Consider the following 57671-nt stretch of genomic DNA (forward strand, 5'->3'; position numbering starts at 1 on the left):
GATCTGATAGTGGATCGGGTGCTCCGCCAGAAACAAACACTGCTTCTGCGATTGGTCCGTCATCCCCATCAGGCAGTAACTTGACCTCGGTATCAAATCCCTGTGCACCTGCCGCCAGGACCATCGTCTCAACAAATGCGCCGAGGCCAATATAGAGCTGGCGGTGGTAAGGATCGGTTTCCGGAAGCTCGCGATCTGTATCACGGTGGATGCGCACCTTGTCTTGCCCAACCAACTCGACCAGCCAAGGTTGCAAGTTGTGCGGGTTAGGGGCGAGAATCGCGTAGGACAAAGCGGCTTTGCGGGGGTCGTCATATGGTTGTGGCGTCCACGGAGCCAGCGCGTCATGCGGTGTGCGTGTCGCTAGGAACCCAACCGCGCCCGTTGCAACCAGTATTGTGCCTCCGCCTAGAATCTTGAGAAAACGTCTTCGATTTGGCATCTTGAGTCTCCAGTAGTACGATATCGAACTAATATAATCCGAAATCGTACTATTTCAACTCCATTGATGCAGTGGTTGGTTGAGTGACCTGAAAAAAGTAAATCAGAACAGCCGGCCTCTACGATAGACTGCCGTGTTAGACAGGTGTTCGGAGAGTCTTTTGTGCCTAAAAAAGCAGCTATTCTAGTTGATTAACGACCGGATGCGAGAAAATCAGAGGCTGTTAAGCCGATGCTTTTCGAGTATCCCGCAAAGCATAGCCTGTGCTTGCAGCCTGTGTTCTCGATGGCGTTCACGGGCGGCATCTGGACGACCTTCACTAATCGCTTGAAAAACAACCCGGTGATCTTCGTTGGATTTAACGGGCAGGGGCCTGATGAACAACGTCGTTGCACGCGCGCGGCGGACTTGGTCGCTCATCATGGCAACAATCGCTTCGACTCGTTGGTTGCCGCCCAACCGAACGAGCTCTTGATGAAACAACTCGTCTGCCTCTGCCCACGCTTCAAGGTCTTCGGCTTCGATGGCTTGGTCCATCTTCGCAATTGATCCAGCGAGTACCGCCAGTTCATCTTCTGAATAACCCGCTTCGGCAGCGCGCTGTGCCGCGAGACTCTCAAGTTCCGTAAGGATGTCGTAGATTTCACGCATATCATCTGATGAAACAGGCAGTATCCGAACGCCCTTTCGGGGTCGCATTTCCAGCAACCCCTTACTTTCCAACATCAGCGCAGCTTCCCGTATCGGGGTGCGGGACATGCCAAGGGTCTCGGCGAGTTCCGACTCCAGATGGTCAGTTCCGGCCGCAAGTTCGCCAGACAGGATCATCCGCCGCAAATCCCTAACAGCGCGTTGTGTATTGGAAAGAGTTTTTGCGTCCTGATCCTTCACGGTGTCTCCAGGTTGATTTTTCGTCCTTCCGCTGCTGAGAGGTAGATATTCTCTTCAATGCGGATCACATCCAAATAGTCTCGGGCCGTGTTTTCCAAAGGCGTGCCCAGTAGAAGGCCCGAAATGACGTGACTTTGCAAGGCGTGAACGCAGTCTCCTCCAAATCCATCATGATCGCTTGGAGGTAGAATCTGCTGTCTCTCCTGTTTTCCAAACGCTCGGAGGTCAACGGAACCGTCGCCGTAAAGAACTAGTGATCCTTCCGTTCCTTCGATGAGAGCTTCGCCCATGGTCTGACGCGGGTTTTTGGCGCTATGGTCAAGGCATCTGTTGCCATCGAACAGAGCTTTCAAACCTTTGGGGTGGTCAAACAGGATGTAACCTGCATCCTCGCCCGAGATAACGGGATTAACTTGGCGCAAGTCCGCATAAACTGCGCTGGGCGCATCGAACAAAAATCGGAATGTGTCTACCCAGTGAACCGCTGTCTCATGAACTAGGAAACGTGGCATTTTTTGAAAGTACGGCTGCCGGTCCAGGTAGGCTCGCGGTCCCTGTCCGTCGCCGGGCCGAAGCCGGAAAGTCGCTTGTAGAGGTGTTCCAATTCGACCCTCGGTCATCGCCACCTTGATTGCACGATACCAAGGCTGAAAGCGAAAATTCTCATGTACGACAATGGTTCCACCTACCGCTTCAGCCTCTGAAACGATCTTCTCCGCTTCATCCAGAGACATGCAGAAAGGTTTTTGGCAGATCAGCCATTTTATGCCCGAATGCAGCGCAGTTCGAATGGCGTCGGCCTGCGCCACAGGTGGAAGAATGATGTCCACGAGATCTGGTTTTTCCGCCTCCAGCATTTTTGACAGATCATCGTAAGCGGCCAGTCCTGTTTTCTTCGCCTTGTTGATATCACGGTTGCAGGATGCAATCAGATCCGCTCTGGGCATTCGGGACCAACTTTCGTAGTGGAACCTACTGAAATACCCCGCACCCACACACGCGACCCTGATGGCTTGTTGAGTATTCATGCCCGCAATGCTTCCAATACCGATGAGGCTGCGTCCTGCGTTCCGGCGGTGCCACCTAGGTCACGCGTCAGGTTCTGTCCGTTCGCAGTCACCTTTTCCACGGCTTCACGCAACCGTTCGCCGTCGTTGGACAGGCCTGGGTGATCATGGGTCAACCCCAACCATTCAAGCATCATTGCTGCGGACAGGATCATCGCAAAGGGGTTGGCAATACCCTGTCCTGCAATGTCTGGAGCGGAACCATGGCAGGGTTGGAACACAGCGTGATTCAATCCGATATCCGCTGACGGAGCCAGTCCAAGACCGCCCATGAGACCTGCACCAAGGTCGGAGAGGATGTCTCCGAACATGTTCTCGGTCACCATGACATCGAACTCCCAAGGTTTTTGGACCATCCACAGTGCGGTGGCATCAACATAAGCATGGTCTGCCTGCAAATCGGGATGGTGGGCGGCTTCTGCATCAAACATCGATCTGAAGAATGCAAAGGCGCGGAATACATTGGCTTTGTCGACACATGTAACTCGACCCTGACCGCGCCCGGTTCTTTTGCGGTTCTGGGCGAGTTCAAACGCGAAACGGAACAGCTTTTCGGACACCTCACGAGTGATCAACAGAGTTTCACGTGCTTCGTCTTCGGTAACTTCGCCAGCGCCTTGGGTGAAGAACAGTCCTTCTGTGCTTTCGCGTATCAAGACAAAGTCGATCTCTTTTCCGGGAGGCAGCGCCAAGGGGGTCATTTGTCCACTGCTTACCTTTACTGGTCGTACACCAGCGAAAAGTCCCAGTTGCTTTCGCAGATCGATTTGCGGTGAAATCTCGGTTCCGTCAGGGTATCGAACATCTGGTAAGCCCATTGCAGACAGCAGAATCGCGTCAGCGTTGCTTGCAGTTTCGAGTGATCCAGCCGGAAACGATTCTCCAGTTTTGGCGTAGTGGCCTGCACCTGCCGGCGCGTCTGTAAACGCCAGTTCGTAGGTGCGGTTGCCGAGCGAGAGGTGGTGCAGAATTTCAAGCGTAGGGCCCATAATTTCAGGGCCGATCCCATCCCCGTGGAACACTGCGACATCGTAAGTCTTTTTCATTTTGGCCCGCTTCCTTCCCGTTTCGCATTAATAGCGCGATAGCAGCTTCCACTACAGTCCGTTGACAGCGCATTCTTTAATGTATACGCAAATAAATGCAATAATAAACGCAAAGTTGTTTGGGAGGACTTGGAAATGAAACGAAAACTAGGGCGGTTGGTGGCCGCGGCGGTGTTGGCGACCGGTATTACAGGGACGGCGTCTGCGCAGGATTACCCCTATCGTGATATCACCACAGCTGTGGTCTGGGGGGCCGGTGGCGGGACGGACACAATCAACCGTATGATCATGGCCGAGATGGAAAAACACCTTCCGGTCTCGATCAATGTGATCAATCAAACAGGTGGGGTCGCGGGCTCCAACGGCATGGTCTACGTCATGAACCAACCGGACGATGGCTACACATTGGTTGGTCTGTCAGAGTCTAACGTCACCGCTGCCGTGCAGGGTGGTTGGGATAAGAAATTTGATTTTTGGTATCCGTTCATCGTTGGCGGATCACCTGATCTGATCTCGGTTCCGGCAGACAGCCCTTACAATACTCTGGAAGAACTGGTCGACGCTGCGAAAGCTGCTCCTGGGACTATTCCGGCTGCGGCTTCCGGCGCAGGTTCGATCCACCACTTGAACCTTCTGGCCATCGAAAAAGGATCCGGTGCAGAATTCAAGTTTGTTCCATACAAAGGCTCAGCGCCAGGGCAGGAAGCAGCGATAGCAGGTGAAGTTGCGTTGGTTGTGACTTCTCTAGCTGAACAGGCCGCGTTGATCGAAGGCGGTCAACTTAAACCGCTTGCGATGTTGACGCCCGAAGATGCGCAGATTGCAGGGGCAACAGTGCCTTCTGCCTTTGGCATTTATGACGGTCTCGATCAGTATTTGCCGCTCAAGCAGGCCATCGGGTTTGCAGTCCACAGTTCAGCCGGGGACGACGTAAAGGCCGCGCTTGGTAATGCCTTCGAGCAAGCGATTGCCTCCGACACCGTCGCTGAATGGGCCACTGCAAACAATTATGATGTCGGTGGTCAACACGGCGAAGAAGCTCAAGAGCTGTTTGCGAACCTCGAAGCTACCTTTGCATATACCTTGCAAGATCTGGGCGCAGCGACCGTAGATCCGGCATCGCTGGGTATCGAGAAGCCATAATCCTATCACTTTTTCAAGGGCGCGCCTGATCACGCCCTTTCTGACAAGAGGCAGGCAATGGACAAACCTGACGATACACTGATCATGCGGGCGCGCGATTTCTGGGCATCGATTGGTCTGATAGCAATTTCCACTTTTTTCCTTTGGAAGACGTCGGACATCCCGCTTTGGGGTGAAAACCGCGCAGGTGTAAATGGGTCTGATTGGTACAACTCGGCAGCAATTGTACCGCTGTTCATCTTCGGTGGATTGCTTGTCTTGTCCTTCGTGTTGCTGGCGATTTCGATCCGTTCAGGAGGAGCCCAACACGCGCTCAGTGCTTTAGGGGTCGGATGGGATAAGTCGGAAGCCTATCGAGCTTCAACCATAGGCCTGATTCTTCTTGCCTATGTCGTCGGGCTGGTTCCCAGAGTGGACTTCATTCTGTGCTCTGGGTTGCTGATCACGGCTTTGACTTACGGTTACTACGGGGGTCATGCGCGGCGTGCTTTGGTGGCTTGTATAGCAGTTGTCGTCGCCGGTTTGTTTGCGTTCGCCGTGTTTCCTGCTCAGGCGGATTGGAATGCACACGCTGATGATTGGTTCACACTGGCCTTGTGGGTGGCGTTAACACTAGTGGTATTGACCAAAGCGGCTTCAGAGCGCGTTTTGCGGTTCGTTCCATTGGTGGCAATACTTGCCCCGCTCATCCTCGTTTGTGCGATGGCCTTTGTTTTCCGGCAGAACGTGCCCGCGCGCGGCGGGCTGATCTTCAAGCAAATCGAATACCACTACTACGTGACGCTTCGTCCGCTATGGAAAGACTGACCGGATGGACTTTATCCTTTCGCAACTGGCTGGGTTTGGGACCGCATTCGTGGGCCTGGCAGTAGACCCGCTGACCTATCTGTATCTGATCGCTTCCGTGTTCCTGGGCATCACGTTCGGCGCACTGCCCGGCCTTACGGCAACCCTGGCTGTGACGATCCTGACGGGTTTCTTCGGCAACAAAATCCCGCTCGACTATTCGCTCATCGCTTTGCTCGGGGCCTATGTCGGCGCGATTTACGGCGGCTCTTACCCGTCTATTTTGCTGAACATTCCGGGCACGGCAGCCAGCGCGGCGACGGCCATGGATGGCTACCCACTGGCCAAAACGGGTCGAGGGGGCGAAGCACTAGGGCTGACCACGACGGCCAGCTTCATTGGCACAGTTATCGGGACCATCACGCTTTTGATTTTCGTGTGGGCTCTGCTCTTGGTTTCAAAGAACATCGCAAGCCCGGAGAAAGCATTGCTGGCCCTGTTCGGCATTCTGCTTTCTGGCACTTTAATGAGCGAAGACCTGGTGATTAAGGGATGGATCGCCGGTTTGATCGGGCTTGCGATGTCCATGGTGGGGCTCGACCCTCTGTTGTCTGAGCCGCGCTATACTTTCGGCTGGTCCTATCTGATGAGCGGGTTTCAGGTCGTCCCAGTTTTGATGGGGGCCTTTGCCATTCCCCAAATCATTGACGGTTTGAGGCACGTTGAGGCCGGGAAAGTTCTGGCCCTGAAAGGTCGCATCCTTCCGAACCTACGCTCCATCCTACGCTATCTACCGACCATTGGCCGGTCTGGGGTGATCGGGACCGGGGTAGGAGCGCTTCCTGGCGTGGGTGAAGATGTCGCCGGTTGGGTCAGCTACGGTGTCGGCAAGACCGTATCTGCCGAGGGCGACAAGTTTGGAAAAGGGTCATTGGAAGGTCTGCTGTGCTCTGAAACAGCAAATAACGCCTGCATTGGGGGGGCGCTGATCCCGCTTTTGGTTTTGGGCATTCCCGGTTCACCACCCGCCGCGGCTTTGATGGGGGCTTTCAAGATCAACAACGTGATCCCAGGTCCGACGATAGACCCCGAGATCATTCTGCGCGTGGTTGCAATTTTAGTGCTGGCCTCCCTGACAATGTTCTTAATGGGCCTGTTCACTGCTCGGGTCTTTATCAAAATACTCGCCATCCCGCAGACCATCTTCTTGCCCGTCGTTATGGTTCTGACAACCATCGGGTCTTTCAGCGTCGGCGGCGGCATCAATGATCTTTACCTGATGCTTGGCGTCGGCACTGTTGCCTATTTCATGAGCCTCATGAAGTACCCAATCGCGCCGTTGGTGATAGGCGTTATTCTGGGCAGCCTGTTTGACGAAACCTTCCGTCGGTCGCTGTTCCTGTCGGATGGGGATCCTTCGGTCTTCTTTTCTCGGCCTGGTGCGGCCATTCTGCTGGTGCTCAACATTGGTCTGATCCTCAGCCAACTGCCCGTCGCGAAACGCGCGTTCTCACGCCTAAAAGGAATTTCAGTCTGATGTTTGCGGTTACTGTCACCTTCACTCTCAAGCCCGGTAACAGAGATATCTTCTTGCCGCTTATGGTCGAAAACGCTTCAACTTCTTTGCGTGAAGAAATCGGATGCCGGCAGTTTGACGTATGTCTCGGCGACGATCCTGAGACAGTTTTTCTCTATGAGGTTTATGATGACAGCGTGGCGTTCTCTGCCCACCTAGAAAGCGCGCATTTTCAGTCCTTTGATACGGCAGTGGCTGATATGATCGCCACCAAGGTGGTTCAGCATTATTCCGAGGTTATCCGATGAACGATTGGGAAATTCACGCCGTGAAATACGCGGATCGCAACGCCCGGACGCGAGCTGATAGTTTCATCATCGATGATAATCACGATGCTCCCCATGCGATGGACTATTTCGTTTGGGTGCTCAAACGCGGCAACAAAGTCATTCTGGTCGATACTGGCTACGACTCCGATGAGGCCGCCGCTCGTGGTCGTCCCATCGCGATGGACCCTCGCGAAGCTCTGCGGCCACTAGGCATCGCGCCGGAAGCGGTGACTGAGGTCATCGTGACCCACCTTCATTATGACCACGCAGGGGGGCTGCATATGTTCCCTAACGCGAAGTTGCACATGCAGTCGGCGGAAATGGCCTTCGCTACAGGTCCCTGCATGTGCCACGATCACCTGCGTGCTCCTTTCACGGCTGACCATGTCTGCGAGGTCGTAAAGCGTCTCTATTCGGGCAAAGTCGTGTTCTACGACGGAGAAGCCGAGATTGCAGATGGGGTCACGGTGCACTGCATCGGTGGGCATTCGCGCGGGTTGCAATGCGTTCGCGTAAGAACGGCAGCCGGGTGGATGGTACTCGCCTCTGATGCCTCGCATTATTATGAGAATTTCATGGCGCGCAAAGCTTTTCCTATCGTCGTCGATTTGCAAGACATGATGGACGGCTTCAAGACACTCGAGAGGTTGGCCTCGCGTCCTAGGCTTATCGTGCCCGGTCATGATCCACTTGTGCGTGAGGTATTTCCCGTAGGCGCGGCACCGCATATCCATAGGCTGGATCCAGGGCCGACGCGGGACATTGAACTATGAAAATCGGTGTCATAGCGGACGACTTCACTGGTGCGAGCGACATTGCGAACACCTTGGCGAAGGGCGTTGAGCCAGAAGGTGGGTTACGAACGGCTCAGTTCCCGGGTATTCCGATGACCCCGGCCAGCGAAGAGATCGAAGCGGGTGTGATCTCGCTCAAGAGCCGCACGGCACCGGTCGAGGAAGCGGTTGCAGACAGTCTGAGTGCCTTGAGGTGGCTCGTGGACCAAGGATGCCAGCAGTTCATCTTCAAATATTGCTCGACATTCGATTCCACGATGGAAGGAAATATCGCCCCCGTTGCGGAAGCGCTGGCCAACGAACTGGGCGCGCAAAAAGTGATTTTCTGCCCGGCCTTTCCTACAACGGGACGCACGGTCTATCACGGTCATCTTTTTGTGCTCGGCAGGCTGTTGAACGAGTCCGGGATGGAAAATCACCCCCTTACTCCGATGACGGATGCCAACATTAGGCGTTGGTTGCAGCATCAGACCGAAGAAGCGGTTGGGTCGGTGCCAGTTGACACCGTGAAGCAGGGACCAGAGGCGATTTCTGATGCATTGCGGAACGCAGACGGGCGCTTTGTGATCGGTGATGCGATTTCGGATGAAGATTTGTTGGCCTGGGGCGAAGCTCTAAAGGATGCCAAGCTCATTACTGGGGGATCGGGTATAGCGCTGGGTCTACCAAGAAACTTCCTGAGAGAGGCTTCATCCAAAAGTGTTGGCATTGCGTTCACTGGTATCGCAGGGCCCGCCGCGATCCTTGCAGGGTCTTGTTCAGGTGCGACACGCGGGCAGATCGATGTTCATGCGGAATCCAATCCGACGTTCGTCATTGATGTTCCAGGTGTCATGTCCGGGGATGTAACCACGCAAACGCTTCTGGATTTCTTTGAAACGCATCCGGGTCAGGCGCCGCTCGCGTATTCATCAGGAAGCCCGGATGATGTGCGCGCGATCCAAAACAAATTCGGTCAGGACGCTGTGGCGGAAAAGCTGGACAATCTCTTTGCGGATACAGCACGAGAACTTGTTCAGAAGAGCTACAAGCGATTGGTGGTGGCGGGAGGAGAGACGTCGGGAGCTGTCGCCAAGGCTGTCTCTGAGGCACTGGGGTCTCCGGCCATGTCAATTGGTCCAGAGATCGACCCGGGCGTACCTGTCCTGAGCGTCGGAAAAACTGAACCCATTGCGCTGGCTCTAAAATCTGGAAACTTTGGCGCTCCGGACTTTTTCGCGAAGGCTCTCAGAATGATGGAGGCCGGCAAATGAGTTCTGAAGAAAAGGCATTACGACAGCAAATGTCGGAGCTGTGTGCCTCACTGTTTGCACGTGGCTTTTCCGTTGGCACTGCGGGCAATGTCTCCGCGCGTTTACATGACGGGATCCTCATGACGCCAACAAATTCCACCTTGGGCGATATCGACCCCGAGCGCATCGCCAAGATTGATTTGGATGGCAACCACGTCTCGGGAGACAAGCCGACCAAGGAAGTCTTTCTGCATCAAGCTTTCTATGAGACAAGACCAGAAGCGGGCGCCGTGGTTCATCTGCATTCGACCTGGGCCACCGCACTGTCGTGTCTGGAAGACACCGATCCAGACGACTGTATTCCACCGCTTACGCCATACGTGGTGATGCGCGTCGGCACGGTCAAACTGGTTCCATACGTCAAGCCGGGTGATCCGAAATCAGGTGATCTGATCCGTAAACTGGGCGGCAAATTTAGTGCTGTTCTGTTGGCCAATCACGGACCAGTCGTATCGGGAAAGGACCTCTTCTCGGCGGTCTGTGCAGCAGAAGAGTTAGAAGAAACAGCCAAGCTGCTCGTGGCATTGCGGGACATGCCAACCCGGATGTTGGATGCAGCACAAGTCGCAGAACTCAAAAAGACTTTCGAAAGGATGTAATTCGACACCGAAATGGGGGCGTGCAAACTTTTGGGCAAATCGTGCAAAATTGTGCGCAAATACGGCGCAAAGTTATGGGCAAGCGCACTTGAAATTGATGAACGAAATCAATAGCAGGAGCGCAGCGTTATGAGCGCGCCTACAGGGTGGTGGTGCTGCCACTACCACTGATAACTGGAGTGGAGCCCGCTGCAAATGCAATCGGAAACGACCAGACGTCGGTCCCGTTGGCAAACAGAGAACCGTCTGACGCTGTGCAGGAAGTCGGGTTCAGTGTCGCGGTGCAGATTTGCGTGCCGTCTGCAAACCGAACATAGTCCCCGTCAGGTGTTGTTCCGCGTTCAATGACCGCTCCGGTCGGTACGTCGCCATTTGAAGATACTGTGCCCAACAGGTTGCCGGGGCCGTAGCCGAAGTCTGCGCGCATCAGGCGACCCGGCGTTGTATCATCTGAACTGTTTTGAACGGCTGCACCGCTTGCAATGGCAGAGGCCGGGTCAAAGCTGAGTGCGTCGGTCCAGTTGCTTCCGTCTGGTGAGACCTTGATGGAAAATCCTGTGCTGCCGGACAGCCCCATTTCTGCGTGCCCTGTCCAATTCGATTGAAACAGCAAAGATGCAGTTTCGGCCGCGTTGGCCTTGTTGATCTTCAACTGATGACCTAGCCCATCATGGCTGAGCAACGACGCGGCAGACCGAACGGCAGCCGGTTTGTCTCGTCATATGTCGCGGAAATACCAATCCCTTTCAGGTTTTGGGTTGCAATAGGGGCATCCACCCAATCTGACCCGTCCCAGACGATCAGCCGGGATTGGCTTTCATCCCATGCGCGCCATCCTGATACGGGGCTTACGAAATGCCACGCATTGTCCAGCCACGCGGCCAGTTTGCCAGCTTGCCCTGCCCAGTCACCCGTAGGCGCCGCCCCCAGAGCGTGAATTTCTCCCTGATCCGGTGCGGGCGGAGGATTGATTGCGCCTGCCGAGGCGACGCTCAACTGTACGATGACGTCCAGTTTCCTGAGTGCTTCATTATGCGTGACGTGTTTCTGCGCTTGCGACTGTTGAATAAATGGCAAGTCCAGACGGGGTGAGTTTTGTGACACGGGGTCCTCCTGTGGCTGTCGAAATGACATACGCAATGCGGGCCACAGTGAGTGCAGAGATGTGAATCCTTCCCGACTTGCACGAACGCATCAGAAAAGAATCGTTAATTCTTGGGGATTGGACCCGGTCGGCACGGGGCTGGTTTCAGTTGCTGCCACCAGCCCGGCGCTTGGACATAGGTACCCGTGTACGTTAGGCGGCTGTTACTGAGCCGCCTTGTCCGAAGAGATCACTTCGTGAATGTATTCACGCAGGTCGTCACGCAGATCTTCGCGAGACAGTGCATATGCGACCGTTGCCTGCAGGAAGCCGGACTTCGAGCCGCAGTCAAAACGCTGACCTTCGAACTTGTAGCCAAAAACCGGAACACCGTTTCCGATATCTTCGGCGATCGCATCGGTTAGCTGGATTTCGCCACCGCTGCCTTTTTTCTTCTGGTTCAGGTTATACAGAACCGATGGTCCCAGGATATAGCGCCCGATTACGGCCAGGTTGGACGGCGCGTCCTCTGGTTTGGGTTTTTCCACCATGCCCCGGGTGCGCACGACGGATCCGATATTCTCACCAACATCCAGCACACCATAAGATTGGGTTTTTTCATGCGGAACTTCCATGGCCGCAACCATATTGCCGCCGGTCTCTTGGTAGGCTTCGACCATTTGCTGCAAACAGGGCTTGTCAGCGGCGATCACGTCGTCTGGCAGCATAACGGCAAAAGGCTCGTCCCCGATCAGGCGGCGCGCGCACCACACTGCGTGCCCAAGACCCAGCGCCTTGTGCTGGCGGATATAGGCAATCGCTCCGCTTTCCATGTTGGTGGCATTGAGTGTTTCAAGAAGGTCCGTCTTGCCTTTGGACTTTAGTTCTTGCTCAAGGATGTGGTTGTGGTCGAAATAGTCTTCGAGCGCGGATTTCCCCCGCGAAGTTACGAAAATAAACTCGGTGATACCGGCCGCACGCGCCTCGTCAATTGCATATTGTACAAGTGGTCGGTCGACCAGCGTCATGATCTCTTTGGGGACGGACTTAGTTGCCGGCAAAAAGCGTGTACCCAGACCCGCAACTGGAAAAATCGCCTTGGTGACCTTGCGTGCCATGTTACCTCTCAAGTTAAAAAATTTGCCCGAAAATCGCTTTGCTCTCGTGGCTTCGTCTTAGGCTGTGCGCGCAGAATGATCAACGCCGTTTGATGCAGGATGCTGCGTCATGGGAAATGGTGCCATCACGAAGATTGGGAGTCAAAATGAACTGCGGCAACATGCAGCGGGAAAGCTGAGTATTTATGCCAAAAAGGAAACAATAATATCGAATAGTGGAATATTGTTTGCCTATTATCTGATTGCTTTGTTCAATCCCTAGGCGGAATTGAAAAACGCCCGAAGCCTGTAGACAGGTGTCGGGCGTCTTTGCTTACGCGTTGGCCATGATTGCCTCAAGTGGATCGTGTTCGGCCACGAAATGATCGGGCTTCACCTCGTTTAATTGAGGCACATAGTCTGTCTGCCCTGCAGATAAACGGCTGGGCAGGAACCGCAACGCCGCTTTCGGATCCATTGGTGAAGGAAGTTCACCCGGCAGTTTAAGCCTCTGGCGGCTACGCTCGACATCCGGGTCCGGGATTGGCACCGCCGAGATCAAGGACTTGGTGTACGGGTGAATAGGTTCGGAACAAATGGCCTCACCATCACCCAATTCGACGATCCGGCCGAGATACAGAACCATGATCCGGTTTGATACGGCACGAACCACGGACAAGTCGTGGCTGATAAAGATCATCGACAGGCCAAACTCCTGCTGGAGCTCGCGTAACAATTCGACAATCTGGGCCTGAATCGAAACATCCAGCGCGGATACGGCCTCATCACAAATGATCAGCTTTGGCTTGTTGATCATCGCCCGCGCGATACCCACCCTTTGGTTTTGTCCGCCGGACAGTTCATGCGGGTAGCGGTTGATCATGTTTGCTTTCAGGCCAACCCTCTCCATCATCTCGGCAACCAACTTTTTACGCTCCCGCTCTGTCAGGTCGGGGCGATAGGTCTTAAGTGGTTCAGCGATCGAAGCTGAGATTGTCATTCTGGGATCCAGACTTGCCAACGGGTCTTGGAACACGATCTGCAAATCCTTGCGGTATTTGTTCAGTTCCGCCCGCTTTAGTCCAACGATGGGATAACCCAGCCAACTGACATTACCGCCGCTGGGTTCTATAAGCTGAAGTACGGCGCGCGCCAATGTCGACTTGCCGCAGCCCGACTCGCCCACGACACCCAAGGTTTCGCCCTTGCGGATGTCGAAGGTCACACCATCAACTGCTTTCAGAGGTACCTTGCGTCCAAACAGGCCGCCAGAGACATGGATCGGGAAGTGAACCTTGACGTCATCGACCTTAAGCAAAGGTTCTTCGGTTTTACCAAGCGCCTTGGGTGCGTCCCCAGCATCAATGCGCGGCATCGCTTCCAGCAGGGTACGTGTGTATTCGTGCTGCGGTGCGCGAAAGATTTCGCGCGTGTCGCCAGCTTCGACAAACTGTCCCAGACGCATCACCTGAATACGGTCGCACATACGCGCAACAACACCCATATCATGCGTGATCAGGGCGATGGCCGTGCCTTCGTCCTTTTGCAGGCGGACCATCAGGTCTAATATGTCCGCCTGAACCGTTACATCCAGTGCCGTTGTCGGTTCATCCGCGATCAGCAGTTTGGGACTGCACAGCATCGACATTGCGATCATGACACGCTGACGCATGCCGCCCGACAGTTCATGCGGGTATTGGTCCAGACGTCGCTTTGCCTCGGGGATGCGAACACGATCCAGCCATTCAAGACACCGGGCACGGGCTGCATTTCCTTGCAAGCCTTCGTGAACCTGTAGCACTTCGCGCATTTGCTGGCCGATCCGCAAATGAGGAGTCAATGCGGTCAGCGGATCCTGAAAGATCATACCGACATCGTCGCCCCGGATCTGGTTCAGCTTGTTCACGGACAGGTTCAGGATTTCCTTGCCGTTCAGCAAGGCCGACCCACTGGCCCGCCCGGCCGGAGGCAGCAGCCCCATCGCAGCCATAAACGTCTGGCTTTTACCCGATCCGCTTTCGCCAACGATGCCCAGACACTCGCCTGGATTGATGTCAAAGCTGATGCCCTTGACGGCTTCGACAACACCATCCGGTGTATCGAATTGCACGCTCAGGTCCTTTACAGAAAACAGACTCATATCAGCGATCCTTCGGGTCCAAGGCGTCACGCAGGCCATCGCCAATGAAGAACATCGTGATGATGATGGCGACGTAGAATGTCAGGGGGAACATCAATTGCCAGAGGGTTCCATAGCCCATAGTACCAGCACCCTCGGCGATCAGACGGCCGAGTGAAGTGTAAGGTTCCGAAATTCCCAAACCCAGGAACGAGATAAAGCTTTCGGTCAGGATCATCTCGGGCACCAGCAACGAGGCGTAGACAATCACAACACCCAACAGGTTCGGCAGGATGTGGCGATACATGATGGTGAACTCACTAACGCCAGCGGCGCGTGCGGCCTCAATGAATTCGCGGTTTTTCAGGGTTAGTGTCTGCCCGCGAACGATCCGCGCCATTGTCAACCACCCCACCGCGCCTAGGGCGATGAACAGCATAAAGAACGACCGGCCCGCCACAACCAAAAGCAGGATGATGACAAGCGTGGCCGGGATCGCCAGCAAGATGTCAACGAAGCGCATCATGATGCCGTCGGTGCGGCCACCGATATACCCAGCCGCAATCCCATAGCAGGTTCCTACGATCAGCGCGGTCGCGGCCCCGATCAGCCCCACCAAAAGCGATGTGGTGGTCGCCTGAATGACACGGCTGTACAGGTCGCGCCCCAGATCATCGACGCCAAAGAAATGCCCGGTCTCGACCGAAGGCATCCCCATGCCCCGGACGTCACCCATGACATTCCAGTCGATTTCTTCGTTGTTCCACACAGCAAAATAAGGCCCGATAAGAGTGAACAGAACGATCAGACCCAGAATGAACAGACTGGCCATTGCAGCCTTGTTCCGGACAAACCGCATACGCGCGTCCTGCCAGAGCGAGCGGCCCTGAATGACCGTATAGTCGGTGATATCCTCGGCCAGATGCGCGGCTTTTTGTGATTTTCCAAGCATTGCCGGCCCCTCAGTAACGAATTTTCGGATCGAACCAGGCGTAGGCCAGGTCGGTCAGCAGGTTCACCAGCACGGTCAGAACGCCATACAGGATCGTGACGCCCAGAAGCACGGCATAGTCTCGTGATAGGGCGGACCCCACATAGGCTTGTCCCAACCCACCGGTTGAAAAGTAGATGTCGACAAAGACCGAACCGGTCAGAACGTAAACAAAAACTGGCCCAAGATAGGATACGACCGGTAGAAGCGTGGGTTTCAGAGCGTGCCGCCAAATGACGGTTCTTGTCGGCAAGCCCTTGGCGCGCGCGGTGCGGATAAAGTTCGAGTTCAGAACTTCCAGCATCGAAGACCGGGTGATCCGGGCGATCGACCCCATGTAAGAGGTCGCCAGAGCGATCACCGGCATGATCAGGTAAGGCCATTGCCCGCCGTTCCATCCGCCCCCGGGCAACCAACCCAGCCAAAGGGTGAATGTCAGTATCAGGATCGGCCCCATGATGAAGTTCGGCAGCGCCTGTGCCGCTATCCCCAGACCAACTGCGAAATAGTCGATCCAACTGTTGTGTTTGATCGCAGCAGCGATCCCAAGGCTGACACCCACGGACGTCGCGACAAGGAAAGACAGCGAGCCATAGGTCAACGAAATCGGAAAGCCCTGAGCGATGATGTCATTCACGTCGCGGTCCTTGAACTTGAAGGACGGGCCGAAATCGAAATGTACGACGATGTTGTACAGATAGTCCCAAAGCTGTTTCCACAATGGCTGGTCCAGCCCGTACCGCGCCTCGATATTGGCCAGAACCGCCGGCGGCAGTGGCCGCTCTGACGTGAAGGGTCCACCGGGTGCGAAGTGCATCAAAAAGAAACTTGCAACGATCAGCAATAGGATCGTTGGGACGGCGATCAGCAACCGCCGGACGATATAGGCAAGCATTTCATGCCCCCAATTATTGGCTTTGCCCCAAAGAACTCTCCGGGGCAAAGCGTGATCAACAGATGATTATTCAGCGATTTTGTAGAGGTTCTTGGAGTACCAGTTCTGCTCTACGTTATTGACCGGCCAGTTCCCGACGTCGCTGTCCATCATGTAGACGCCAGCATAGTGATAGATCGGGATTACAGGGGTCTCTTGTGCGATGATCCGCTCGACCTCGGTATACAGAGGCGCGGCATCGTCCGACGTTTTGGCTTGGGCCAAAAGCTCGTCAACTTTGGCATTGTTATACTTGCCGTCGTTGTAGCCAGAGTCCGATTGCAGCAGGTCCAGGAAGGTTGAGGCTTCGTTATAGTCGCCACACCAAGCGCCACGGGCCAGATCGAAGTTCTGGTTGCCGCGCTCTTCCAGGAAGATCTTCCATTCCATATTGGCGAGTTCGGCGTTTACACCCAGCTTCTGCTTCCACATCTGGCTCAGCGCCACCGCGACCTTCTTATGAGCTTCCGAGGTGTTGTAGACCATCTCAAAGCTCAGTGGATTGTCAGGACCGTAACCTGCGGCAGCCAGCAATTCCTTGGCCAATTCGTCGCGTTCCTGCTGAGACATCGAGGCCATTTCTACTTCGGGAACCGTGAACCCGGCGGTCGCCTCAGGGGCAAAGGTGTAAGCCTGCGGCTGGCCACCTGCCATGATGTTTTCCGTGATGATCTTGCGATCTACCGCCAGCGACAGCGCTTGGCGGACGTTCGGGTCTTTGAACGCTTCGGGGCCGCCGTCGGATAGGTTGAACGTGTAGTAATAGTTGCACAGGCGCGGGAAGCTGATGGCCTCTTCCGGGTGCTCTTTCTGCAGGCGTGGGAACTGACCTGCGGGAACCTCGGTGCGGTCCAGTTCACCAGCCAGATAACGGGTCAGGGCGACGTTTTCGTCGTTGATGACCAATGCGACAACCTTGTCGACGATGGTGTTGTCGTTGTCCCAGTACATCTCGTTACGCTCACGAACCGAGCGTTCTTGCGGCAGGTGTTCGGTCAGAACATAAGCCCCGTTCGAGACGATGTTTTCAGGCTTGGTCCACGCGTCGCCAAACTCTTCGATGACTTTCTGCGGGGCAGGGAAGGTCGTGGAATGCGTGGTCATCTGCGCGAAATAAGGCAGAGGGGCGCTCAGTTTGACCTCAAGCGTGTGGTCGTCAATGGCGGTGACGCCCAGCTCATCCACAGGTTTATCGCCTGCAATGATTTCAGCCGCGTTTTCAATCGACATCAGTTCCATGAACCAGGCGTAGGGCGACGACAGCGCTGGATCGACGGCGCGTTTCCATGCGAAGACAAAGTCGCCAGCGGTTACCGGGTCGCCGTTGGACCACTTGGCGTCATCGCGAAGGGTAAACGTATAGACGTCTTTGGTATCGTTGGTGGTGAATTCGGTGGCGACGCCAGGAACCAGATTACCGTCTTCGTCCTGGTTCATCAGCCCTTCAAACAGGTCGCGCACAATCTCGGCACCCGATACGTCCTCGACGACCTGCGGGTCGACCGAGCTGTGTTCGTCCAGAATACGATAGGTGAATGTCTGATCATCCGCCAATGCTTCGCCGGTTTCAGGGTGCGTTCCGGCGGCCAGTGCCGCGCCGGTGATCATGGTCGAGGTCAGCAGCCCCGCCAGCGTTGTCCGAATATGTTTGTTCATATTTTTACTCCCGTTTTTTGGCGGCATTGTTGGCCATCCCAACAAGATGGCAGAGAGCCGCCTTGTTTGTCCGACTGCGAAAGCATGTGGTACAAGTCCGAAAATTGCTGAATTGGTTCGCAAAACGGGCTGCGCCGCAGTCTTTCGGTTTTCAGTCGGGAACGTGGTTGCAAAAGTCGCCTTTCACTGAAGCCGACGTTGGCATTATTTAAAAAAAGGTTAAAGCCTCTGCCCGCAAATTAGGCAGTTGTATGCGAATTGTGAAGGAAACGGCGTGGCGCCGGAAATATTATAATGAAACTAGATGTGTTCTTAACATTTTCGTGAACGGTGGCAGCGCAGGGTGACGCTTGACGCTGCGTAAGCCTTTTAGCAAACAGCCTCTCAAATCGCGAATCGCTATCGGCTTAGGGTTGATTTCATATGTGCAGCAGGGAAACAGGTGGGCACCTTACCGGTCGCTTCCTGCCAGCGCCCGATCGAGCGACGGGTTTTGAAGCCCGCAAGGCCGTCCGCACCGCCAACGTCATGCCCCTTATGTTCTAGGGCGCGCTGCATTGCTGCGATGTCCGAACGATAGAGATCACCCACTTTGCCCCACTGACCTTGGAAGTTGCCGACGCCGTATTCAATCCGATCCCCGACATGGCCGACGAAAAGGGCATAAAGATCGCTTTTGTTGTATTCCTTCAGAACATAGAAATTCGGCGTCACCAGAAAGGCCGGGCCACTTCGTCCTGCGGGCATCATCAGGAATCCTTCGTCAGAAAGCTCATGTTGCGGGAAAGGTTTGCCCGAAACTCTGGAAACCCCCATCTCTGCCCAGTCCTGTATTGGGCGTCCCTGATCCGGCCCTTCAAGGGCGCAGGATATGGACTTTGGCACAGAAACCTCGAATCCCCAGTCGCGACCGGACACCCAGCCATGTTGCGCCAGATAGTTCGCAATAGATGCCATCGTATCCTCGGGCGATGTCCAAATATCGGATCGTCCGTCGCCATTGCCGTCCGCCGCAAAGGTCAAAAAGCTTGACGGCATGAACTGTGGTTGCCCCAGCGCACCGGCCCAACTGCTTTTCATTTCACCCGGCGGCGCATGCCCTACTTCGGCGATTTGCAATGCCGAGATGAGCTCGCCCGCGAAGTATTCTGACCTGGTACTCATGAACCCCTTTGTTCCTAGCACTTCAAAGACATTGTGCCGGATCGGGACCTGACCATATCCGCTTTCCCGCCCCCAGATGGCCAGAATGATGTGTGATGGAACGCCGGTTCTGACCTCAATCTGGGCGAGGGTTGTCGAGTGGCGCTGTGCCATCTTTCGGCCAACGGATGTTGCGCCCTGCACCGTGTTGGCCTTGAAATACCGTGCAGGTGAGCCGAATTCGGCCTGTTTCTGCTGTTTAGGTACTTTTTGTGTCCCACCCGGAGGGACCAGATCCGGCAGTTTCCAATTAAGAGTGACGCCGTTAAAGGCGCGCTCCATTGTGCGTCGGGAAACACCTTTGGCTTTGGCTTGCGGCCAAACGGTTTCCCATAACCACGTCTGGAATTGCTGCTCGACCGCTCCGCGGTCCAGTGCGGTTGCGTTTGTGGGAAGACACCAGAGGCCAAATATCACGATAAGCCAACGCATGTGCATAAGGTGTCGCCCGAGGATTGCGGCAAGTCAACACTGACGTCTGACGGCAATTGTCTGCGCGTAATTCCGCGGTTGATCATACCGGGTGCAGGACAATCCCCGGTTACGAAAAACCTTGAGAAAACTCGGAAGTCTGCCGATAGTTGCCTGTAAACAAAGGCAGGAAAGGACAGACAGGAGTGGCCACTATCAGGTTCACAAACGTGTGGCAGACACTTGGGATTGCGATCACAGTTTTCGCTCTTTACTCGCACGCAGCCTGGGCGAGTGACAGTTTCCTGAATCCACGTGGCCCAATCGCCGAGGTTCAGAGGCTTCACCTGCTGCGCGCGACGGTCCTGATCATGCTGGCGGTTTTGCCTGTTCTGGTTCTGGTACCCTTGATTGCCGTGCGTTACCGGCGACGCAAAGAAGGTGCCGCCGCGTATCGGCCAAACTGGGACTTCTCGTCCCCTCTTGAATTCGTCATGTGGGGTATTCCGGTTCTGATCGTGGCCTTATTGTCCTTCTATCTTTGGAAAGCCACCCATCGCTTGGATCCGTACGCCGCGCCCTTTGGTGAAACACCTGCCTTAAATGTGCAGGTCGTGGGATTGGATTGGAAATGGCTGTTTATCTACCCGGACCTAGGCATCGCCAGCGTCGGCGAGATGGGGATACCCGTCAAACAGCAGATTGCGATGACGTTGACCACGGACACCGTGATGCAATCTTTCATGATTCCCGCTCTGGCAGGCCAGATCTATGCCATGCCGGGAATGACAACCAAACTGCATGTTGTGGCTGACGCCCCGGCGACCATGCAGGGTGAAAATACGCAATATAATGGCCGGGGCTTCACCAAGCAGAAGTTTCAGACCCTGGCCATGCAGCCAGACGCATTCTCCGATTGGGTGGACACCGTTCGGGCCAACGGGATTCCCCTGAACGCAGACACATACCGAACATTGGCCATGCGCACGGACCGGGATGAGGTGCAGGCCGCTTTGGGTACATCTGATATGCCGGATAATGCGCTGTATTTCACCACAGAAGGCGCGGATTTGTTTCAGACAATCCTGCACCGATACCACCACGAAGAACCGTTGCCCGCAGATCAACAGCCGGGAACGGCAGAATACGGGCAGGAGGCGCAGCAATGAGTTCTGCGGATACGGGTTTCTTTGGCCGGCTAAGCTGGGAGTCGTTCCCTCTGGCGGGCCTTATTCAGACTCCGAACGCGAACGAAATCGTCGCCAATGCCGCTGCGGGTGTTGTGATCGTCGGTATTCTGGTTGTTGTCGGCGCCCTGACATGGTTCCGCCTTTGGGGACCGCTTTGGCGCGATTGGCTGACAAGCGCAGACCACAAGAAAATCGGCATCATGTATATTGTCTTCGCGATCGTGATGCTGGCGCGCGGGGTCCTTGAAGGCGTGGTCATGCGCGCGCAACAAGCAGCGGGTCCCGGCGACGGGTTTCTTGAAGCCGAACACTTTGCCGAATTGTTCAGCACGCATGGCACCATCATGATCTTTTTCGTGGCGGTGCCCTTTGTCTTTGGATTGGCGAACTTTCTGGTTCCCCTGATGATTGGTGCGCGTGACGTCGCATTTCCTGTAATGAACCAGATCAGTCTTGGCCTGACGGTCTCGGCCGGGATGATGCTGATGGTTTCTTTGCTTGTCGGTGAATTCTCGACCGGGGGCTGGACGGCTTACCCGCCCTATACGGGTGCCGCTTTCAATCCCGGAGTTGGGCCGGACTACTGGATTTGGGCAATCGTTGCTTCCGGGATCGGGACGACGCTGACCGGGATCAATTTCGCGGTGACGATTTACAAACTGCGTGCGCCGGGCATGAAATTCATGCGTTTGCCGATGTATTGCTGGACGATTATCTGTAGCTCGATCCTGATCGTATTTGCGATGCCGCCGCTGGGTGTCGCGGCCTTGATGCTGGCCGCCGACCGGTATCTGGATTTTCATTTCTTCACCAATGACCTTGGCGGCAACATGATGAACTATGCCAACCTGTTCTGGCTGTTCGGGCACCCCGAGGTTTATTTGCTGGTTCTTCCCGCATACGGAATTTATTCCGAGGTATTCGCGACATTCTCGGCCAAGCGGCTTTACGGCTACAATTCCTTGGTCATCGCGACGATGTCCATTGCGGTGCTGTCCTTCACCGTCTGGCTACACCACTTTTTCACAATGGGTCAAAGTGCGCTGATCAATGCGGTCTTTGGTATTGCGACCATGCTGATTGCAATCCCCACCGGGGTAAAAGTGTATGACTGGATGGCGACCCTGTTCCGGGGCCGTATTCGGTTTTCGGTGCCGATGCTCTATGGTTTGGCGTTCCTGATGCTCTTTGTCATCGGGGGGCTTTCGGGCGTGATCCTTGCAAACCCGACTGTGGATTATCAGGTTCACAACACGCTATTTCTGGTTGCCCATTTCCACAACGTGCTGCTGCCCGGGGTCCTGTTTGGCCTACTGGCAGGGTATAACTACTGGTTCCCCAAAGCCTTCGGGTTCCGCCTGAACGAAACCTGGGGCCGTATCACGGTTGTCCTGTGGACGGTCGGTTTCATGCTGACATTCCTGCCCCTGTACTTTGTCGGCCTGATGGGAATGCCGCGCCGGTCTTTCAGTTGGGAAGACCCGATTTTTCACCCATATATGATCGTGGCCGTTTTGGGGTCTCTGGTTATTTTGTCCGCCCTGCTTGCTGTGGTGGTTCAATTGTGGGTCAGCATTCGGGACCGCGAGAAAACCCGCGTCCCAGTTGGCGACCCGTGGGATGCCCGCACGCTGGAATGGTCAATTCCCGCACCCCCTCCGCCTTACAACTTTGCCATTATTCCGCATGTCACCGACCGCGATGACTTTGCCGCCGCAAAGGAAAGGGGCGAGGCTTACCCGGCTCCCGAAGCCTATGAGGACATCACCCTTCCACGTAATACGCGGATCGGATTCATACTCTGCGTTCTCAGCGGCGTTTGGATGTTTGCCTTGGTTTGGTGGATCTGGTGGTTGGCGGCGTTGGTCACCATTCTGATGTTGTTGTCTTTCGTTGCGTGGACGTTCAAAACGGACATCGAAATGGTTATTCCAGCCGCGCAGGTTCAACAGGAGCATGAGGCCTGGCTGGATCTTGTCCACGCCTCTGCCCCCATCAATCGTGACTTTGAAATCTCTTCGGAAAATCGGGGGCGTGCTGGTCCGGACCTGGAGGTCGCCACATGAAGCGCGCACCGACACACAGTTATCCCGGCCTGAACCTTGGTCGTCGGCATCCGGGTGCTGACAAGGCCAGCGAAGTTGTCACCTTCGGCTTTTGGGTCTTCCTGATGAGCGATCTAGTCTATTTCGGGCTGATGTTCGCCATATATATCACCATGATCGACGCTCAGGCAGGCGGGCCGGGACCGCATGAGCTGTTTGATCTAAGAAGCATCTTTGCGCAAACCCTGATCCTTCTGACAAGCAGCCTGACGGTCGGGCTGGCGATGTTGGCCCTGAAATACAACCTGCCGCGTTCGCGTATCGTGCTGTGGTTCGGCGTGACCTTGGTATTGGGGCTCAGCTTTCTAGTGCTGGAAATCCGCGACTTTGTCGCCATGGCGGACAAAGGCGGAATCCCGCAGCGCAGCGGGTTTCTCTCCGCGTTTTATGGTCTTGTGCCGCTACACGGTCTGCACGTTGCCGCCGGGTGTCTGTGGCTGATTGTTTTGGGTATCCAATTGCGACTGATGGGGCTGACGGATTTGCTGATGTCGCGCGTGGTTCGGCTGGCGCTGTTTTGGCATTTCCTTGATCTGATCTGGATTGGGATCATTACGATCGTTTATTTCGGAGGTCTGACCTATGGATAGACGCAGCGAAATGCACCGGCGCGAGCGGCAGCGATATGTCATTGGTTACGGCGGTTCCCTTTTGCTGACGATAGCCGTCTTTTCCATCGCCTATGTCTTTGGGATTGAAACAAAAGGGGTCTATCTGGCAATCGGCCTTCTTGGGCTGGTGCAACTTGTCGTTCAACTGGTTTATTTCCTTCATATCGACCGTCGGCGCAGTAGCCGCGAAGACCTTGACCTGGTGCTGTTTTCAACGCTGGTCCTTCTGATCATCATCGTTGGAACAGTCTGGATCATGGGCAACCTGGCGGTCCGAATGCATACCATTCCAATGTGACCAAACCGCGATCAACAACGGAGACCGTCAAAATGAAATCCTTTAAAGCCGTCGCGGCGGTGGCAATGCTGATTGCAGTGGGCGTTGGCCTGCTACTGTTCTGGCGCCATCAAGAACGGTACCCGTCAACCAAGGATGCCTATGTGGGGGCCAACATCGTCAATGTGGCCGCTCAGGTCACGGGGCGGGTGGACGAGGTTGCGGTCGTAGAAAATCAAGCAGTCAAGGTCGGCGACTTGCTGTTTACAATTGACGACACCCAGTTCAGCGCGTCGGTGGATCAATCCAGGGCAAATCTTGGCAGCGCCGAACAACAGGCGGAGTCCTACGCCACTCAGATCGTTGCAGCCGAAGCTTTGGTTGCGTCTGCACAGTCGGCCTTTGAAACATCCAAGAAAAATCTTGAACGTTCCAAGGCTCTTTTTGCGACCGGCGATCTGGCGCAGGCGTCCTTGGATCAGGCGACATCGGATTTCGCGCAAGTCTCTGCCCGGCTGACAACCAGTCAATCAAGTCTGTTGGCATTGCAAAGCGGTTTGCAGGCCAAACAGGACGGTGTTCTGTCCGCTCGGGCTCAGTTGGAGATTGACGAGGCCAATCTTGCCTGGACCAAAGTTTTTGCAACTGCGGATGGATGGATCGCGAACCTGACATTGCGCCCCGGCTCCGCTGTACCCGCAAACGCGCCTCAGTTTTCGATTGTTGAATCCTCAGAATGGTGGGTGGACGCGAATTTCAAGGAAACGTCTCTGTCACGTATCAAGTCCGGACAGCCTGTAAAAATTCAAATCGACATGCTGCCGGGGGTGACACTAAGCGGGACAGTTGAATCCATTGGCCGCGGATCTGGGGATACGTTTTCATTACTGCCTTCCGAGAATGCCACTGGTAACTGGGTCAAGGTCACGCGCCGCTTTCCAGTGCGGGTCAAACTTGATCCAACGGATGCCCCCTTGCGCGCAGGAGGCAGCACAAAGGTCACGGTAGATACGACTTCGGATCAGGTCGAGGAATGACACCTTCGACCGCAGGCCACGTCAATCGGGTGATCGTCGTCGCCGTGGTGCTGAGCGCCATTCTCGAGGTGTTGGACAGCACGATCGTCAATGTCGCGCTGCCTCATATACAAGCAGCTTTCGGCGCAACCACCGATCAGGCAACGTGGATTCTGACCAGCTATATTGTGTCGGCCGTTATTGTCATGCCCCTTACCGGGTTCGTAGCCCGAAGGGTGGGACGGCGGCGATTGATACTGTCGGCTGTGATCGGTTTTGCCTCCATGTCGGTCATGTGTGGGCTGTCCTGGAGCTTGGAAACGATTGTGGCCTTCCGGTTGGCACAAGGCATGTTCGGGGCTTTCCTAATTCCCTTGTCGCAGTCCATCTTGTTCGATGCCTTCCCGCGCGAGAAACGAGGGCAGGCCATGGCTGTCTTTGGGCTTGGGGTCGTCGTTGCACCGGTACTTGGCCCAACGATTGGCGCGATTTTGACCGAGTATTTCTCGTGGCGAATGGTGTTTTTCGTAAATCTGCCGGTTGCGGCGATGGCGTTGTTGCTTTTGGCCGGAGAATTGCCTGACGACGAAACCGAAGATGTGCGGATCGATTGGAAAGGTCTGGCTTTGTTGGCGATTGGGATCGGTTGCTTGCAATTTGTTCTGGATCAGGGGGAAACCAAGGACTGGCTGTCCTCGCGCGTCATTCAGATTGCACTGATTGCTTCGGTTCTTGGCGCGCTTGGGTTCCTTGTTCACGGCCTGTCCTCAAAAACGCCGGTTGTCGACCTTCGCCTTTTTGCAGACCGAAACTTTGCCCTTTGCAATCTGGTAATCGCAGGATTTGCTATCTCGCTGTTTGGTGGCATTGCCATATTGCCAACCTTTGTACAGAACTTGTTGGACTATCCGGTTATCGAGTCCGGCCACCTGTTCATCCCCCGAGGCATTGCGGCGGGCGTTTCAATGGTTTTGACGGGCGCGGTTTTGTCATCCCGGTTCGATCCACGTGTTCTGGCCGGGCTTGGTATGCTATTGACCGCTATTGGGAATTTCATGCTTGGTGCGCTTAATCTGGACGCGGGGTTCTGGCAGTTGGCCTGGCCGGGCGCGGTAAGCGGGCTAGGCATGGGTCTTGTGTTTGTCCCCATGTCTATTCTGGCGTTTGAGAGCATTTCGCAAGCGCGCCAGGATGAGGCTTCGGGTCTGTTCAATGTCACACGACAGCTTGGATCATCGGTTGGAATTTCTTTGGTTGGAACATGGGTCGTTCGCGGATTGCAGACCAATACATCGGTGCTGGGCCAAAACGTAACGCCGTACAGCACTGCTGCGCAGAACTATCTGGAACCGCTTGGTTTGACGCCGGACAGCGCAGAGGGCGGGGCAATTCTCGGTCAGGAGGTTTCTCGACAGGCCGAGTTGATCTCTTATTTGACCGTATTCAACAATTTGGGTTTGTTGGCGTTGGCGACGATACCATTGCTGTTGTTCTGCAGGGCTCCCAAGCCGGGGGCGCAGGTCGCTGTGCACGCCCATTAGCGGGTGATAACAAGCCCCAGCCAAAGGGCTGACCAACACAGTATGATGCTTAGGACGATGTTGCTTGCGGCCAATGCAATCGTGCGCTCTCGTCTCAGTTCCAGTGATTGATAGGCGAAACTGGAAAACGTCGTGAACCCGCCACAAAAGCCAAAGACCAATCGCCTTTCGTGTTCGCCCATATCGGCGGGACCCCCAAGATAACCGATCCACAAACCCAAAATTAGGCTTCCCAGCACATTGACGATCAGCGTCGAAACTGGAAGATCGTGCCGGATCATCAATGCGATTGCATGGCGCAAAACTGCGCCCAGCCCTCCGCCCAGACCAAACATCGCGTGAAGGAACAGGTCGCTCATTCACCTGACCTCTGGTCAAGGGCATACCGTCCGATCCATTCGCCAAGGATGGCCGCTGTGATACCGATGACGACTTCTAGCCCGGCGGCGGTTGCTGCGTTCGCGACGCTGGTTTCCGCCAGACGCTCGAGCTCTTGGACAAAAGACGAGAAGGTGGACAACCCGCCGCAGAACCCGACGGCGCCAAAATGCAGGACATGAGCATGAACGCGATGTCGGATCGAATAAAGCCAACCCAGAACGAAACACGCCGCGACATTGATCCCGAAGGTCGCGGTAAAAACCGGGGCACCCGGAATCGTCGTTGAAAGGCTTTCTCGCAACAGCGAACCAGCGGCCCCGCCGACAAATACGGCCAAAAACATAAGGGCCCAGGTCCGAAACGCTGGTCGCGTCTTTTTTACAGCCAATGATCCCGCCCAAATTTACCTGTCTTTCCAGATACAGACAGCAAACAACCTGATCAACAGAAGACCCGACTTCACAATGAAGCCCTTTTTTGTGAAGTGCGGCGTAAACTCTTGCAAGCAAACGTGGATCTGCTCAACGATTGGGTAAGATTATGACGGTATCGGAGAGCAAGATGATTGTGCGCAGACTCTATTACATCCTCAGCTATGTTTGCTTGCCGTTAACTCTGCTCTGGGGTTACTTCTGGCCGCCGGCCTACTGGTTTCTGATTGTGCTGGTGCCTTATGCGGTGATCGGGCTTTACGACATGCTGACCACCAAGCACAATGTCCTGAACAATTACCCTGTTCTGGGCCACTTCCGTTACATGTTGGAATTTGTAAGCCCTGAAATCCGCCAGTATTTTGTTGAGACCAATGAAAGCGGTCGGCCCTTTAACCGAATTATCCGGGGTCTGGTGTATTCACGGGCGAAAGGTCAGGTCGATACTCAGGCCTTCGGCACCCAATATGACATCATGACTGTCGGCTATCACCGGGCAAATCATTCTCTGGCCCCCAAAGACGTACCGGAAAGCGAAGAGCGCGTTACATTGGGCGGCCCGCAATGCAAACAACCTTATAGTGCGTCCCGTCTGAATGTCTCGGCCATGAGTTTCGGGGCGCTTAGTGCGAATGCAATTCGGTCACTGAATGGCGGTGCCAAGGACGGTGGGTTCGCTCATAACACGGGTGAAGGGGGGTTGTCGCCGCATCACTTGGCCGAAGGCGGAGACATAATCTGGCAGATTGGCACTGGCTATTTTGGGTGTCGAACCCATGAGGGCGGTTTCGACAAGGACAAATTCGCTGAAAAGGCCCGAAATCCCGTTGTCAAAGCGATTGAGATCAAGCTGTCTCAGGGGGCAAAGCCATCGCATGGCGGCGTATTGCCTGCGGCAAAAGTTGATCAGGAAATCGCGGATATTCGCGGCGTTCCGCTGCATCAGGACGTAATCTCTCCGCCCATTCATTCTGCTTTTGACGGACCGATCGGGCTGCTGGAGTTTGTTCAGCACCTGCGGGACATGTCAGAAGGTAAGCCTATTGGTTTCAAGTTGTGCATTGGTCGCCCATCAGAATTCATGGCGATTTGCAAAGCGATGCTGGAAACTAAAATCCTGCCGGATTTTATCACGATTGACGGTTCCGAGGGGGGTACGGGCGCGGCCCCTGTTGAGTTTACCAACAGGTTGGGGATGCCGTTGAACGAAGCGCTGATCTTCGTGAACAACTGCCTGCGCGGCGTCGGATTGCGAGATAAAATACGGATTATCTGCTCGGGCAAAGTGGCCACCGGGTATGATATGGTGGAAAAATTCGCTCTCGGAGCAGACATGTGCAACGCCGCCCGTGCAATGATGTTTGCAGTCGGATGCATTCAGGCCTTGCACTGTAATACCAATCGCTGCCCGTCCGGTGTGGCAACGCAGGATCCGGTGCGGGGGCGTGCGGTGAATGTTCCTCAGAAACGCCAACGCGTGCACAGGTATCATGACGCCACGCTCGAGAGCTTCCGTGAGCTGTTGGGCGCCATGGGCAAAAGCACGGTGTCAGAATTGCGCCCGTCGGACATTCGACGCCGAACCGCAGATGAGCGAGAGCATTCGTATGGGGAACTCTACACATTTCTGGAGGAGGGGGCGCTGCTGACGGAGTCGATCCCTGCCGAGTTCAAGGCCGATTGGGACTTGGCACAGGCATCCCGGTTCTGATTTTTTTCAAGAACCGCCAAGGATTGACCTTTGTGATCCGTCTTACCATTCGTGATGCGCATGAGTACTTCGGATGAGGATCTTGCAATGGCCGCCGCCAACGGTGACGCGAACGCGTTTGCCGCCCTGTTAGAGCGCCATTACGACCGGATATTCCGGCTGGCGTTTCGCCTGTCCGGACGCGCCGACCAAGCCGAGGATTTGACGCAGGACATCTGCCTGACACTACCAGCCAAAATCACGGGATTTCGCGGGGATGCGCGATTTACGACTTGGCTCTATCGGGTGGTCGTAAACGCTGCTGAAGACGCGCGGCGAAAGCGCGCCAGCCGTAGCCGCGCTGCAGATGGCTGGGGGGATGTCGAGCAGATGCGACGAGCCGAGGCAGCCGAGACCGCAGAGGCCGTCGACTGGTTGCAGCGCGCAATGCGGGCGTTGCCGACGGAGTTACAAGACACTTTGGCGTTAACGCTGGAAGACGAACTGACCCATGCTCAGGCCGCTGATGTGCTGGGTGTCTCTGAAGGCACTGTGTCCTGGCGGATGTCTGAAATCCGAAGACGTCTCCGCGCCATGCGAGATGAGGAGCTGGCCGATGACAGATGATTTGGACAAGCTGATTTCCATGATGGATGCGGCCACCCCAACGCCCGACGCCAATCGGCGGGCCGCAAATGTGGCTTTGGCTCAGGAAAACTTCGTGGCAGCCCAAGGAACGGGCGCCACGAAACGTCCCACTGTCAAGCGAGGCCCGTTGGCCCGCCTGTCAGAAGGAGCCAAATTGATGTTGAATGCCCTGTCTCACCGTGGAGTTCTAACGGCGACAACGGCCATCGCCGCTGTCGCATTGGTCGTCATCCTGCCCCAGACGCGGGACACTGTCGTCCGGCCCAGTTTTCGGGTTGAAGACCACCTACCGCAACCTGTCGCCGAATTGGATCGCGAAGAAGTCGCTCCGTCTCAATCACCAGAAGTCTTGTTAGATGAAGCATCCGAACCTGTCGCGACAAGCAAACGACAGGAAACTGCTTTGTCGCAAGCAGACCAGTCGACCATCAGGATCGGTAGGGGTGCGGTGATGGAAGCGCCCGCAATCGTCGCTGTGCCGGCAGAGCGCTCGCTCAGTAAGCGGATTGAACAGAACACCGAAGCGTTTTCGAACGGGGAGACAAATCCACTTAAGGTTACGTTGGAAGAGCCTGTTTCCACGTTTTCGATCGACGTCGATACGGCCTCCTATTCGATTGTGCGCTCGTCGCTTCTGAATGGTCACCTGCCGCCGCCCGAGGCCGTTCGGGTCGAAGAAATGGTGAATTATTTCCCGTATAGCCATCCTGTGCCAAAAGGGGACGCCCCATTTCGTCCGTCCATTACCGTCAGCCCGACACCTTGGAACGAGGCGACGCAATTGGTTCATATCGGTATCCAGGGGGCATTGCCCGAAATTGCTGATCGTCCCCCTCTGAATTTGGTCTTTCTGATCGACACATCGGGTTCGATGCAGGATCCAAACAAGCTGCCTTTGCTGAAGCAATCGTTCCGTCTGTTGCTGGCGGAATTGCGACCCGAAGACCAGGTCTCGATCGTTACTTATGCAGGCAGTGCGGGGCAGGTTCTTGAGCCGACCAGCGCAACAGAGAAATCTAAAATTCTGAACGCGTTGGACAGGCTTCAGGCAGGTGGATCAACCGCGGGGCAGGCAGGATTACAGCAGGCTTACCAAGTTGCTGAAACCATGGGTTCAGAGGGCGAGGTTACGCGCGTTCTTTTGGCCACGGATGGCGATTTCAATGTCGGTTTGTCCGATTCCGAAGCACTGAAGGATTTTATTGCCCGCAAGCGTGACAGCGGCACATATCTCAGCGTTTTGGGTTTTGGCAGAGGAAATCTGGATGATGCAACGATGCAGGCGTTGGCGCAAAACGGCAACGGGCAGGCGGCTTATATAGATACATTGGGTGAGGCGCGGAAGATTCTGGTTGATCAGTTGACCGGCGCATTATTCCCGATTGCAAATGACGTGAAAATTCAGGTTGAATTCAACCCCGCGCAAATCGCCGAATACCGCCTGATCGGGTATGAAACCCGCGTTTTGCGGCGTGAGGATTTTTCGAATGACAAGGTAGATGCCGGTGATATTGGCGCAGGCCACAGCGTGACCGCGATCTACGAAGTCACCCCGGTGGGCTCTGACGCGATCCGGAACGGCCCGTTGCGGTATGGCGAGCAAGCTGTTTCCAACGGGTCAGAAGAAATTGGGTTCTTCAAGATGCGCTACAAAGAACCCGGTGCGCAACAAAGCCGTTTGATCGAACAGCCCATTCTTTCTGAGCAGGGAGAGATCACGGACGATGTGCGGTTCTCATACGCAATAGCTGGCTTTGGACAATTGCTGAGGGCTGGGGCGTATCTTGGGGGTTGGACCTTTGATGATGCAATCCGCCTGGCCAATACTGCGCGCGGCGAAGACCCTTTTGGCTACAGAGCCGAAGCCGTTACGCTGATGCGCATTGCACAATCATTGGGTCGGTGAACTGGGACGGGCGCTGTCAGACAGCGCCCATTTTCGATCGCGTCTAGAACGACCTTGGATTGTTTGCGGCGTGGGTGTGAATCTTACGGATACTCCACTCGACCGCGTCGCGCATGGTCTTGCCCAAGGCGACATCGAAAGCTGTGACCAAGTCTTCAGTTTGATCACTGGCGGCAACGACGTTTTCCTGGAACGAGCTAGATGCGATGATCTTGTCCTCAAACTCATCGATGATCTTGATGTTCATCCGAACCTCGACCCGCACGGTCGAGGAATTGTCGGTCTCGCTTACGACTATACCTTGGAATTCGCGCAGGTCGGGAACAACAACATAGTCTGCTCTTAGGCCAACAGTTGATCTGCCGACGGCGGCCACTTTGCCGCTGTTTTCAAAACTCTCAACCAACAAAGTTTGAACGATCAGCGGCGCGCGATCTACCCATCGGGCCCTAGATAAGTACTGCACCTGCAAGGGGGTGGGCTGAATTGCGATCTGATCCGTGTTGACTGCGGCAGTCGCCGAAGGCTCTTCGACAACGATCTGCCTTTGGACGCGCGGCAGGGACGAGGAAAAGGTGCTTTTTGGTGTCAAAAGATAAAGATCGTTTGGCTTGGATGCCTGCTGAAGCGTGCCCAGCCCGGTGCAACCGGCCAACGAAACGATCGCCAGAGCGGTAAGAAATGACCTGATCATTGGCGAAACTCCGATGCTTGGGTCCCTAGTAAGAAGCGAGCGGGGTCCCGTTCGACCCTGTCCACCAACCGATCCAAGCTGACGACCAAACGCTGAGACTCTTCGATGAAGCGCGTGAATTGGGGCAAGCCAACTCGCAAAAAGTCGGACAGTTGACGCCGGTTGTCCTGCACGATGCCGTCGATGGTTCCTAGAAGTTCCGAGGCGGATTGTGACGCGCTTAAGATATCGTCTGAGATTTCGTCCAAACGCTCGGTGACGTTGGTAACGGTGGATGCCACCTGATTGGCCGCATTGCGGATATCTGCCATAACCTGACCGACATCCTCGTCAATTATGCGATTGGCCGAGTCAAAAGCGCGTTCCGCCGATGTCAGCGTTTTTTGAGCGGTATCCATCGCACCCGTAACGGAGCCCAGTGTCTCGTTCGCGTTGAGGAATGTTTCCGTCGCCGTCGCCAGCGCCACAGAGCCTTCGTTAGAAAGACCGGTCAGATTTTCAGCCAGGGTCGACGCCCGGTCAAGAAACGGTTTGAGGTCCTGTTGAATGATCCGGTCAGCGGACTCGATGGTGGTTTTCGCGCTTTGCAGGGTCTCAGTTGCCGATTCAGACGCGGTTTTCACGCTGTTGAGCGTATCCGTTCCCGTTGAAAGTGTGGTTTCTGCAGTATCGGCGAGTTGATCCAGACGTTTCGAGAATGCCGAAATTTCTTTGGCGGCGCCACCAAGGTCCGAGGAAAGTGATTCAAAGTCTGAAAGTGTCTTGTCCAACCGGCCCGTTGCCTGTGCCACGTTTTCCAGAATATCCGATACGGCCGCACGGTTTTTTTCATCCACGATCTTGTTGACGTCCTCAAGCAGTGTGATCGCTTTTTCCAGCAGCAGCGGCGCGCCTTCGAACAAGGATTGAATCGCACTTCGCTTGCTTTTGATCAGGCTGTTTTGCGGAAGACGTTCTGCAGTCGGAGAGCCCCCCGTTAGTTCCACGTAACTGACTCCTGTGACTCCCAGCGACTGAAGTTGCGCAATTGTTTCGTTCGTGACAGGGATTTCTGCGTCAATTTCAATGCGGACCCGCACTTTGGATGGGTCTTCTTCATCCAGATCCAACGAGATCACCTGACCTACGGGAAGACCATTGAAACTGACCCCGCCGGCCGCCGACAGGCCCGATACGTTGTCGAATAGCACGTCGTAGTAGGCGTATTGGCGCGACACTTCGAATTTTGCCAGCCACAGGAAGAACCCAAATGCTCCGAGAATACCCGCAAGGGTAAATGCGCCGATCAGGATATAGTTCGCTCGGGTTTCCATAACGTCTACCTGTCTTGCCCCTTCTCTTGCGCAGCACGCGCGCGGGGGCCCGTAAAGTATTCCTGAACCCAAGGATGATCGACTTTGGTCATTTCTTCAATCGGGCCTTCAACAAGCACGCGTTTTTCTGCAAGAACTGCGACGCGATCGCAAATGGCATAGAGGCTGTCCAGATCATGTGTGACCATAAATACCGTTAAGCCGAGCGCGTGTTGCAATTCGCCGATCAATTCGTCATAGGCCGCGGCACCAATGGGATCCAGACCGGCTGTCGGTTCATCAAGAAAAACGATTTCCGGGTCCAGCGCGAGCGCCCGTGCAAGTGCAGCGCGTTTACGCATCCCCCCCGACAGTTCGGACGGAAATTTGCCGCAGCTCAATTGCGGCAGCCCTACCAGACTGATTTTTAACCCACCAAGCGCGGTCATCAGGCTTTCGCTCAGCCCTGTATGTTCGCGCATCGGGGCCATCACGTTTTGAAGGACAGTCAGCGACGAAAAGAGCGCGCCGTCCTGAAACGCCACCCCCCAACGTTGTTCGATACGCTGTCGTTCCTGTTCGGGGCCGTTCAAAACGTCGACCCCCAGCACGTCGATGCTGCCGGCTGCCGGTTTGTTCAGCCCGACGATTGTACGCAACAGAACCGATTTGCCCGTGCCAGAGCCTCCGACGATGCCCAGAACCTCGCCGCGCCAGACATCTAGGTTTAGATCCTGATGTACAACTTGCGGGCCGAATTGATTGGTCAGATTGCGAACGCGAATTACGGCCTCGCGTTTTGTGTCGGTCTTTGCGGTATTCTCAAGGGGTGTCCCGTCCATTTCAGACCCCCATGACAGAGAAAAAGATTGAAAACAGGGCGTCCAGCGCAATGACCATGAAGATGGATTGAACGACCGAAGCGGTCGTGCGCTGCCCAACACTCTGGGCCGAGCCTTTGACCTGCATTGCCTGCCAACAAGCGACGACTCCGATGACCAGTGCAAAGAATGGCGCTTTGATCATCCCAATGGCAAAGTGCCAGATGCCGGTGTTCTCCTTCAGCCGGGTCGCAAACATGCCCGGGCTGACATCAAGGTCGATCCAGCTCATCAACCCTCCGCCAAACAGGGCGGCCATGTCAGCTATGAAGCCCAGGATCGGCAGCATGATCAGTAGGGCGACAACGCGAGGGATCACCAGTACTTCGATGGGATCCAACCCCAAGGTTCGCATCGCGTCAATCTCTTCCTGCACTTTCATCGAACCTATCGAGGCCGTGAATGCCGATCCAGACCGACCCGCCACAATAATGGCCGTCAGCAGAACACCCAATTCCCGCAGGACTGAGATTGAGATCAGTTCGACGACAAAAATTTCGGCGCCAAACTGCTTGAGCTGCGTTGCGCCTTGAAAAGCCAGAACAACGCCGATCAGAAAACCCATCAAGGCCACAATCGGGATCGCCTTGAATCCGACCTCCTCCATCTGCGACACCAATGCGGCACGGCGCAGCCGGCGCGGCATCAGGACAGTTCTGAACAGACGATGCAAGGTCAGGCCCAGAAACCCCAGAATCGACAGGCTGTCGTTCCAGCCTCCAACCGTTCGTTTGCCAATACTCTCAACCCAGTCGGCAAAGTTGCGGTGATGTGTTGCGGCGCCCGGTTCGTCGGGGATGTTTTTGGAAACCGTGTCAATCAGGTCGGAATATGCAGGTGTCACACCCTGAAACTGAACATCTGCCCCCGTTGCCTGAACACGGCGCGCAAGGTCGGCGACAAGCCAGGCGCCGCCGGTGTCCAGGGCCTGCACATTCGTCAAATCCAGCACGACCGAGGTCCCGTCAGGTTTGAAAGAAGAAAAAGCGTTTTCAACGCTGCTGAGGGACTGCGTCACCAATTCACCTGAAACCTTGAGGTAAACGCCGTCGGCGTTCCATTCAGATTGAATCGCTGGTTGTGTCATGGGCGTATGTGATGTGAAACCGCGTTGCGCTGCAATGCATTTTTGCAGGCCAACCGGGGAATGTGGCTTAACAACAGCGCGTTCGCGTCGGTTCCTTTGGCCTTGTTTGTCAGGGCCATGAACTTGCTTAGGGCCGGGCAAGGGGCGTTTGGATTTCCGCGCGACAATCTTGTTGCTCGCGACCGCGAACCAAGACAGAGTTTGCCCGGACCCACGTCTACGGAATCATGGAGAATGGAATGCGGCGCGCGGGAAATGCCCTGTTCATCATCATAGATCAATTGCGGGCCGATTGTCTGAACGGAGCGTTGGCCGCGCATGTCGACTTGCCGAATCTGCGGGAGTTCATGACGGATGCCGTTACATTTGACCGCCATTATTCCGTGACGAATCCGTGCGGACCGTCCAGAGCGTCGATTTTGACAGGCCAATACGCGATGAACCATCGTTCAGTGCGCAATGGAACGCCTTTGCGGCATGACACACCAAACATTGCCACCGAGGTGAGAAAGGCTGGGTACGTGCCGTTGCTGTTCGGCTATACCGACACTACGGCAGACCCAAGGGTTCACGACCCCAATGACCCGATCTTGCGATCCTATGAAAACCCGATGTCCGGGTTCGAAGAAGTTGTCGAAATGCGGTTGGAGGAATCTTACCCTTGGCGATCCCATCTTTTGCAAAAGGGTTATGAATTCGACGATTACTGGGACGTCCATAAACCCGTAGCCCCAGACGCAAGCAAAGCCCGCCTTAATGACCCAGCCATGTACGAGGCCCAAGACAGTGATACCGCGTTCCTGACAGACGTATTCCTGAACAGCATGGCGTCGCGCGTAGGTGAGTGTTGGTTCGCACACTTGACCTATATCCGACCACATCCGCCGCTGGTGGCCCCCGCGCCTTATAACAACATGTATGATCCGACGGCTTTGCCCCGGCCTGTTGGCTTTGCCGACGCAGACAGCGAGCGGGCTTTGCATCCTTTCTTTGGGCCGACGATGGCCAAACAGACACCTGCCGATTTTGTTTTGGGTTTCGACCAGGTCGACCCGACACCCGAGAACATCCAGACGCTAAGAGCCGTGTACCTGGGGCTGGCTACCGAGGTGGATCATCACGTGGGTCGTGTTCTCCGGTTTCTCAAGGACAGCGGCCAGTACGACGACACTTTGGTAGTCATCACCGCCGATCACGGTGAGATGCTGGGGGACCGACATAGTTGGGGCAAAATGACTGTCTATGATGCGGCCTACCACACGCCTCTGATGATCCGCTTACCTGGAAATCAGGCTCGGGCAGGCGCGGTTGTATCAGAACCAACCGAGTCCATAGATATCACCCCAACCATTCTGGAGTGGGTTGGACAAACGATCCCAAACTCGATGGACGGGCGATCCCTTATGCCGGTCCTGCACGGGCAGGTCCCGGATGATTGGCGCAGCTATACGTTCAGCGAATTGGATTTTTCCCAACCAGAAAGACCAACCATCTGGCAGAGAGAACTGGGAACCGGCCACAGCGACTCATGCCTTGGAATACTGCGCGACACCCGGTTTACACTGGTTGAATTCGCCGCGGACGTGGCGCCCATGCTGTTTGATCACGCTGCTCAGGGAGAGATGGAGAACGTCGCTGAAAAGCCAGAATACGGGACTGAACTTGCACGCCTGACGCGCCTTATGTTGCGCCATCGGATGCGAAATATGGACCATACTTTGTCCCTTCACTCGATCACGCCAGATGGGCCTATGTCGAAAGACCGGTTTTGAAGTTCACCCAACCTGTCACGCCGAACCCCCCTACACCTGCGATAATTCCGGTGTTACGCATGAGGGGTGCGGAGGGCGGATTTGAACATTACTGAAGAACAAATCAAGACTATGACAACCGCGGGCCTTAACCTTATTGGGCAGGGTTTGTCTATTTATGACAATCAGTTACGGCTGGTTGTCAGCAATCGCCCGTTCCAGGCCATGTTTAACCTGCCTGATCACCTTGTCGAACCCGGTTCGCTGTTTCGCGATACAATCCAATACCTTGCTGAAAACGGCGAGTATGGAGATGACGCCAGTGTCGTGGAAATTGTCGAAACGCGCGTCGCTCAGGCACTGACATTCGAGCCACATTACCTGGAGCGGGTACGTTCTAATGGTCAGGTTATTTCCGTTGAAGGCGCCCCATTGCCAAATGGCGGCTGGGTGGCCGTTTATACAGACATAACCAATACTAAACAGGCTGAGGCATTGCTGCGTGCCCGATCGGTTGAGCTGTCCAGTCAGCTTCTGGACCGCGCTGAAGAGCTGTCCGCAACCAATCGAAAACTGGCGGCGACAAACGCAGCTTTGGAAGAGGCCAAGCGTCAGTTGACCGAGATCGAAGCCCGCACGCGCATGACGACCGAGATGATGCCAGCTCATATCGCGCATTTGGATGCCGAGGGGCGGTACGATTATTCCAACCGACGGCTTAATTCCGTCATGCCCGGACGCCCATCCGAGATTTTGGGAATGCATATCGAACGGGCATTGGGCGCGGCCTCTTACGCGCGTGTCCAGCCGCACCTTAAAAAAGCCTATGAGGGTGAAACCTCGGTTTTTGAATTCACCGAAGATCAGGGATCCAGACGTATCCGCGTGTCCTTTACGCCAGACAGTGTGGGCGGCGTCTATGTCATGTCAGTCGACATTACTGAAGAGACACAGGCGCGGGTTGCTCTGCAGCAGACACGCAGACGGGCCATGGCCGCACAAATGACAAGCGGGCTGGCGCATGACTTTTCCAACCTGTTGACGATCATCCTTGGAATGCAATCCCGGTTGGACAAGATGGATCTGCCGGAACCTGCGCGCGAATTGGTGGCAGCGACACAACAGACTGCCCGGCGGGGTGGGCAACTGCTCAACCGTATCGCCGATATGACGGGTAGCCGGACACCTCAGCCAAAGGCGACCGATATGCGTGGTTTACTAGAAGACCTGCGCATTCTGGCGTCACCCTCTTTGCCGCGAGGGGTCGGTTTGTCGGTGGTAAACACTCTTCCGGACGAAGCTTTGATGCTGGATCCCGGAATGCTGCAGGATGCGCTACTGAATCTTGTTCTCAATGCGAGAGATGCGTGTGGCGAAACGGGTCAGATTACGATCAGCGCCCATACAGTGGGTTCGATTTGGGTCGAAGTCACAGTGTCGGACACTGGTCCGGGGTTCTCTGCCGATGCCTTGAAGAAAGCATTGAACCCGTTTTTTACCACCAAGGGCAGCGAAGGGTCAGGTCTGGGTTTGCCGATGGTGTATGACACGGTGAAACTGGCCGGTGGTGATCTGATCTTGCGCAATACTCCGTCGGGGGCTTCGGTTGTTTTGCGATTGCCCTATCGACCGGCGCCACCTGTTCAGGAAGGTATGGTTCTTTTGGTCGAAGACAGTGACGACCTGCGCAGTCAGTTCCGTGACATGCTGGTTGATCTTGGTTTTTCGGTGATCGAGGCGACATCGGTGGATGAAGCCCTGGCGCTTGCGTCAGATATCGAGGATATCGTGCTGGTGCTTTCTGATATTCGTCTTGAAGGTGAAGGCACCGGGTTGGATTTGCTGGATCGGTTAAAGGCCAAGTTGCCATGTATCCTGATGACGTCCTTACCTTACTCCGACCCCTTGCATCGAAAGGCGCTGACGCTTGCGCCGGTTCTGCGTAAACCCTTTACGAGGGCTCAATTGTCCGCCCTGATCCGCTCGGAGGCTGCGTGATGACTCAACCTTTGGTTACAATCGTCGATGACGAACCCGAGATCCGCCGGATTTTAACTGAAGCGCTCGAAGATGCGGGGTTCAAGACTCAGAGTTTTTCACGGGCCCGCGAATTTGAGGCGTCGCTGAAACGTGTCACGCCGGATGTCTGTCTTGTGGATTTGTCCTTGCCCGATACCGATGGCCTTGCGTTGGTTCACAGGCTTGCGCTGGAACAGGGTGCGGCGGTGATTATCATTTCCGGCCGGGCGCAAGTGCAGGATCGAGTAACAGGGCTGGAGCTTGGCGCGGATGACTATATCACTAAGCCCTTTGATCCGGCAGAAGTCGTTGCACGCGTCCGGGCAAGGCTGCGGTCGCCACGATCCCAGGCCACACAGTCGGACGCAGCACGGTTTAACGGATGGACGGCGTATTTCGACCGTTACATCCTTGAGAACAAAACTGGGCAAGAAACCCCGTTCAGCCACGCCGAGGGTGAGGTTCTACGGCTGTTTCTGGAAAGCCCAAAAAGGCTGATAAGCCGCGCCCAAATGCAAGAAGCGTTAGGCGGAGCGGCGGGTGAAAGTTTTGACAGGGCCATGGATGTCAGAATTTCCCGTTTGCGTACAAAGTTGGGTGAAGACCCAAAAAACCCTCGCCTGATCAAGACAATCTATGGTGCCGGCTACATATTCCTTGGGGATGTGGACTGGCTGTAGCGCGGCGGGCGATGGTCTTGAAACTCGCAGAAAGACCAATCGTCTTGCTGCGTATGTCACCGCAAAATCGGCCTGGTTTTGACCCAGCCCCCTGAAAAAAGTGCGGCTTGAAGGCAAGGAAAGCAGCTATCCTGAAGAGTTGTCAGGAGGTCAGCAACAAAGGTTTGCGATTGCAAGATCATTGGCAATGAACCCGGATGTCATGTTGTTCGATGAAGTGACCGCCGCGTTGGACCCGGAGACTGTCAAAGAAGTGCTGGTGACTATCAAGAAATCTTCGATCCATCAAAAGAAGACCTACCAAGCGCCTGAATTCTGAGCAGTCTAACCATAGCTGTACTGACAAAAGATGAGTCTTACACTCGAAACTATTGACTCGCTGCGACAAGTTGTACATTCTCTATACCGACACATATGTGCCGAAATATAGAACAACAGCGGAGTTACGAAAATGCAAGTCAAAGGTTTAGCGGCAGGATTGGCCGTTGCCGCAGGGCTCACATTCCCAAGCCTGGCGATGGCAGAAAGCCCCACCATCAAAGCAATCCAGGACCGCGGCACCTTGTTGTGCTCGGGCCACAACGGTTCCTATTTCGGTTTTGTCGAAGTGAATGACAAAAACGAGTGGAAAGGCCTGGATATCGATCTTTGCCGCGCGATGACGACAGCGCTGCTGGGCGACCCGGAAAAGGCAAAGATCGTCCCGCTAAGCTGGGCGCAGCGTTTCCCCGCACTGCAATCGGGTGATGTGGATGTCATCATTAAAGCCACTGGCTGGACCATGGGCCGTGACACTGAGCTGGGTCTTCAATTCTCGATCCCCTACTTCTTTGGCGGCGCGCAGTTCATGGCGCACGGCAATCTTGGGATCACAGAAGCTAAAGATCTGGAAGGCGGCACAATTTGTGTTGAAGCTGGCACCACGATCGAGCGTATTGCAGCTAACTACCTGCAAAGCCTTGGCGTTGAACACACAATGGTCAGCTATGAAAAAGCATCGGAACTGCGTGCGGCTTATCTGGCCAACCGCTGTGACAGTTTTGTCGCCTGGGGTCCATTCCTGGCGGTTCTGCGTGCTACCGAGATCGAAAACCCCGACGCACATGTGATCCTAAACGATCAACTGTCGAATGAGCCGATCTCGGCCGCGATGCGTCAGGGGGATGAAGACTTTGTCGACTTCACCAATTGGATGCTGGCCGCTCTGCTGATTGCCGAAGAAGAAGGCATCACCTCAGAAAATGTTGAGGAAATGGCAACCAACCCGCCCAACCCGAAAATCGCGCGCCTGTTGGGTGCAGAGCCGGGCATGGGTGAGCGTCTGGGCATTCGTGACACATGGGCCAAAGAGATGATCGCAGCCGTAGGCAACTATGGTGAGATTTACCATCGCAACCTTGGTGACAACAGCCCGTACAAACTGGAGCGAGGTCTGAACAACCTCTGGAGCCACGGTGGCGTTCTGTACGCCCCGCAGCTTGACTAAGCACTGACTTAGCCTCGGGGCCGCACGATGTTGCGGCCCCGCATCCTCCCCTAAAATCAGAAGATAAAGAGCCATGGACGCATCCGAACTGAAGGCGCGCGCCAACAGGCGCAAATTGATCATTCAAAGTGCGCTGATCGTATTTTCTGCGCTTGTCGTCATCAGCGCCATCCAAAGTGCCAAGGTCAATCTGAATGCGCTGGGTCTTGCCAGCGGCTTTGGGTTCCTTGAACGGTCAACCGGCTGGTCCTATTCTTTCTCATTGATAGACCGGGATATCAACGACAGCTACGCCCGGACCCTGACTATAGGGTTCCTGAACACTGTTTTCCTGGGCTTTCTGACAATTGTGCTATCCACGGTCTTTGGGTTTCTTATCGGGACATTCCGCGATGCGCGGAACCCGGCACTGAAAACCGCTGCGACGGTCTATATCCAGACTTTCCGGAACATTCCGCTGATCCTGCAAGGTATCTTCTGGTACGCCGTTGTGATTCACTTACCGGGGCCTCGGCAGGCGATGAACCTTGGCGAAGCGATTTTTCTGTCCAATCGCGGGCTGATGGTTCCGCTGCTCAATGTGTCGCTTACCGTTGCCTTTATCATGGTATTGGTTCTGATCGCTGCAGCATTCTTCCTGTCACGGATGAAGATCAGCTTTGCCAAGATCGTGTTAGCGCTGATCGGTCTGACCTTTTTGATGGTCCTGGTCGCAACCGGGCTGACGGTTCCGGCGGGTGAGGGCGCGATTTCCTGGCCTGCGCTGAAGGGTCTGCGGTTTGAGGGCGGTTTGACGATCTCACCCGAGCTGCTGGTCATGATTATCGCCATCACGCTGTATGGCTCGGCCTATATCGCCGAGGTTGTGCGCGGTGGCCTTGCCGAAGTGCCCAAAGGCCTGATCGAGGCCGGTGAGGCGTTGGGGCTGACCCCGCGTGCGATCTGGGCGCGGATCAAGATGCCCATGGCGCTGCGGACGATTATTCCGCCGCTTGGCAACCAGTGGATTTTCATCATGAAAGCCACAACCATCGGTGTTGCCATCGGGTTCTCTGATCTGTTCTACATCGTCTCTACTTCGATCACGCAGTCCGGGCAGACGCTGGAACTGATCGCCATCCTCATGGGCGCTTTCCTACTAGTCAATTTCTCGATTGCTCAGTTCATCAACTGGCTGAACGAAAGCCTCAAACTGAAGGCGCATTGATATGGCTGACGCGGTACTTAACAAGAAATTCGACTGGGAGAAATTCCGTCGCCGTTCGTTCGCCACACCGACGGATTCGATCATCACGGTTGTTGTCTTTGCAGGCCTCGCATGGCTGGTCTGGCAAGCGCTCAGCTGGGGTGTTTTCCACGCGGTGTGGAGCGCGGATAATGTCGCGGAATGCGGCCATGGCGGGGCGTGCTGGTCGGTCATCGATGCCCGGCACCGGCTGATCCTGTTTGGTCTTTACCCGTATGACGAACACTGGCGGTCGGCCTTAGCCTGTCTGGCGATTATCGGCACGGTTATCATTTCGTGTTTCCCTTGGACCTGGTCGGCCAAGCGCCTGTCGACCATCTGGATCGTGGGCTTCGCCACCTACTTCCTGTTGATGGAGGGCAGCCTGTTGGGTCTGCCGCAGGTTACCACTGACCAGTGGGGCGGTTTGGCGCTGACGCTGTTCCTGTTCTCCAGCGTTGTTTTGATCGGCATGCCGATGGGACTGGGTCTGGCGCTGATGCGCCGGTCCGAGATGCCCGTCGTGCGCGGCTTTGCCTCATTGGTGATCGACACGATCCGCTCCCTACCGTTGCTAACGACTCTCTTCACAGCCGCAGTGGTGATCCCAATCTTGCTGCCAAGCTGGCTGGAAGGGGATAAGATCTGGCGCGTGATCATTGCTTTTGGCTTGTTCTTCGCTTGCTATCAGGCCGAAGTGCTGCGTGGTGGTTTTCAGGCCATCACCAAGGGGCAGTTCGAAGCGGGAAAGGCGCTGGGTCTGACCTATTGGCAGATTCTGGGGCGCATTGTGCTGCCGCAGGTGTTCCGTCACGCGCTGCCTGCCACAGTCAACAACGTAGTTGTGACCTTCAAGGAAACCGCGATCGTGATCATCATCGGGTTCTTTGATGTGCTCGCCTCCGCCAATGCGGCCTTCGGGACCGGTGAATGGGCGCCATATTACATCGAGGTGCTGGCCTTTGTCGCCGCGATCTACTGGGTCTTCCTGTTTGGCCTTGGCCAGTACGGCGAATACCTCAAGCGGCGCATGAAAGTTGCAGAGCGGTAATCTCCCCAACCTCCCCTTTGAAATCCGTTCCTGCAAAAGCAACCGCCCATCTAGAATCAGATGGGCGGTTTGTTTTTTATGTGAGTGGTGGTTTGGGAGTTAAAGCTTGTTGATGGGGGTCTTGAGCATCATGTTCCCCTCACCGTCCTCGGGCACCTCACCGGCGCGCATGTTCACCTGAAGCGAAGGCAGGATGAGTTTTGGGACGGCCAGCTGCGCGTCGCGCTCCGTGCGGAACTTGATGAATTCTTCCCGCGATTTGCCGCCGCCAACATGGATGTTCTTGGCCTTTTGCTCGCCAATGGTGGTTTCCCATGAAATCGCGCGCCCTCCGGGGCCGTAATCGTGGCAGATGAAAAGCCGCATCTCGTCAGGCAGCGAAAGAACCCGCTGGATCGAGTCATAAAGCTGCCCGGCATCGCCGCCTGGGAAGTCGGCGCGGGCTGATCCTCCGTCCGGCATGAACAATGTGTCGCCGACAAAAACGGCGTCACCGATCACATGGACCATACAGGCCGGTGTGTGACCCGGTGTGTGCAACGCAAAGCAGGACATGCCGCCCAGCTGATACGCTTCGCCATCCGCAAAAAGCGCGTCAAACTGCGAGCCGTCGCGCTGGAACTTTGTCCCTTCGTTGAAGATCTTGCCAAAGGTGTCCTGAACGGTTTGCACATGCTCGCCTATGCCGATCTTGCCGCCCAGCTCCTGCTGCAGGTAAGGCGCGGCTGACAGGTGGTCGGCATGGACATGGGTTTCAATGATCCATTCAAGGGTCAGATCGTTCTCGCGAATATAGGCGATGACCTGATCAGCGCTTTCAAAGGTCAGGCGGCCCGCTGCAAGGTCGAATTCCATCACCGGATCGACAATGGCGCAGGCTGTCGAACCGGGGTCGCGCACGACATATGTGATCGTGTTAGACCCCGGGTCAAAGAAACCAGTAACAACCGGTTTTTGCCTCAGATTGACCGATGGGATCGCCATAAGGCACCTCTTTCTTAGTCGAGCGTTACCGTTCCATTTGGGCTTTCCAGAAAAAAGGATAGCGCAGTGGGGCCCTTGGAAATCTCTGCCAGATGCGAGATTTGAAGTTTCTCAAACATGTCCTTCAGACGTGCGGCATTAGGCGTTTGTACCTGCACCTTCGAGAGCGTCACGCTCAGGTTCTGCTGACCCGTTGACGGGTGCGGGCCGGGGGACCATTCGATGAATGCCGGTAGCAGACCGTTTTCCGGCAGATGTCCGTCTTTTGGGACCGTCAGGCGCCAAGTGCGGTCGCCGCGCTGGAAATGAACTACTTCGCCCAGATCAACCGGGCTTGCGGCGATGACGGCGTCCAGATCGTCGGTATTGACCACCCAGCACAGGGCGCGCGGGCGCTCTTTCAGGCGGGCCTGAGTGGCTGGGTCGTCCAGAGTGAACCAGCGGACGCGGCCCGGATCCGCTGCCTCGGGGTCGATTGCAATCAGTTCGAAAAAGCTCTCGTTACCCGCCTGCATGACGCAGTTATGCGTGCTCATCGCGTCGTGTTTGGACCCTTGCGGGACTTCGACACCCAATGCGTCTTTCATCGCGGACACGCCCTGCGCCAATGTATCGGCACCGATGGCAAAATGGTCGATCTTGTTGAGCATCCTGATTCCTTATTGGTCAAGCAGGGGAAGGGCGTTGGCGAGATCCGATTTCAAACTTTCAAGATCCTCCAACCCGATATTGAAGCGGACGAGCTGGCCGGGTTCCGACCATTTGGTCGCGGTGCGAACTGGTGTGACGGGCAAGACAAGGCTTTCGAACCCACCCCAGCTTACGCCGATGCCGAAATGGTGCAGCGCCTCGACAAACTTGCGCACCGCGCTTTCGCTTGTCGTGTGGAACACCACACCAAACAGACCGGCCGCACCGGTAAAGTCCCGCGCCCAGTTCTCGTGACCGGGGCAAGAAGGCAGCGCCGGGTGCAAAACGGTTTTCACTTGTGGCTGTTCAGCAAACCACTTGGCCATCTCAAGACCGGCGGCGTTGAAATGATCCATCCGCAACTTTAGGGTTCTGAGGCCGCGTAGGGCCAGCAATATTTCTTGACCGCCGGTTTTGTCGCCGATCTGCATAACTGCCTTGCGGACAATCTTGCCGTAGGCCGCGTTACTTGCAGTGATCCCAAGCATGCAATCGGAATGGCCCGAGATGTATTTGCTGCCTGAATAGACAACGATATCGACACCCCACGACAGTGGCTGGCTGAAAACGGGTGTTCCCCAGGTATTGTCCAGTACCGTCGGTACATTTGCCGATTTTGCCGCGGCTGCGATGGCCCGGATATCGGGCATCTCGAAGGTTCCCGATCCGGGGCTTTCAAACATGATCGCCGCAGTTTCCGTGCGGATCAGATCGCTGATTGCGCTGCCGATCATTGGATCGAAATACTCAATCTCAACCCCTTGCTGGGTCAACAGTCCGTCACAAAAGACACGGGTGTTGCCATACACGTTGTCGGCCACCAGCACATGCGTGCCGGGGCGGGCCAACGCCATGAGCGTCGTGGTGATAGCCGCCACACCGGAGGAGGTCAGGGTAACAGCCCCAGCCTCCTCCAGCCGTGCGAGCGCTTGTTCCAGTTTGTGAGTGGCTGCATTGCCGTAGCGCCCGTAGTATAGGGTTCCGCTTCCGTAGCGCGCGTCGCGGGCCGCTTCAAACTCGGACAACGTGTCAAACACCATTGTCGAGCCGAGTTCGATCGGCATATTTACGTGGCGCCCCTCAACACGATCGGGGCGTCCGTCCTGCACAAGGCAGTCGGATACGTTGAATGGAGTGTCCTGCACTTTTGTGCCCTCTATGTTGATCAGCATGATGACAGCCTCGTATTTTTGTGTCAATATATGGAAAGAGAGTTTTTCATACCGGAACAAAGACGTGAACGCAGACACTTCCCGGACCTTGACAGGAAATCATTGGGGGACTGGTATTTCCGAAACCAAAGGCGGTAAACTCATAGCGGTTCACCCGCATCCGAACGACCCGAATCCTTCAGACATCAACCGCAATATTGCTTCAAGCCTGAACGGGCGCGCACGCGTGCTGCGCCCGGCGGTCCGTCGTGGCTGGCTGGAGGGTGAAGGCACGCGCGGGCGCGACAGCTTTGTCGAAGTCAGCTGGGACGACGCGCTGGACCTGATAGCCTCGGAACTGACCCGCGTTCGGGAGTCTTACGGCAACGAAGCGATCTTTGGCGGTTCGTACGGGTGGTCCAGCGCAGGGCGCTTCCATCATGCGCAAAGCCAGCTCAAGCGCTTTCTGAACACCCAGGGGGGATTTGTCCGCTCGGAAGGCAATTACAGCTACAACGCTGCCTTGGTTCTGATGCCTCATATTGTCGGGCCTTTTCGGACGCATGTTGCGCAGGCAACCCGATGGCCCGTGGTCGCCGAGCATTCCGATTTGGTGGTGATGTTCGGTGGTATGGCGACGCGCAATACGCAGGTCAGCGATGGCGGTGTGGCGCGGCACAGGATGATGGATAACCTGAAAGCCTGTGCCGCGAAGGGCGTGAAATTCGTGAACTTCAGCCCGTTAAAAAGAGATGCTGCGGACGAGATCGGGGCTGAGTGGCTGCCGCCCAAACCCGGCACAGACACGGCCGTAATGATGGGGCTGGCGCATACGTTGCTGACCGAAGGCCTGCATGACCGGGGTTTCCTTGACCGCTATACGGTCGGTTTCGACAAGTTTGCCGCCTATCTGCGGGGCGAGGATGATGGGATCAAAAAATCCGCCGGTTGGGCGGCGTCTATCTCGGGCATTTCCGCCGAGCGCATTTCCTCTTTGGCGCGGGAAATGGCCGCGGGTCGTACAATGGTTGCCTGTGCCGCAGCGCTCCAGCGCGCAGACTACGGTGAACAGCCTTTGTGGATGACGGTTACCTTGGCCGCGATGCTCGGGCAGATTGGGCTTCCGGGGGGCGGTTACATCGTCGGCTACGGTGTCAATGCCAATATCGGCAATATCGAGCGGCCGTTCCGCTGGGGAGGATTGCCGCAAGGCAAGAATTCGGTTTCGGATTTCATCCCAGTGGCGATGATTTCAGAAATGCTTCTGAACCCGGGTGGTGCATACAAATACAATGGTGAAGACCGCGTCTTCCCTGATATCAGAATGATTTGGTGGGCCGGAGGGAATCCGTTCCACCACCATCAGGACCTGCGGCGACTTCACGACGCGTTTCAAAGACCTGAAACTATAATTGTGAATGAACTGAACTGGACCGCTACTGCGCGACACGCGGATATTGTTCTGCCGGTGGCCGCACCACAGGAGCGCACGGATATCGGTGGCGGTAAATCGGACAACGCTCTGGTGCCCATGCCCGCCAGTACGAAACCGCGCGGGGACGCCCGGATCGAGTTTGACATTTATACCGAACTCTCTCGGCGCCTGGGTAACGCGGATCAGTTCACCGAAGGGTTGGGCCAGGACGGTTGGTTGCGCCGAATCTGGGCACAGACACAAGAGGCAGCACTTAGAAGCGGAGAGCACTTACCGGCTTGGGAAGCTTTTATCCAAGGCGATGTGGTGGAAGTGCGCGATCCCTCACCGGCGCAAGTTTTTTTGGCCGATTTTAGACAGGACCCGGATGCGAACCCATTGCCGACGCCCAGTGGCCGCATAGAAATATACTCTGACCGCATTTCGGGCTTTCAGTTGGGCGATTGCCACGGACATCCGACGTGGTTGGAGCCGCGTGACACCGTAGCGGCCACACATAGTCTGTATCTGCTTTCGGGCCAGCCGGGCACCCGGCTGCATTCGCAGCTAGACAATGGCGAATATAGCCTCAGCCTAAAGGTGCAGGGGCGGGAACCGGTTTTGATCCATCCTGATGACGCGGCTGACCGGGGCATCTCGGATGGCGATGTCGTTGAATTATTCAATGGCCGGGGCCGTTGTTTGGCTGGGGCCCGTGTTACGCCCGATATTATGAAGGGTTGCGTCTTTTTGTGGACTGGAGCCTGGTATGATCCTGACTACAACGCTCCACAGCAGCGAGACCGACACGGTAACCCAAACACTTTGACCCATGATTTGCGGACGTCGAGTCTGACACAAAGTCCGGCATCGCATTCAACGATGGTGGACATGCGGCGCTTCGAAGGGGACGTTCCCGAACTGACTGTTCATGAGCAACCTGTATTTGAAGCTGTTTCGCGTTCTGCTATACAGAACAGGTAGCGTGGAAGGAAAGAGCATTGAGCGAAACACCAAAAGCACCCAAAGTGGATTCCACTCTGTCGAAGGGACTGGCCATTCTCGAAAATCTGGCGGCGTCCCAAGGTAGCAAAGGTGTTACCGAGTTGTCGCGGGATCTGGAGCTGACGAAATCAAATACGTTTCGGCTTTTGCAGACACTTATGACGCTCGGGTATGTGAAGCACTTAGACGACAAGACATATGCCGCAACCTTGAAGACTTGGCAGGTTGGACGCAGTTCAGTCGAAAATCTGAACTTGCGGGCCGTCGCTGCGCCTGAGATGGCATACCTAAGCCAGGAGACGGGTGAAGCTATTTACTTGGCCGTTCCAGAAGGCTTGAACGTCATTTATATAGATAAAGTTGAAAGCCTGAAGCCGATCCGGTCCTGGAACCCAGTTGGAGGCAGCGCCCCCATCCACTGTGTGGGTACTGGAAAGGCTATTTTATCTAGCAACTTTGAGCAACTGCGTGATAAGTTAGATGGTCAATTGGCGCGATATACTGACAAAACACTGACAAGTTTGGACGAAGTAAGCGCAGATGTCGACGAAACGCGTAAGCGGGGTTATGCTTTTGACCGCGGAGAATTCCGTGATCGCATTTTAAGCTTCGGCGCGCCAATCCTTTTGCCTGATGGAGAGGCCGTTGCCGCTCTTGGTATTTCGCTACCTGATATCAATCTAAGCGAAGGCGGAGAAGAACGGCTAGGTATGTTGGTTCATCACGCTGCAGAAGGTGTAACGCAGAAGCTTCGCCAACTTTAAGGCTTAGCTCCTGCGCAGTCTAAGTCTTTTTTCTCGACTGGCCCACCGGATTTTTCCCAGGTGCCGAAGCCTTCCTTAAGGTGCGCAGCTTCAAAGCCCATGTCTTGCAAGGTTGCGACAGTAATGGCCGAGCGCCAGCCCGAGGCACAATGGAAGACATATTTTTTGTCTTCCTGCGCAAAAATGTCTTTGTGATAAGGGCTTGCGGGATCGACCCAAAACTCGATCATGCCGCGCGGGGCGTGGAAGCTGCCGGGGATGTACCCGGTACGCTGACGCTCACGCACATCACGGATATCAACGATCACCACATTGGGGTCGCCGACCATTGCGATCAGGTCCGCTGTTTCGATCTCTTCGATGCGATCACGTGATTCCTGAACCATCTGGGCGGCTGTTTTCTTAAGTTGGGTCATATCATTTGTTCCGTTATTTAAAACACTTTTTTCATATATTGACACAAAGTTAAGTTCATTGCAACGTAGGTAAACAGGAATCGCCCGATTGCATGGCGTATTCGTAGTTCAGAAAAGAGGGTGCCCGCGCATGAGAACAGACAGCCCAATTTCTCTTTGGGATATGTCCGCGGAGGAACCGGATCTTCGCAACCCGATGACCGGTGACGCTGAAACGGATGTCGCGATCATCGGCGGTGGATTCACCGGTCTTTCGACGGCGCTTCATTGTGCAGAACAGGGGTTGAGCGCACACGTGCTTGAGGCCAAGCATATCGGCTTTGGTGGTTCGGGCCGCAATGTTGGCTTGGTCAATGCCGGTGTCTGGCACCCGCCTGCGGCCGTTCGCAAGAAACTGGGTGATACCTACGGGCCGCGCTTTGTAAAGCGTTTCGGCGAAGGTCCCGCGCAGGTATTCGACCTGATCGAAAAGCATCAGATCCGCTGTGAGGTCACCAAGACAGGAACCATTCACGCCGCCCACGCCCCGTCCGGATTCGAGGACCTGAAAGCGCGCCACGCCGAGTGGGAACGTCTGGGCGAGCCGGTTGATTTGCTGTCTGCCGAAGAAATGGTCGAAAAAACCGGAACCAGCGCGTTCTACGGTGGTCTGCTGGACCACCGCGCAGGTACCATCAATCCGATGGGCTATTGCCGGGGTCTAGCGCGCGCTGCAAAGGGTGCAGGTGCCGAAATCAGTACCGGTGTCCGCGCCACCAAACTGCGCCGGGATGGCGAGATGTGGGTGGTCGAAACCGACAAGGGGACGGTCCGCGCGAAATACGTCGTACTGGGCACAAATGCGTATAGCGACACTCTGTGGCCGGACCTGAACCGCGTCTTCACCATGATCCACTACTTTCAGTTGGCGACGAAGCCGCTGAAAGCGGACATGTCGCATATTCTTCCCGGTCGTCAGGGCATCTGGGACACGGGTCAGATCATGTTCAGCATTCGGCGCGATGCCTATGATCGCCTTGTGATCGGGTCCATGGGAACGGTTGTCGGATCGGTCGGTCGTGGCTTGTCGCATCGCTGGGCCAAAAAGAACCTTGCCCGCCTGTATCCCGAACTGGGTCTGGTCGAATTCGAAGAGGCCTGGCATGGCCAGATCGCTATGACCCCGGACCACTTGCCGCGCATCTATCAACTGGCCCCGAACCTGCTGACCCCCATCGGCTATAACGGTCGCGGCATCACCACCGGCACGATCTTTGGCGAGTGCATGGCCAATCTGATCTCGGGCATGGACCCGGCGGAGCTGCCGCTGCCCATGACCGAGCTTTCAACTGTCCCGTCGGCCCCGATCATGTCCCGTCTGTACCAGACGGCGTTCACGGCCAACCAAATCCTCAAAAGTCTTTAGAGTCCCATGAGCAAGATTGATATTCGCGTCGGCGTCGACATTGGTGGAACCTTTACGGATGTGGCGCTGCAGCATCCCGGCGGTCTGTCCACCTGCAAAGTCCTGACCAACTACAGCCAGCCGGAACAGGCTATTCTGGACGGGATCGTGAAAGCGGCAGATCAGGCCGATCTCGCGCTGGGAAACATTGGGCAGGTCATCCACGGCACCACTCTTGTGACCAATTCGTTGATCGAACGACGCGGTGCCAAGACCGCCTTCATCACCACCGAAGGGTTCCGAGACGTAATCGAAATGCGCTCGGAGAACCGGTTTGAGCAATATGACCTGAACCTGAACCTGCCCAAACCGCTGGTGCCGCGTCAGGACCGGTTTACCCTGAACGAACGCATGGGCCCGGACGGAGAAGTTCTGCTGGCGCTGGACCTGTCCGAAGTCAACGCCATGGTCGATACGATCAAAGCGGGTGGGTTCGAAGCGGTCGCTATCGGTCTGATGCACGCCTATGCCAATGACGCGCATGAGGTCGCTATGGGTGAGGCGCTGCGTAACGCGATGCCCGACCTGTCGATTTCACTGTCCTCGTTGATCTCACCTCAGATGCGGGAACTGCCTCGGTTTAACACCGTGATCGCGAACGCCTACGTGCAGCCGCAGGTCGCTGACTATCTGGGCCGTCTGGTGGCGCGCCTGTTTGACACAGGCGTGACTGCCCCTGTGTTTATGCTGCATTCCGGAGGCGGTCTGATCTCTGTCGAAACCGCTGCGGAACAACCTGTGCGCCTGCTGGAATCCGGCCCGGCTGGCGGAGCGATCTTTGCCGCTGATTTTGCGCGCGCACATGGTCTGGATAAGGTGCTCAGCTTTGATATGGGCGGGACCACCGCCAAGATTTGCCTGATCGAAGACGGTACCCCTAAGACTGCCAACACGTTCGAAGTCGCTCGGACCTATCGGTTTAAGAAAGGCTCGGGCATGACCGTGTCGACCCCTGTTGTCGAGATGGTTGAGATCGGGGCAGGGGGCGGCTCGATTGCGTCTGTTGACAGCATGGGCCGACTGCAGGTCGGGCCGCGCTCGGCGGCGTCGGAACCCGGACCGGCCTGTTACGGGCGTGGCGGGACTGAGCCGACGGTGACGGATGCGAACCTGCTGCTAGGCCGTCTGGACCCGGACAATTTCGCTGGCGGTGCGATCCCGCTGCACACAGCGGAATCCGAAAAAGCTGCTGTCAAACTGAACCTCTCTGCCGGGGATGCCGCCTTTGGGATCACCGAACTCGTGGACGAAAACATGGCCAATGCCGCGCGGGTTCACACGGTTGAGAACGGGCGCGACATCGAACATTTTACCATGATCGCCTTTGGCGGAGGTGCGCCGCTACATGCCTGCCGCCAATGTGAAAAGCTGGGGATCAAGGCGCTTATAATCCCTCCGGGCGCGGGCGTGGGTTCGGCCATCGGGTTCCTGAAAGCGCCGTTCAGTTTTGAGGCGACACGCGGGCTGTTCCAGCGTCTGGACGATTTCCACGCTGGCGCGGTGAACGCTGCGTTGATCGAGATGGAAGCTGAGGCGCGCGCCTTCGTCGACGAAGGTGCCAAGGGTGCAGAGACCGAAATCCGTCTGACCGCTCAAATGCGTTATTCCGGTCAGGGATGGGAAATTCCCGTGGTGCTGCCGCACAAGCAATTTGAAGACAGTGATGTTTCGCTGATCCTTAAGGCGTTCGAAGACGCCTACCGTACGCTCTTTGGTCGGATCATTGACGGGTTGGCGGTTGAGATCACCAACTGGCTGCTGACCGTCTCAACGGTTTTGCCGGATGCCGAACCTGTTGTCGGCCACACCAGCGGCTCGGACGCGGATATTGCGCGAACGCGGGAGTTCTTTGACGCCGCCTTGCGCAAAACCGTTGAAGCGCACGAGGTCGAACGATCCAGCATGACACCGGGCAAATCCGTCGATGGCCCTGCGATCATAGTTGAATCTGAAACCTCAACCGTTGTCACCTCGGGCTATCGCGCGGTGGGGCAGGGTGACGGAAGTTTGTTGCTGCTGGCGAAGGAGATTTAACCCATGAGCGCGTCGGATATTGACCATCAGATCATGTGGAACCGCCTGATCGCAGTTGTCGAAGAACAGGCCACAACGCTGATCCGCACGGCCTTTTCAACCTCGGTCCGCGAGGCGGGCGACCTGTCGGCGGGGCTGTTCGACCGCGAGGGTCGGATGATCGCGCAGGCAGTGACCGGAACGCCGGGCCACGTGAACGCTATGGTCGAAAGTGTCACGCATTTTGCCGCTCGGATCGGGCCGAGGAACACCTTTGACGGTGACGTGTTCATCACCAACGACCCATGGCTGGGCACCGGGCACCTGCACGACATCACCGTGGTCACGCCTGTGTTCCGCAAAGGGGCTCATATCGGCTACTTCGCCTGCACCGCGCATGTGGTCGACATAGGCGGGCGCGGCTTTTGCCCAGATGGCAATGAGGTGTTCGAAGAGGGTCTGCTGATCCCGATCACCAAGTTTGCCGAACGCGGTCAGGTGCAGCCCCTGTTGATCGAGATGATCCGCGCGAACGTGCGGACCCCGGATCAGACCGTAGGTGACATGTACTCGCTGGCGGCTTGTAACGAGGCGGGGGACCGCCGTCTGCAAGCGATGATGGATGAGTTCGGCATTGACGACCTGCAGTCCCTATCGGATTTCGTCATTGAAACCAGCCGCAAGGCGACGCTGGAAGCGATCGCCAAGGTGCCCTCGGGCACCTATCACGAGACAATGCAGGTTGATGGCTATGACGTGCCGGTGCATATGGAAGTAACCCTCAGCGTCGATTGCGATCAGCTGCTGGCGGATTTCGCGGGCACATCGGGTATGAGCCGGTTCGGCGTGAATTGCCCCGAGGTCTATACCCGCGCCTATGCCTGCTACGCGCTAAAATGCGCAATTGCGCCCGAGGTGCCAAACAATACAGGCTCGCTTGAACCATTCCACATCAACGCGCCGGAAGGCTGCATTCTGGCGGCCAAACGCCCCGCGCCGGTTTCGGTGCGTCACGTCATGGGCCATCTGGTGCCGGATGTGGTGCTAGGCGCGCTGCATAAAGCGATGCCGGACACCGTTCCGGCTGAAGGCGCAAGTGCGCTGTGGAACATTCAGATTTCCGCCCGCGCATCCGACCCCGAAAGCGGTTTGCCGAACCGCGAGGTTCTGATGTTCAATTCGGGAGGCACCGGCGCGCGCCCCGGTTTTGACGGGCTGAGCGCCACCGCCTTCCCCTCGGGTGTGTCGACCATGAGTGTTGAGGCGACCGAGCATGTGGGGCCGATCACCGTCTGGCGCAAGGATTTGCGCGAAGGTTCAGGTGGGGCAGGGGCTCTGCGCGGTGGTTTGGGCCAAACCATCGAGATCGAACCGCGCGAGGGCTATGATTTCTACTTCAACGCTATGTTCGATCGTGTGGAAAATCCCGCGCGCGGGCGCAACGGTGGGCTGGCCGGCGGTGCAGGTGCGGTCGAATTGGCTGATGGGACAAAGCTGCGCTCTAAAGGTCGGCAACTGGTCAAGAACGGCCAGCGGCTGAAGCTCAGCCTGCCGGGTGGCGGCGGTTACGGCGCGCCGGAACAGAGGGATCGTGACGCGGTGGCAGGTGATGTGGCCGCCGGGTTCATCACTGCCGAACAGGCAAAGCAAGATTACGGATTTGAAGGGTAAACGCAGATGGCTGACACTCCTATTGCAGTTGTAACCGGTGCCGCGCAGGGCATTGGGCTGGCCTGCGCCGAGGCGCTGAGTGAGGATGGCTACAAGGTCATTCTGGTTGACATTAAGGACAACGTTTACGACGCCGCCGCGACCGTGGGCGGCATTGGAATGGTTTGCGATATGGGCGATGTGGACGCCATCAGCGCGATGTTCGACACGATTGAGGGTGAACACGGCCCGGTCTCGGCGCTGGTGAACAATGCGGGTATCGCGAAGCCAGGAAATTTCCTGGATTATGACCTGGCTGCCTATGACCGAGTGATGGATATCAACCTGCGTGGCGTATTTGTGGCGATGCAGCGGGTTGCGAATACGATGGTCGAGAAGGGCATCGAAGGCGCAATCGTGAACATGTCGTCGATCAACGCACAGGTCGCCATCCCGGCGATCCCGGCTTATTGTGCCTCGAAAGGCGGGGTCATGCAGCTGACTAAGGTTGCTGCGCTGGCGCTGGCTCCGAAAAACATCCGTGTTAATGCGGTCGGCCCCGGCTCGATTGATACCGAGATGATGGCGGGCGTGAATGCCAACCCCGAAGCCTATAAGATGGCGATGTCTCGCACGCCAATGGGCCGAGCAGGCACCGCGCGCGAGATTGGCGATGTGGTGGCGTTCCTGTGCTCGAAAAAGGCCAGCTATGTCACCGGTGAAACGATCTATGTCGATGGTGGCCGCCTCGGCCTGAATTATGTGATGTCATGAGCTACGCAGACGCATATGCCAGCTGGCAAGCCGATCCCGAGGCATTCTGGGGACAGGCTGCCGAACAGATCGACTGGTTTACGCCGGCCGAGAAAGTCTTTGATCCGGATATGGGCGTCTATGGGCGCTGGTTCGCCGGAGCCACCTGCAACACCTGCTGGAACTGCGTCGACCGCCATGTGGAAGCCGGCCACGGTGACCGCAAGGCGCTGGTCTATGACAGCCCGGTCACCGATACAGTTCAGACATTCAGCTTTGGTGAACTGCAGGCTGAAGTAGGCGCATTGGCCTCGGTCATGCGAGCGCATGGCGTCGGTAAAGGCGATCGCGTTGTCATCTATATGCCGATGGTGCCGCAAGCAGTGTTTGCGATGTTGGCCTGCGCTCGTTTGGGGGCGATCCATTCGGTCGTGTTTGGCGGCTTTGCGCCGCACGAGCTGGCCACCCGCATCAATGATGCCGCGCCCAAGATGATTATCTCGGCCTCCTGCGGGATCGAGCCGGGTCGGGTCGTGCACTACAAACCGCTGCTGGACGCAGCCATCGAGGAAGCCACCACCAAGCCCGAGCATTGCCTGATCCTGCAACGCGACGTGAAACTGGCGGAACTGATGCCGGGCCGCGATCTGGACTATGCCGAACTGGTCGGCGCCGCAAAGGTCGCAGGGGACACCACGGAATGTGTGCCGGTCACCGCGACCGATCCGCTCTACATCCTCTACACCTCGGGAACCACCGGCCAGCCCAAAGGCGTCGTACGCGACAATGGCGGGCACATGGTGGCGCTGAAATGGACGATGGAGCACCATTACGGGATCAATCCCGGCGAGGTGTTCTGGGCCGCTTCCGATGTGGGCTGGGTCGTCGGGCATTCGTATATCTGCTACGGGCCGCTGCTGCATGGCTGCGCCACTGTGGTCTACGAGGGTAAGCCGGTAGTCACGCCCGACGCGGGTGCGTTCTGGCGGGTTATTCAAAACCATGAGGTTGCCGCGCTGTTCACCGCGCCAACCGCATTCCGCGCGATCAAAAAAGAGGACCCCAAGGGCCAGCTGATCGAACAGTATGACCTGTCCAAGTTCCGTACGCTGTTTCTTGCCGGCGAACGCTCGGACCCGGCAACGATCCAATGGGCTGAGGAAAAACTGCAGCGCCCGGTGATCGACCATTGGTGGCAGACTGAAACCGGTTGGGCCATGTCGGGCAACCCTATGGGGTTGGGACAATTCCCAGTCAAGTATGGCTCACCCGGCAAGCCAATGCCTGGCTACGACATTCAGGTGTTGGATGATGAAGGCCATGAGGTCCCGCCCGGCACCTTGGGCAACATCGTGTGTAAACTGCCGCTGCCGCCCTCGGGCTTTCCGACGCTGTGGAATGCGCCGGACCGGTTCCTGACCTCGTATATGAACGAATTCCCCGGTTACTACGCCACATCGGATGCCGGAATCATTGATGAGGACGGCTATGTCTTCATCATGGCCCGCACGGATGACATCATCAACGTGGCCGGGCACCGCCTGTCGACCGGCGCGATGGAAGAGGTGATCGGTGCACATCCCGATATCGCCGAATGTGCTGTGGTTGGTGCGGCGGACGCTTTGAAAGGTCAGATGCCGCTGGGGTTCTATGTGACTAATGACGGCGCTGATCGGGATTCGGGTGAGCTTGAAAAAGAGCTGGTCGCGCTGATGCGGGAACAGATCGGGGCCGTCGCTGCCTTCAAAATCGCCATTCCGGTAAAACGGTTGCCGAAAACGCGCTCTGGCAAGGTTTTGCGCGGGACGATGCAGAAGATTGCCGACAATGTTGAATTCAAGATGCCGGCCGCCATCGACGATCCGGCCATTCTAGATGAGATTTCCGATGCGCTGAAAGGCCGGGGGCTATTGAAATGATTGAACGTATCCACACCGGCGCGCGGATGTCGAAGATAGTCAAGCACAATGGCGTGGCCTATCTGTGCGGTCAGGTTGGTTCGGGTGACAACGTCACCGAACAAAC

At 56.0% G+C, this 57671-nt stretch carries 52 protein-coding genes and 1 pseudogene (2 of these 53 cut by a window edge); 31 read left to right on the forward strand and 22 right to left on the reverse strand.

The genetic code is table 11. The features are described from left to right. The 4 genes from GOX73_RS13815 to GOX73_RS13830 all read right to left on the reverse strand — a co-directional run. Positions 1–442, reverse strand: the 5' portion of a protein-coding gene (locus GOX73_RS13815; protein ID WP_171123455.1) for a nitroreductase family protein. Its footprint begins 659 nt before the window's first position; 442 of the gene's 1101 nt are visible here — the first part of the coding sequence; the start codon lies at positions 440–442; its stop codon lies beyond the left edge, outside the window. Positions 443–655: 213 nt separating this feature from the next. Continuing rightward, positions 656–1333 (reverse strand): GntR family transcriptional regulator, encoded by a 678-nt coding sequence (locus tag GOX73_RS21055; RefSeq protein ID WP_171123453.1) that lies wholly within the window; start codon positions 1331–1333, stop codon positions 656–658. Then, positions 1330–2361 (reverse strand): Gfo/Idh/MocA family protein, encoded by a 1032-nt coding sequence (locus tag GOX73_RS13825; protein ID WP_171123451.1) that lies wholly within the window; start codon positions 2359–2361, stop codon positions 1330–1332. The genes GOX73_RS21055 and GOX73_RS13825 overlap by 4 nt, the downstream gene beginning before the upstream one ends. After that, positions 2358–3446: an isocitrate/isopropylmalate dehydrogenase family protein gene (locus GOX73_RS13830; protein ID WP_171123449.1), complete on the reverse strand. Its 1089-nt coding sequence runs from the start codon at positions 3444–3446 to the stop codon at positions 2358–2360. The genes GOX73_RS13825 and GOX73_RS13830 overlap by 4 nt, the downstream gene beginning before the upstream one ends. A 135-nt stretch (positions 3447–3581) precedes the next feature. Here GOX73_RS13830 and GOX73_RS13835 point away from each other — a divergent pair, with 135 nt between their 5' ends. From GOX73_RS13835 to otnC, 7 genes are read left to right on the forward strand one after another with little or no spacing between them, the layout of a single operon-like run. After that, complete coding sequence (locus GOX73_RS13835; RefSeq protein ID WP_170353706.1) at positions 3582–4589, forward strand: tripartite tricarboxylate transporter substrate binding protein; 1008 nt, start codon at positions 3582–3584, stop codon at positions 4587–4589. 57 nt (positions 4590–4646) lie between these two features. Next, positions 4647–5396: a hypothetical protein gene (locus GOX73_RS13840; RefSeq protein ID WP_171123447.1), complete on the forward strand. Its 750-nt coding sequence runs from the start codon at positions 4647–4649 to the stop codon at positions 5394–5396. Positions 5397–5400: 4 nt separating this feature from the next. Continuing rightward, positions 5401–6912: a tripartite tricarboxylate transporter permease gene (locus GOX73_RS13845; protein WP_171123445.1), complete on the forward strand. Its 1512-nt coding sequence runs from the start codon at positions 5401–5403 to the stop codon at positions 6910–6912. After that, positions 6912–7199, forward strand: a complete 288-nt coding sequence (locus GOX73_RS13850) for a putative quinol monooxygenase (protein WP_171123443.1) — start codon at positions 6912–6914, stop codon at positions 7197–7199. Before GOX73_RS13845 ends, GOX73_RS13850 begins: the two co-directional genes overlap by 1 nt. After that, positions 7196–7993 (forward strand): N-acyl homoserine lactonase family protein, encoded by a 798-nt coding sequence (locus GOX73_RS13855; RefSeq protein WP_171123441.1) that lies wholly within the window; start codon positions 7196–7198, stop codon positions 7991–7993. The genes GOX73_RS13850 and GOX73_RS13855 overlap by 4 nt, the downstream gene beginning before the upstream one ends. Continuing rightward, on the forward strand, positions 7990–9267 hold the full coding sequence (gene otnK / locus GOX73_RS13860) for a 3-oxo-tetronate kinase (protein ID WP_171123439.1): 1278 nt from the start codon (positions 7990–7992) through the stop codon (positions 9265–9267). Before GOX73_RS13855 ends, otnK begins: the two co-directional genes overlap by 4 nt. Then, the gene (gene otnC / locus GOX73_RS13865) at positions 9264–9905 is read left to right on the forward strand and encodes a 3-oxo-tetronate 4-phosphate decarboxylase (protein WP_171123437.1); all 642 of its coding nucleotides are present in this window, start codon (positions 9264–9266) and stop codon (positions 9903–9905) included. The genes otnK and otnC overlap by 4 nt, the downstream gene beginning before the upstream one ends. A 139-nt stretch (positions 9906–10044) precedes the next feature. On the opposite strand, the gene GOX73_RS20765 is transcribed toward otnC, so the two are convergent. The 8 genes from GOX73_RS20765 to GOX73_RS13900 all read right to left on the reverse strand — a co-directional run bounded on the left by GOX73_RS20765 (position 10045) and on the right by GOX73_RS13900 (position 19427). Next, positions 10045–10557, reverse strand: a complete 513-nt coding sequence (locus GOX73_RS20765; RefSeq protein ID WP_254429200.1) for a hypothetical protein — start codon at positions 10555–10557, stop codon at positions 10045–10047. A gap of 8 nt (positions 10558–10565) precedes the next feature. Then, on the reverse strand, positions 10566–11009 hold the full coding sequence (locus tag GOX73_RS20770) for a DUF2793 domain-containing protein (RefSeq protein ID WP_371808599.1): 444 nt from the start codon (positions 11007–11009) through the stop codon (positions 10566–10568). Positions 11010–11213: 204 nt separating this feature from the next. Beyond that, positions 11214–12107 carry a UTP--glucose-1-phosphate uridylyltransferase GalU gene (galU, locus tag GOX73_RS13875; protein WP_171123435.1) on the reverse strand — a complete coding sequence of 298 codons (894 nt, stop codon included), beginning with the start codon at positions 12105–12107 and terminating at the stop codon, positions 11214–11216. Between the two features lie 313 nt (positions 12108–12420). Further along, positions 12421–14226: an ABC transporter ATP-binding protein gene (locus GOX73_RS13880; protein WP_171123433.1), complete on the reverse strand. Its 1806-nt coding sequence runs from the start codon at positions 14224–14226 to the stop codon at positions 12421–12423. Between the two features lies 1 nt (position 14227). Beyond that, on the reverse strand, positions 14228–15157 hold the full coding sequence (locus tag GOX73_RS13885) for an ABC transporter permease subunit (RefSeq protein WP_170389022.1): 930 nt from the start codon (positions 15155–15157) through the stop codon (positions 14228–14230). Between the two features lie 10 nt (positions 15158–15167). After that, complete coding sequence (gene oppB / locus GOX73_RS13890) at positions 15168–16091, reverse strand: oligopeptide ABC transporter permease OppB (RefSeq protein WP_171123432.1); 924 nt, start codon at positions 16089–16091, stop codon at positions 15168–15170. 66 nt (positions 16092–16157) lie between these two features. Continuing rightward, positions 16158–17786 carry a peptide ABC transporter substrate-binding protein gene (locus GOX73_RS13895; RefSeq protein WP_171123430.1) on the reverse strand — a complete coding sequence of 543 codons (1629 nt, stop codon included), beginning with the start codon at positions 17784–17786 and terminating at the stop codon, positions 16158–16160. Positions 17787–18185: 399 nt separating this feature from the next. Next, entirely contained in the window at positions 18186–19427 is a 1242-nt protein-coding gene (locus GOX73_RS13900; protein ID WP_171123428.1) for a lytic murein transglycosylase, read from the reverse strand. A gap of 179 nt (positions 19428–19606) precedes the next feature. Here GOX73_RS13900 and GOX73_RS13905 point away from each other — a divergent pair, with 179 nt between their 5' ends. Genes GOX73_RS13905 through GOX73_RS13930 form a run of 6 tightly spaced genes read left to right on the forward strand, consistent with a single transcriptional unit; the run spans position 19607 to position 26140 of the window. Further along, on the forward strand, positions 19607–20569 hold the full coding sequence (locus tag GOX73_RS13905) for a cytochrome ubiquinol oxidase subunit II (protein WP_254429203.1): 963 nt from the start codon (positions 19607–19609) through the stop codon (positions 20567–20569). Further along, entirely contained in the window at positions 20566–22656 is a 2091-nt protein-coding gene (locus tag GOX73_RS13910; protein WP_171123426.1) for a cbb3-type cytochrome c oxidase subunit I, read from the forward strand. Before GOX73_RS13905 ends, GOX73_RS13910 begins: the two co-directional genes overlap by 4 nt. Continuing rightward, a complete protein-coding gene (locus GOX73_RS13915) occupies positions 22653–23285 on the forward strand; it encodes a cytochrome c oxidase subunit 3 (RefSeq protein ID WP_171123424.1) in 633 nt (210 codons plus the stop codon). The genes GOX73_RS13910 and GOX73_RS13915 overlap by 4 nt, the downstream gene beginning before the upstream one ends. After that, entirely contained in the window at positions 23278–23604 is a 327-nt protein-coding gene (locus tag GOX73_RS13920) for a cytochrome o ubiquinol/quinol oxidase subunit IV (RefSeq protein ID WP_171123422.1), read from the forward strand. Before GOX73_RS13915 ends, GOX73_RS13920 begins: the two co-directional genes overlap by 8 nt. Positions 23605–23636: 32 nt before the next feature. Then, complete coding sequence (locus GOX73_RS13925) at positions 23637–24620, forward strand: HlyD family secretion protein (RefSeq protein WP_171123421.1); 984 nt, start codon at positions 23637–23639, stop codon at positions 24618–24620. Beyond that, a complete protein-coding gene (locus GOX73_RS13930; RefSeq protein ID WP_171134978.1) occupies positions 24617–26140 on the forward strand; it encodes a DHA2 family efflux MFS transporter permease subunit in 1524 nt (507 codons plus the stop codon). The genes GOX73_RS13925 and GOX73_RS13930 overlap by 4 nt, the downstream gene beginning before the upstream one ends. Here GOX73_RS13930 and crcB read toward each other — a convergent pair. Next, complete coding sequence (crcB, locus tag GOX73_RS13935) at positions 26137–26499, reverse strand: fluoride efflux transporter CrcB (protein WP_171123417.1); 363 nt, start codon at positions 26497–26499, stop codon at positions 26137–26139. The genes GOX73_RS13930 and crcB overlap by 4 nt on opposite strands. Continuing rightward, the gene (locus tag GOX73_RS13940; protein WP_254429204.1) at positions 26496–26909 is read right to left on the reverse strand and encodes a CrcB family protein; all 414 of its coding nucleotides are present in this window, start codon (positions 26907–26909) and stop codon (positions 26496–26498) included. Before GOX73_RS13940 ends, crcB begins: the two co-directional genes overlap by 4 nt. A gap of 173 nt (positions 26910–27082) precedes the next feature. On the opposite strand from GOX73_RS13940, the gene GOX73_RS13945 reads away from it, so the two are divergent. The 3 genes from GOX73_RS13945 to GOX73_RS13955 are packed head-to-tail and all read left to right on the forward strand — an operon-like array spanning position 27083 to position 31196. Further along, positions 27083–28663 (forward strand): FMN-binding glutamate synthase family protein, encoded by a 1581-nt coding sequence (locus GOX73_RS13945; protein ID WP_171123414.1) that lies wholly within the window; start codon positions 27083–27085, stop codon positions 28661–28663. 60 nt (positions 28664–28723) lie between these two features. Continuing rightward, the gene (locus GOX73_RS13950; protein WP_171123412.1) at positions 28724–29269 is read left to right on the forward strand and encodes an RNA polymerase sigma factor; all 546 of its coding nucleotides are present in this window, start codon (positions 28724–28726) and stop codon (positions 29267–29269) included. After that, positions 29259–31196 carry a VWA domain-containing protein gene (locus GOX73_RS13955; RefSeq protein WP_171123410.1) on the forward strand — a complete coding sequence of 646 codons (1938 nt, stop codon included), beginning with the start codon at positions 29259–29261 and terminating at the stop codon, positions 31194–31196. The genes GOX73_RS13950 and GOX73_RS13955 overlap by 11 nt, the downstream gene beginning before the upstream one ends. A 43-nt stretch (positions 31197–31239) precedes the next feature. Here the strand turns inward: GOX73_RS13955 and GOX73_RS13960 are convergent, their stop codons facing one another. The 4 genes from GOX73_RS13960 to GOX73_RS13975 are packed head-to-tail and all read right to left on the reverse strand — an operon-like array spanning position 31240 to position 35150. Continuing rightward, complete coding sequence (locus tag GOX73_RS13960; RefSeq protein ID WP_171123408.1) at positions 31240–31890, reverse strand: ABC-type transport auxiliary lipoprotein family protein; 651 nt, start codon at positions 31888–31890, stop codon at positions 31240–31242. After that, complete coding sequence (locus GOX73_RS13965) at positions 31887–33203, reverse strand: MlaD family protein (protein WP_171123407.1); 1317 nt, start codon at positions 33201–33203, stop codon at positions 31887–31889. Before GOX73_RS13965 ends, GOX73_RS13960 begins: the two co-directional genes overlap by 4 nt. A gap of 5 nt (positions 33204–33208) precedes the next feature. Next, a complete protein-coding gene (locus tag GOX73_RS13970; RefSeq protein ID WP_171123405.1) occupies positions 33209–34024 on the reverse strand; it encodes an ABC transporter ATP-binding protein in 816 nt (271 codons plus the stop codon). Between the two features lies 1 nt (position 34025). Beyond that, positions 34026–35150 (reverse strand): ABC transporter permease, encoded by a 1125-nt coding sequence (locus GOX73_RS13975; RefSeq protein WP_171123403.1) that lies wholly within the window; start codon positions 35148–35150, stop codon positions 34026–34028. 239 nt (positions 35151–35389) lie between these two features. Here GOX73_RS13975 and GOX73_RS13980 point away from each other — a divergent pair, with 239 nt between their 5' ends. The 7 genes and pseudogenes from GOX73_RS13980 to GOX73_RS14010 all read left to right on the forward strand — a co-directional run bounded on the left by GOX73_RS13980 (position 35390) and on the right by GOX73_RS14010 (position 43362). Beyond that, complete coding sequence (locus tag GOX73_RS13980) at positions 35390–36922, forward strand: sulfatase-like hydrolase/transferase (protein ID WP_171123401.1); 1533 nt, start codon at positions 35390–35392, stop codon at positions 36920–36922. 111 nt (positions 36923–37033) lie between these two features. Further along, on the forward strand, positions 37034–38899 hold the full coding sequence (locus GOX73_RS13985; protein WP_371808635.1) for a PAS-domain containing protein: 1866 nt from the start codon (positions 37034–37036) through the stop codon (positions 38897–38899). Then, complete coding sequence (locus GOX73_RS13990) at positions 38899–39600, forward strand: response regulator transcription factor (protein ID WP_171123397.1); 702 nt, start codon at positions 38899–38901, stop codon at positions 39598–39600. The genes GOX73_RS13985 and GOX73_RS13990 overlap by 1 nt, the downstream gene beginning before the upstream one ends. 91 nt (positions 39601–39691) lie before the next feature. Continuing rightward, a pseudogene (locus GOX73_RS13995) lies at positions 39692–39859 on the forward strand (ATP-binding cassette domain-containing protein); the annotation flags it as partial. A gap of 192 nt (positions 39860–40051) precedes the next feature. Further along, entirely contained in the window at positions 40052–41086 is a 1035-nt protein-coding gene (locus GOX73_RS14000) for an amino acid ABC transporter substrate-binding protein (protein WP_171123395.1), read from the forward strand. A gap of 73 nt (positions 41087–41159) precedes the next feature. Further along, a complete protein-coding gene (locus tag GOX73_RS14005; protein WP_171123393.1) occupies positions 41160–42293 on the forward strand; it encodes an ABC transporter permease subunit in 1134 nt (377 codons plus the stop codon). 1 nt (position 42294) lies between these two features. Next, positions 42295–43362, forward strand: a complete 1068-nt coding sequence (locus GOX73_RS14010; protein WP_171123391.1) for an amino acid ABC transporter permease — start codon at positions 42295–42297, stop codon at positions 43360–43362. Positions 43363–43461: 99 nt separating this feature from the next. Here GOX73_RS14010 and GOX73_RS14015 read toward each other — a convergent pair whose 3' ends face one another. Genes GOX73_RS14015 through metC form a run of 3 tightly spaced genes read right to left on the reverse strand, consistent with a single transcriptional unit; the run spans position 43462 to position 46208 of the window. Beyond that, complete coding sequence (locus tag GOX73_RS14015) at positions 43462–44346, reverse strand: MBL fold metallo-hydrolase (protein ID WP_171123388.1); 885 nt, start codon at positions 44344–44346, stop codon at positions 43462–43464. A gap of 14 nt (positions 44347–44360) precedes the next feature. Beyond that, positions 44361–44996: a VOC family protein gene (locus GOX73_RS14020; protein WP_171123386.1), complete on the reverse strand. Its 636-nt coding sequence runs from the start codon at positions 44994–44996 to the stop codon at positions 44361–44363. Between the two features lie 9 nt (positions 44997–45005). After that, positions 45006–46208, reverse strand: coding sequence for a cystathionine beta-lyase (gene metC / locus GOX73_RS14025; protein WP_171123384.1), 1203 nt, complete (start codon positions 46206–46208; stop codon positions 45006–45008). Between the two features lie 64 nt (positions 46209–46272). Between metC and GOX73_RS14030 the strand changes: the two genes are divergently transcribed. Further along, the gene (locus tag GOX73_RS14030) at positions 46273–48585 is read left to right on the forward strand and encodes a molybdopterin-dependent oxidoreductase (protein ID WP_371808608.1); all 2313 of its coding nucleotides are present in this window, start codon (positions 46273–46275) and stop codon (positions 48583–48585) included. 17 nt (positions 48586–48602) lie between these two features. Further along, positions 48603–49370 carry an IclR family transcriptional regulator gene (locus GOX73_RS14035; protein ID WP_171123382.1) on the forward strand — a complete coding sequence of 256 codons (768 nt, stop codon included), beginning with the start codon at positions 48603–48605 and terminating at the stop codon, positions 49368–49370. Here GOX73_RS14035 and GOX73_RS14040 read toward each other — a convergent pair. Next, positions 49367–49786: a rhodanese-like domain-containing protein gene (locus GOX73_RS14040; RefSeq protein WP_171123380.1), complete on the reverse strand. Its 420-nt coding sequence runs from the start codon at positions 49784–49786 to the stop codon at positions 49367–49369. The two genes, GOX73_RS14035 and GOX73_RS14040, sit on opposite strands and share 4 nt — an antisense overlap. Positions 49787–49916: 130 nt before the next feature. On the opposite strand from GOX73_RS14040, the gene GOX73_RS14045 reads away from it, so the two are divergent. The 6 genes in view from GOX73_RS14045 to GOX73_RS14070 are tightly spaced (at most 6 nt apart) and all read left to right on the forward strand, a layout consistent with a single transcriptional unit that may run on beyond the window. Then, positions 49917–51191 (forward strand): FAD-binding oxidoreductase, encoded by a 1275-nt coding sequence (locus GOX73_RS14045; RefSeq protein ID WP_171123378.1) that lies wholly within the window; start codon positions 49917–49919, stop codon positions 51189–51191. 6 nt (positions 51192–51197) lie between these two features. After that, positions 51198–53264, forward strand: coding sequence for a hydantoinase/oxoprolinase family protein (locus tag GOX73_RS14050; RefSeq protein WP_171123376.1), 2067 nt, complete (start codon positions 51198–51200; stop codon positions 53262–53264). A 3-nt stretch (positions 53265–53267) separates the two neighbouring features. Further along, entirely contained in the window at positions 53268–54914 is a 1647-nt protein-coding gene (locus tag GOX73_RS14055) for a hydantoinase B/oxoprolinase family protein (protein WP_171123373.1), read from the forward strand. Between the two features lie 6 nt (positions 54915–54920). Continuing rightward, complete coding sequence (locus GOX73_RS14060; protein ID WP_171123371.1) at positions 54921–55667, forward strand: SDR family NAD(P)-dependent oxidoreductase; 747 nt, start codon at positions 54921–54923, stop codon at positions 55665–55667. Then, on the forward strand, positions 55664–57565 hold the full coding sequence (locus GOX73_RS14065) for a propionyl-CoA synthetase (RefSeq protein WP_171123369.1): 1902 nt from the start codon (positions 55664–55666) through the stop codon (positions 57563–57565). Before GOX73_RS14060 ends, GOX73_RS14065 begins: the two co-directional genes overlap by 4 nt. Continuing rightward, a protein-coding gene (locus GOX73_RS14070; protein WP_171123367.1) for a RidA family protein crosses the window boundary here: on the forward strand, positions 57562–57671 show its 5' portion. 235 nt of this gene lie beyond the right edge of the window; only the first 110 of its 345 coding nucleotides appear in the window; the start codon lies at positions 57562–57564; its stop codon lies beyond the right edge, outside the window. Before GOX73_RS14065 ends, GOX73_RS14070 begins: the two co-directional genes overlap by 4 nt.

The organism is Ruegeria sp. HKCCD7221 (assembly GCF_013031225.1).
Taxonomy (GTDB): Bacteria; Pseudomonadota; Alphaproteobacteria; order Rhodobacterales; family Rhodobacteraceae; genus Ruegeria.

Coding starts and splice junctions, on each gene's coding strand:
- GOX73_RS13955 (WP_171123410.1), top strand. CDS start 29,259: ATGACAGATGATTTGGACAAGCTGATTTCCATGATGGATGCGGCCACC.
- GOX73_RS14050 (WP_171123376.1), top strand. CDS start 51,198: ATGAGCAAGATTGATATTCGCGTCGGCGTCGACATTGGTGGAACCTTT.
- GOX73_RS13850 (WP_171123443.1), top strand. CDS start 6,912: ATGTTTGCGGTTACTGTCACCTTCACTCTCAAGCCCGGTAACAGAGAT.
- metC (WP_171123384.1), bottom strand. CDS start 46,208: ATGCTGATCAACATAGAGGGCACAAAAGTGCAGGACACTCCATTCAAC.
- GOX73_RS13930 (WP_171134978.1), top strand. CDS start 24,617: ATGACACCTTCGACCGCAGGCCACGTCAATCGGGTGATCGTCGTCGCC.
- GOX73_RS13985 (WP_371808635.1), top strand. CDS start 37,034: ATGACAACCGCGGGCCTTAACCTTATTGGGCAGGGTTTGTCTATTTAT.
- GOX73_RS13895 (WP_171123430.1), bottom strand. CDS start 17,786: ATGAACAAACATATTCGGACAACGCTGGCGGGGCTGCTGACCTCGACC.
- GOX73_RS13925 (WP_171123421.1), top strand. CDS start 23,637: ATGAAATCCTTTAAAGCCGTCGCGGCGGTGGCAATGCTGATTGCAGTG.
- GOX73_RS13880 (WP_171123433.1), bottom strand. CDS start 14,226: ATGAGTCTGTTTTCTGTAAAGGACCTGAGCGTGCAATTCGATACACCG.
- GOX73_RS14055 (WP_171123373.1), top strand. CDS start 53,268: ATGAGCGCGTCGGATATTGACCATCAGATCATGTGGAACCGCCTGATC.
- GOX73_RS13965 (WP_171123407.1), bottom strand. CDS start 33,203: ATGGAAACCCGAGCGAACTATATCCTGATCGGCGCATTTACCCTTGCG.
- GOX73_RS13945 (WP_171123414.1), top strand. CDS start 27,083: ATGATTGTGCGCAGACTCTATTACATCCTCAGCTATGTTTGCTTGCCG.
- GOX73_RS13840 (WP_171123447.1), top strand. CDS start 4,647: ATGGACAAACCTGACGATACACTGATCATGCGGGCGCGCGATTTCTGG.
- GOX73_RS13960 (WP_171123408.1), bottom strand. CDS start 31,890: ATGATCAGGTCATTTCTTACCGCTCTGGCGATCGTTTCGTTGGCCGGT.
- otnC (WP_171123437.1), top strand. CDS start 9,264: ATGAGTTCTGAAGAAAAGGCATTACGACAGCAAATGTCGGAGCTGTGT.
- GOX73_RS13980 (WP_171123401.1), top strand. CDS start 35,390: ATGCGGCGCGCGGGAAATGCCCTGTTCATCATCATAGATCAATTGCGG.
- GOX73_RS14005 (WP_171123393.1), top strand. CDS start 41,160: ATGGACGCATCCGAACTGAAGGCGCGCGCCAACAGGCGCAAATTGATC.
- GOX73_RS13970 (WP_171123405.1), bottom strand. CDS start 34,024: ATGGACGGGACACCCCTTGAGAATACCGCAAAGACCGACACAAAACGC.
- GOX73_RS13915 (WP_171123424.1), top strand. CDS start 22,653: ATGAAGCGCGCACCGACACACAGTTATCCCGGCCTGAACCTTGGTCGT.
- GOX73_RS13910 (WP_171123426.1), top strand. CDS start 20,566: ATGAGTTCTGCGGATACGGGTTTCTTTGGCCGGCTAAGCTGGGAGTCG.
- GOX73_RS13830 (WP_171123449.1), bottom strand. CDS start 3,446: ATGAAAAAGACTTACGATGTCGCAGTGTTCCACGGGGATGGGATCGGC.
- GOX73_RS14015 (WP_171123388.1), bottom strand. CDS start 44,346: ATGGCGATCCCATCGGTCAATCTGAGGCAAAAACCGGTTGTTACTGGT.
- GOX73_RS13835 (WP_170353706.1), top strand. CDS start 3,582: ATGAAACGAAAACTAGGGCGGTTGGTGGCCGCGGCGGTGTTGGCGACC.
- GOX73_RS14020 (WP_171123386.1), bottom strand. CDS start 44,996: ATGCTCAACAAGATCGACCATTTTGCCATCGGTGCCGATACATTGGCG.
- GOX73_RS13920 (WP_171123422.1), top strand. CDS start 23,278: ATGGATAGACGCAGCGAAATGCACCGGCGCGAGCGGCAGCGATATGTC.
- GOX73_RS13845 (WP_171123445.1), top strand. CDS start 5,401: ATGGACTTTATCCTTTCGCAACTGGCTGGGTTTGGGACCGCATTCGTG.
- GOX73_RS13975 (WP_171123403.1), bottom strand. CDS start 35,150: ATGACACAACCAGCGATTCAATCTGAATGGAACGCCGACGGCGTTTAC.
- otnK (WP_171123439.1), top strand. CDS start 7,990: ATGAAAATCGGTGTCATAGCGGACGACTTCACTGGTGCGAGCGACATT.
- GOX73_RS14045 (WP_171123378.1), top strand. CDS start 49,917: ATGAGAACAGACAGCCCAATTTCTCTTTGGGATATGTCCGCGGAGGAA.
- GOX73_RS13900 (WP_171123428.1), bottom strand. CDS start 19,427: ATGCACATGCGTTGGCTTATCGTGATATTTGGCCTCTGGTGTCTTCCC.
- GOX73_RS14010 (WP_171123391.1), top strand. CDS start 42,295: ATGGCTGACGCGGTACTTAACAAGAAATTCGACTGGGAGAAATTCCGT.
- GOX73_RS13855 (WP_171123441.1), top strand. CDS start 7,196: ATGAACGATTGGGAAATTCACGCCGTGAAATACGCGGATCGCAACGCC.
- GOX73_RS13825 (WP_171123451.1), bottom strand. CDS start 2,361: ATGAATACTCAACAAGCCATCAGGGTCGCGTGTGTGGGTGCGGGGTAT.
- GOX73_RS13950 (WP_171123412.1), top strand. CDS start 28,724: ATGAGTACTTCGGATGAGGATCTTGCAATGGCCGCCGCCAACGGTGAC.
- oppB (WP_171123432.1), bottom strand. CDS start 16,091: ATGCTTGCCTATATCGTCCGGCGGTTGCTGATCGCCGTCCCAACGATC.
- GOX73_RS14000 (WP_171123395.1), top strand. CDS start 40,052: ATGCAAGTCAAAGGTTTAGCGGCAGGATTGGCCGTTGCCGCAGGGCTC.
- GOX73_RS13990 (WP_171123397.1), top strand. CDS start 38,899: ATGACTCAACCTTTGGTTACAATCGTCGATGACGAACCCGAGATCCGC.
- GOX73_RS14040 (WP_171123380.1), bottom strand. CDS start 49,786: ATGACCCAACTTAAGAAAACAGCCGCCCAGATGGTTCAGGAATCACGT.
- GOX73_RS13885 (WP_170389022.1), bottom strand. CDS start 15,157: ATGCTTGGAAAATCACAAAAAGCCGCGCATCTGGCCGAGGATATCACC.
- GOX73_RS14060 (WP_171123371.1), top strand. CDS start 54,921: ATGGCTGACACTCCTATTGCAGTTGTAACCGGTGCCGCGCAGGGCATT.
- GOX73_RS14065 (WP_171123369.1), top strand. CDS start 55,664: ATGAGCTACGCAGACGCATATGCCAGCTGGCAAGCCGATCCCGAGGCA.
- crcB (WP_171123417.1), bottom strand. CDS start 26,499: ATGAGCGACCTGTTCCTTCACGCGATGTTTGGTCTGGGCGGAGGGCTG.
- galU (WP_171123435.1), bottom strand. CDS start 12,107: ATGGCACGCAAGGTCACCAAGGCGATTTTTCCAGTTGCGGGTCTGGGT.